Origin of the sequence: Streptomyces sp. NPDC052079, assembly GCF_040680275.1 — a bacterium.
Taxonomy (GTDB): domain Bacteria; phylum Actinomycetota; class Actinomycetes; order Streptomycetales; family Streptomycetaceae; genus Streptomyces.
On record NZ_JBFAWL010000001.1, the window covers coordinates 304580 to 360870 of the forward strand.

The 56291-nt window shown below is 71.9% G+C and carries 53 protein-coding genes and 2 pseudogenes (2 of these 55 running past the window's edge); 33 read left to right on the forward strand and 22 right to left on the reverse strand.

Going from position 1 to position 56291, the window contains the following annotated elements; all coding sequences use genetic code 11:
* The 4 genes in view from AB0L56_RS01525 to AB0L56_RS01540 are tightly spaced (at most 14 nt apart) and all read left to right on the forward strand, a layout consistent with a single transcriptional unit that may run on beyond the window.
* Window positions 1-1207, forward strand: the 3' portion of a protein-coding gene (locus AB0L56_RS01525) for a GMC oxidoreductase (protein ID WP_365417697.1). The gene continues 335 nt to the left of window position 1, outside the view; only the last 1207 of its 1542 coding nucleotides appear in the window; its start codon lies off the left edge, out of view; its stop codon occupies window positions 1205-1207.
* A 14-nt stretch (window positions 1208-1221) separates the two neighbouring features.
* On the forward strand, window positions 1222-2448 hold the full coding sequence (locus tag AB0L56_RS01530; RefSeq protein WP_365418798.1) for a glycine betaine/L-proline ABC transporter ATP-binding protein: 1227 nt from the start codon (window positions 1222-1224) through the stop codon (window positions 2446-2448).
* Window positions 2448-4397: an ABC transporter permease subunit gene (locus AB0L56_RS01535; protein WP_365417700.1), complete on the forward strand. Its 1950-nt coding sequence runs from the start codon at window positions 2448-2450 to the stop codon at window positions 4395-4397. The genes AB0L56_RS01530 and AB0L56_RS01535 overlap by 1 nt, the downstream gene beginning before the upstream one ends.
* Before the next feature lies 1 nt (window position 4398).
* Window positions 4399-5355 carry an ABC transporter substrate-binding protein gene (locus AB0L56_RS01540; protein ID WP_365417703.1) on the forward strand — a complete coding sequence of 319 codons (957 nt, stop codon included), beginning with the start codon at window positions 4399-4401 and terminating at the stop codon, window positions 5353-5355.
* Between the two features lie 35 nt (window positions 5356-5390).
* On the opposite strand, the gene AB0L56_RS01545 is transcribed toward AB0L56_RS01540, so the two are convergent.
* Window positions 5391-5891, reverse strand: a complete 501-nt coding sequence (locus AB0L56_RS01545) for a carboxymuconolactone decarboxylase family protein (RefSeq protein ID WP_365417706.1) — start codon at window positions 5889-5891, stop codon at window positions 5391-5393.
* Between the two features lie 46 nt (window positions 5892-5937).
* Here AB0L56_RS01545 and AB0L56_RS01550 point away from each other — a divergent pair, with 46 nt between their 5' ends.
* The 3 genes from AB0L56_RS01550 (at window position 5938) to AB0L56_RS01560 (ending at window position 9778) form a co-directional block, all read left to right on the forward strand.
* A complete protein-coding gene (locus AB0L56_RS01550) occupies window positions 5938-7338 on the forward strand; it encodes a PLP-dependent aminotransferase family protein (protein ID WP_365417709.1) in 1401 nt (466 codons plus the stop codon).
* Between the two features lie 114 nt (window positions 7339-7452).
* Window positions 7453-8097: a dihydrofolate reductase family protein gene (locus AB0L56_RS01555; RefSeq protein WP_365417712.1), complete on the forward strand. Its 645-nt coding sequence runs from the start codon at window positions 7453-7455 to the stop codon at window positions 8095-8097.
* 181 nt (window positions 8098-8278) lie between these two features.
* The gene (locus tag AB0L56_RS01560; RefSeq protein WP_365417715.1) at window positions 8279-9778 is read left to right on the forward strand and encodes a glycine hydroxymethyltransferase; all 1500 of its coding nucleotides are present in this window, start codon (window positions 8279-8281) and stop codon (window positions 9776-9778) included.
* 62 nt (window positions 9779-9840) lie between these two features.
* Here the strand turns inward: AB0L56_RS01560 and AB0L56_RS01565 are convergent, their stop codons facing one another.
* The 3 genes from AB0L56_RS01565 to AB0L56_RS01575 all read right to left on the reverse strand — a co-directional run bounded on the left by AB0L56_RS01565 (window position 9841) and on the right by AB0L56_RS01575 (window position 12135).
* Window positions 9841-10563 (reverse strand): hypothetical protein, encoded by a 723-nt coding sequence (locus tag AB0L56_RS01565; protein WP_365417718.1) that lies wholly within the window; start codon window positions 10561-10563, stop codon window positions 9841-9843.
* A gap of 143 nt (window positions 10564-10706) precedes the next feature.
* Window positions 10707-11582, reverse strand: a complete 876-nt coding sequence (locus tag AB0L56_RS01570; protein ID WP_365417721.1) for a hypothetical protein — start codon at window positions 11580-11582, stop codon at window positions 10707-10709.
* Window positions 11575-12135 carry a sigma-70 family RNA polymerase sigma factor gene (locus AB0L56_RS01575; RefSeq protein WP_365417724.1) on the reverse strand — a complete coding sequence of 187 codons (561 nt, stop codon included), beginning with the start codon at window positions 12133-12135 and terminating at the stop codon, window positions 11575-11577. Before AB0L56_RS01575 ends, AB0L56_RS01570 begins: the two co-directional genes overlap by 8 nt.
* A 131-nt stretch (window positions 12136-12266) precedes the next feature.
* Here AB0L56_RS01575 and trpS point away from each other — a divergent pair, with 131 nt between their 5' ends.
* The gene (gene trpS / locus AB0L56_RS01580; protein ID WP_365417727.1) at window positions 12267-13280 is read left to right on the forward strand and encodes a tryptophan--tRNA ligase; all 1014 of its coding nucleotides are present in this window, start codon (window positions 12267-12269) and stop codon (window positions 13278-13280) included.
* Window positions 13281-13469: 189 nt separating this feature from the next.
* A complete protein-coding gene (locus tag AB0L56_RS01585; protein WP_365417729.1) occupies window positions 13470-14048 on the forward strand; it encodes a 2'-5' RNA ligase family protein in 579 nt (192 codons plus the stop codon).
* Between the two features lie 14 nt (window positions 14049-14062).
* On the opposite strand, the gene AB0L56_RS01590 is transcribed toward AB0L56_RS01585, so the two are convergent.
* Both AB0L56_RS01590 and AB0L56_RS01595 read right to left on the reverse strand, forming a co-directional pair.
* Window positions 14063-14818 carry a decaprenylphospho-beta-D-erythro-pentofuranosid-2-ulose 2-reductase gene (locus AB0L56_RS01590; RefSeq protein WP_365417731.1) on the reverse strand — a complete coding sequence of 252 codons (756 nt, stop codon included), beginning with the start codon at window positions 14816-14818 and terminating at the stop codon, window positions 14063-14065.
* 18 nt (window positions 14819-14836) lie between these two features.
* Complete coding sequence (locus AB0L56_RS01595; protein WP_365417734.1) at window positions 14837-16192, reverse strand: FAD-binding oxidoreductase; 1356 nt, start codon at window positions 16190-16192, stop codon at window positions 14837-14839.
* Between the two features lie 133 nt (window positions 16193-16325).
* Here AB0L56_RS01595 and AB0L56_RS01600 point away from each other — a divergent pair, with 133 nt between their 5' ends.
* From AB0L56_RS01600 to AB0L56_RS01615, 4 genes are read left to right on the forward strand one after another with little or no spacing between them, the layout of a single operon-like run.
* Window positions 16326-16859, forward strand: a complete 534-nt coding sequence (locus AB0L56_RS01600) for a phosphatase PAP2 family protein (protein WP_365417737.1) — start codon at window positions 16326-16328, stop codon at window positions 16857-16859.
* On the forward strand, window positions 16856-17791 hold the full coding sequence (locus AB0L56_RS01605; protein WP_365417740.1) for a decaprenyl-phosphate phosphoribosyltransferase: 936 nt from the start codon (window positions 16856-16858) through the stop codon (window positions 17789-17791). Before AB0L56_RS01600 ends, AB0L56_RS01605 begins: the two co-directional genes overlap by 4 nt.
* Window positions 17788-18219 carry a GtrA family protein gene (locus AB0L56_RS01610; protein WP_365417743.1) on the forward strand — a complete coding sequence of 144 codons (432 nt, stop codon included), beginning with the start codon at window positions 17788-17790 and terminating at the stop codon, window positions 18217-18219. The genes AB0L56_RS01605 and AB0L56_RS01610 overlap by 4 nt, the downstream gene beginning before the upstream one ends.
* Complete coding sequence (locus tag AB0L56_RS01615; protein WP_365417746.1) at window positions 18207-19124, forward strand: YihY/virulence factor BrkB family protein; 918 nt, start codon at window positions 18207-18209, stop codon at window positions 19122-19124. Before AB0L56_RS01610 ends, AB0L56_RS01615 begins: the two co-directional genes overlap by 13 nt.
* On the opposite strand, the gene AB0L56_RS01620 is transcribed toward AB0L56_RS01615, so the two are convergent.
* Window positions 19072-20346, reverse strand: coding sequence for a D-alanyl-D-alanine carboxypeptidase (locus AB0L56_RS01620; RefSeq protein WP_365417748.1), 1275 nt, complete (start codon window positions 20344-20346; stop codon window positions 19072-19074). The genes AB0L56_RS01615 and AB0L56_RS01620 overlap by 53 nt on opposite strands.
* A gap of 91 nt (window positions 20347-20437) precedes the next feature.
* Here AB0L56_RS01620 and AB0L56_RS01625 point away from each other — a divergent pair, with 91 nt between their 5' ends.
* Entirely contained in the window at window positions 20438-20689 is a 252-nt protein-coding gene (locus AB0L56_RS01625; protein ID WP_361021632.1) for a hypothetical protein, read from the forward strand.
* Between the two features lie 45 nt (window positions 20690-20734).
* Complete coding sequence (locus tag AB0L56_RS01630; protein ID WP_361021635.1) at window positions 20735-22063, forward strand: metallophosphoesterase; 1329 nt, start codon at window positions 20735-20737, stop codon at window positions 22061-22063.
* Window positions 22064-22411: 348 nt separating this feature from the next.
* Here AB0L56_RS01630 and AB0L56_RS01635 read toward each other — a convergent pair whose 3' ends face one another.
* A complete protein-coding gene (locus AB0L56_RS01635) occupies window positions 22412-23230 on the reverse strand; it encodes an alpha/beta fold hydrolase (protein WP_365417751.1) in 819 nt (272 codons plus the stop codon).
* Between the two features lie 62 nt (window positions 23231-23292).
* Here AB0L56_RS01635 and AB0L56_RS01640 point away from each other — a divergent pair, with 62 nt between their 5' ends.
* The gene (locus AB0L56_RS01640) at window positions 23293-23826 is read left to right on the forward strand and encodes an isochorismatase family cysteine hydrolase (protein WP_365417754.1); all 534 of its coding nucleotides are present in this window, start codon (window positions 23293-23295) and stop codon (window positions 23824-23826) included.
* A gap of 266 nt (window positions 23827-24092) precedes the next feature.
* Here AB0L56_RS01640 and AB0L56_RS01645 read toward each other — a convergent pair whose 3' ends face one another.
* From AB0L56_RS01645 to AB0L56_RS01680, 8 genes are all read right to left on the reverse strand, one after another.
* Window positions 24093-24860, reverse strand: coding sequence for a TetR family transcriptional regulator (locus AB0L56_RS01645; protein ID WP_361021644.1), 768 nt, complete (start codon window positions 24858-24860; stop codon window positions 24093-24095).
* A 32-nt stretch (window positions 24861-24892) separates the two neighbouring features.
* The gene (locus tag AB0L56_RS01650; RefSeq protein ID WP_361022387.1) at window positions 24893-25387 is read right to left on the reverse strand and encodes a DCC1-like thiol-disulfide oxidoreductase family protein; all 495 of its coding nucleotides are present in this window, start codon (window positions 25385-25387) and stop codon (window positions 24893-24895) included.
* 5 nt (window positions 25388-25392) lie between these two features.
* Window positions 25393-25800 carry a hypothetical protein gene (locus AB0L56_RS01655; RefSeq protein ID WP_361021647.1) on the reverse strand — a complete coding sequence of 136 codons (408 nt, stop codon included), beginning with the start codon at window positions 25798-25800 and terminating at the stop codon, window positions 25393-25395.
* A gap of 162 nt (window positions 25801-25962) precedes the next feature.
* Window positions 25963-26742, reverse strand: a complete 780-nt coding sequence (locus tag AB0L56_RS01660; protein ID WP_361021649.1) for a succinate dehydrogenase iron-sulfur subunit — start codon at window positions 26740-26742, stop codon at window positions 25963-25965.
* Entirely contained in the window at window positions 26742-28496 is a 1755-nt protein-coding gene (gene sdhA, locus AB0L56_RS01665) for a succinate dehydrogenase flavoprotein subunit (protein WP_361021652.1), read from the reverse strand. The genes AB0L56_RS01660 and sdhA overlap by 1 nt, the downstream gene beginning before the upstream one ends.
* Window positions 28497-28603: 107 nt before the next feature.
* Window positions 28604-29086 carry a succinate dehydrogenase hydrophobic membrane anchor subunit gene (locus tag AB0L56_RS01670; RefSeq protein WP_361021655.1) on the reverse strand — a complete coding sequence of 161 codons (483 nt, stop codon included), beginning with the start codon at window positions 29084-29086 and terminating at the stop codon, window positions 28604-28606.
* A 5-nt stretch (window positions 29087-29091) separates the two neighbouring features.
* Entirely contained in the window at window positions 29092-29472 is a 381-nt protein-coding gene (gene sdhC, locus AB0L56_RS01675; protein WP_361021658.1) for a succinate dehydrogenase, cytochrome b556 subunit, read from the reverse strand.
* A 179-nt stretch (window positions 29473-29651) separates the two neighbouring features.
* On the reverse strand, window positions 29652-30314 hold the full coding sequence (locus tag AB0L56_RS01680; protein ID WP_361021661.1) for a 2-oxo-4-hydroxy-4-carboxy-5-ureidoimidazoline decarboxylase: 663 nt from the start codon (window positions 30312-30314) through the stop codon (window positions 29652-29654).
* Window positions 30315-30469: 155 nt separating this feature from the next.
* Here AB0L56_RS01680 and AB0L56_RS01685 point away from each other — a divergent pair, with 155 nt between their 5' ends.
* The 4 genes from AB0L56_RS01685 to AB0L56_RS01700 all read left to right on the forward strand — a co-directional run bounded on the left by AB0L56_RS01685 (window position 30470) and on the right by AB0L56_RS01700 (window position 33885).
* Window positions 30470-32062 (forward strand): glycoside hydrolase family 20 protein, encoded by a 1593-nt coding sequence (locus AB0L56_RS01685; RefSeq protein WP_365418801.1) that lies wholly within the window; start codon window positions 30470-30472, stop codon window positions 32060-32062.
* Between the two features lie 113 nt (window positions 32063-32175).
* Window positions 32176-32682: a hypothetical protein gene (locus AB0L56_RS01690; protein WP_365417760.1), complete on the forward strand. Its 507-nt coding sequence runs from the start codon at window positions 32176-32178 to the stop codon at window positions 32680-32682.
* A gap of 130 nt (window positions 32683-32812) precedes the next feature.
* On the forward strand, window positions 32813-33373 hold the full coding sequence (locus tag AB0L56_RS01695; protein WP_361021667.1) for a hypothetical protein: 561 nt from the start codon (window positions 32813-32815) through the stop codon (window positions 33371-33373).
* Between the two features lie 116 nt (window positions 33374-33489).
* Complete coding sequence (locus AB0L56_RS01700; RefSeq protein WP_361021670.1) at window positions 33490-33885, forward strand: hypothetical protein; 396 nt, start codon at window positions 33490-33492, stop codon at window positions 33883-33885.
* A 250-nt stretch (window positions 33886-34135) separates the two neighbouring features.
* On the opposite strand, the gene AB0L56_RS01705 is transcribed toward AB0L56_RS01700, so the two are convergent.
* Window positions 34136-36844, reverse strand: coding sequence for an N-acetylmuramoyl-L-alanine amidase (locus AB0L56_RS01705; RefSeq protein WP_365417764.1), 2709 nt, complete (start codon window positions 36842-36844; stop codon window positions 34136-34138).
* A 326-nt stretch (window positions 36845-37170) separates the two neighbouring features.
* Between AB0L56_RS01705 and AB0L56_RS01710 the strand changes: the two genes are divergently transcribed.
* From AB0L56_RS01710 to AB0L56_RS01735, 6 genes are all read left to right on the forward strand, one after another.
* Window positions 37171-37563, forward strand: coding sequence for a hypothetical protein (locus tag AB0L56_RS01710; protein ID WP_361022393.1), 393 nt, complete (start codon window positions 37171-37173; stop codon window positions 37561-37563).
* Between the two features lie 243 nt (window positions 37564-37806).
* Window positions 37807-38622, forward strand: a complete 816-nt coding sequence (locus AB0L56_RS01715) for a DUF3152 domain-containing protein (protein ID WP_365418804.1) — start codon at window positions 37807-37809, stop codon at window positions 38620-38622.
* Window positions 38623-38793: 171 nt separating this feature from the next.
* Entirely contained in the window at window positions 38794-39411 is a 618-nt protein-coding gene (locus AB0L56_RS01720; protein ID WP_361021676.1) for an RNA polymerase sigma factor, read from the forward strand.
* A 224-nt stretch (window positions 39412-39635) separates the two neighbouring features.
* A complete protein-coding gene (locus AB0L56_RS01725; protein ID WP_365417767.1) occupies window positions 39636-40517 on the forward strand; it encodes a hypothetical protein in 882 nt (293 codons plus the stop codon).
* Window positions 40518-41165: 648 nt separating this feature from the next.
* The gene (locus AB0L56_RS01730; RefSeq protein WP_365417769.1) at window positions 41166-41840 is read left to right on the forward strand and encodes an RNA polymerase sigma factor; all 675 of its coding nucleotides are present in this window, start codon (window positions 41166-41168) and stop codon (window positions 41838-41840) included.
* Window positions 41840-42871, forward strand: a complete 1032-nt coding sequence (locus AB0L56_RS01735; RefSeq protein WP_365417772.1) for a hypothetical protein — start codon at window positions 41840-41842, stop codon at window positions 42869-42871. Before AB0L56_RS01730 ends, AB0L56_RS01735 begins: the two co-directional genes overlap by 1 nt.
* 187 nt (window positions 42872-43058) lie before the next feature.
* Here AB0L56_RS01735 and AB0L56_RS01740 read toward each other — a convergent pair whose 3' ends face one another.
* Window positions 43059-43889 (reverse strand): L,D-transpeptidase family protein, encoded by an 831-nt coding sequence (locus AB0L56_RS01740; protein ID WP_365417774.1) that lies wholly within the window; start codon window positions 43887-43889, stop codon window positions 43059-43061.
* Window positions 43890-44228: 339 nt separating this feature from the next.
* Here AB0L56_RS01740 and AB0L56_RS01745 point away from each other — a divergent pair, with 339 nt between their 5' ends.
* Together AB0L56_RS01745 and AB0L56_RS01750 are read left to right on the forward strand one after the other, a co-directional pair.
* The gene (locus tag AB0L56_RS01745) at window positions 44229-45827 is read left to right on the forward strand and encodes a methylmalonyl-CoA mutase family protein (RefSeq protein ID WP_365417777.1); all 1599 of its coding nucleotides are present in this window, start codon (window positions 44229-44231) and stop codon (window positions 45825-45827) included.
* A 92-nt stretch (window positions 45828-45919) separates the two neighbouring features.
* Window positions 45920-46495, forward strand: coding sequence for a Uma2 family endonuclease (locus AB0L56_RS01750; RefSeq protein WP_365417780.1), 576 nt, complete (start codon window positions 45920-45922; stop codon window positions 46493-46495).
* A 24-nt stretch (window positions 46496-46519) separates the two neighbouring features.
* Here the strand turns inward: AB0L56_RS01750 and AB0L56_RS01755 are convergent, their stop codons facing one another.
* Genes AB0L56_RS01755 through AB0L56_RS01770 form a run of 4 tightly spaced genes read right to left on the reverse strand, consistent with a single transcriptional unit; the run spans window position 46520 to window position 51193 of the window.
* The gene (locus AB0L56_RS01755) at window positions 46520-47866 is read right to left on the reverse strand and encodes a polysialyltransferase family glycosyltransferase (RefSeq protein ID WP_365417783.1); all 1347 of its coding nucleotides are present in this window, start codon (window positions 47864-47866) and stop codon (window positions 46520-46522) included.
* 3 nt (window positions 47867-47869) lie between these two features.
* Complete coding sequence (locus AB0L56_RS01760) at window positions 47870-48835, reverse strand: glycosyltransferase family 2 protein (protein ID WP_365417786.1); 966 nt, start codon at window positions 48833-48835, stop codon at window positions 47870-47872.
* 49 nt (window positions 48836-48884) lie between these two features.
* The gene (locus tag AB0L56_RS01765; RefSeq protein ID WP_365417789.1) at window positions 48885-50207 is read right to left on the reverse strand and encodes a polysialyltransferase family glycosyltransferase; all 1323 of its coding nucleotides are present in this window, start codon (window positions 50205-50207) and stop codon (window positions 48885-48887) included.
* Window positions 50207-51193, reverse strand: a complete 987-nt coding sequence (locus AB0L56_RS01770) for a glycosyltransferase family 2 protein (protein ID WP_365417792.1) — start codon at window positions 51191-51193, stop codon at window positions 50207-50209. The genes AB0L56_RS01765 and AB0L56_RS01770 overlap by 1 nt, the downstream gene beginning before the upstream one ends.
* A 199-nt stretch (window positions 51194-51392) precedes the next feature.
* Here AB0L56_RS01770 and AB0L56_RS01775 point away from each other — a divergent pair, with 199 nt between their 5' ends.
* The 5 genes and pseudogenes from AB0L56_RS01775 to AB0L56_RS01795 all read left to right on the forward strand — a co-directional run.
* Complete coding sequence (locus AB0L56_RS01775) at window positions 51393-52700, forward strand: DUF6716 putative glycosyltransferase (RefSeq protein WP_365417795.1); 1308 nt, start codon at window positions 51393-51395, stop codon at window positions 52698-52700.
* A 23-nt stretch (window positions 52701-52723) separates the two neighbouring features.
* A pseudogene (locus AB0L56_RS01780) lies at window positions 52724-53191 on the forward strand (acylneuraminate cytidylyltransferase family protein); the annotation flags it as partial.
* A gap of 543 nt (window positions 53192-53734) precedes the next feature.
* Window positions 53735-54475, forward strand: a pseudogene (locus AB0L56_RS01785) (N-acylneuraminate cytidylyltransferase); the annotation flags it as partial.
* Window positions 54476-54489: 14 nt separating this feature from the next.
* Entirely contained in the window at window positions 54490-55428 is a 939-nt protein-coding gene (locus AB0L56_RS01790; RefSeq protein WP_365417798.1) for an N-acetylneuraminate synthase family protein, read from the forward strand.
* A 46-nt stretch (window positions 55429-55474) separates the two neighbouring features.
* A protein-coding gene (locus tag AB0L56_RS01795) for a hypothetical protein (RefSeq protein ID WP_365417801.1) crosses the window boundary here: on the forward strand, window positions 55475-56291 show its 5' portion. It continues 263 nt past the right edge of the window; only the first 817 of its 1080 coding nucleotides appear in the window; the start codon lies at window positions 55475-55477; its stop codon lies beyond the right edge, outside the window.

Here is a 56291-nt window from a genome sequence, read left to right on the forward strand (position 1 = left end):
GTGGGAGGCGGCCGGCGCCAAGGGCTGGGGCGCGGTGCCGATGGAGGCGTACTACGCCCGCCTCAAGAACAACATCGTGCCGGTCGACGAGAAGGACCGGAACGCCATCGCCCGTGACTTCGTCGACGCGGCACAGACGGCCCTCCAGGTCCCCCGCGTCGAGGGCTTCAACAAGAAGCCGTTCTCCGAGGGCGTCGGCTTCTTCGACCTGGCCTACCACCCGGAGAACAACAAGCGCTCGTCGGCGTCGGTGGCCTACCTCCACCCGGTCATGGACGAGCGTCCCAACCTCACGATCCTGCTGGAGACCTGGGCCTACCGGCTGGAGCTGAACGGCACACGCGCCGAAGGCGTCCACGTCCGCACCAAGGACGGCGAAGAGATCCTCGTCAGGGCGCGCAACGAGGTCGTCCTGTGCGCCGGCGCCGTCGACTCGCCCCGGCTGCTGCTGCACTCCGGCATCGGCCCCAGAGCCGACCTCGAGGCCCTCGGCATACCCATGACGCTCGACCTGCCCGGCGTCGGCGAGAACCTGCTCGACCACCCCGAGTCGGTGATCGTCTGGGAGACGAACGGACCCATTCCGGAGAACTCCGCGATGGACTCCGACGCCGGACTGTTCGTGCGCCGCGATCCCGGACACGCGGGCCCCGACCTGATGTTCCACTTCTACCAGATCCCGTTCACGGACAACCCTGAGCGACTGGGCTACCAGCGGCCCGAGTTCGGCGTCTCCATGACCCCGAACATCCCCAAGCCGAAGAGCCGCGGTCGGCTCTACCTCACCAGCGCCGACCCGGACGTCAAACCCGCCCTCGACTTCCGCTACTTCACCGACGAGGACGACTACGACGGCCGCACCCTCGTCGACGGCATCCGCATCGCCCGCGAGATCGCGAAGACCGAACCGCTCGCCCAGTGGCTCAAGCGCGAGGTGGCTCCCGGACCGGACATCACCGGCGACGAGGAACTCGGCGAGTACGCCCGCAAGGTCGCCCACACCGTCTACCACCCGGCGGGCACCTGCAAGATGGGCGCGGTCCACGACGAACAGGCCGTCGTCGACCCCGAGCTGCGGATCCGCGGCCTGGAGGGCATCCGCATCGCGGACGCCTCCGTCTTCCCGACCATGCCCGCCGTCAACCCGATGATCGGCGTCCTCATGGTCGGCGAGCGCGCCGCCGACCTGATCGGGGGTGCCGCGTGACCACCACCGACACCATCACCGACACCATCACCGACACCACGACCGACACCACCCCCGTCTTCTCCGTCGACGGACTCTGGAAGGTCTTCGGCCCCAAGGCGGACCGTGTCCCCGGCGACCCGGACCTCGCCGCCCTCGACCCGGCCGAACTGCGCTCCCGCACCGGCTGCACGGCGGCGGTGCGCGATGTGAGCTTCGACGTCCGCAAGGGCGAGGTCTTCGTCGTCATGGGCCTGTCCGGCTCCGGCAAGTCCACGCTGGTGCGCTGTCTGACCCGGCTGATCGAGCCGACCGCGGGCACCATCGCCATCGACGGCGAGGACGTCCGCGCCATGGACAGGGCACGGCTGCGCGAACTGCGCCGGCACCGCGCCGCGATGGTCTTCCAGCACTTCGGTCTGCTGCCGCACCGCACCGTCCTCGACAACGTCGCCTACGGCCTGGAGATCCAGGGCATGGGCAAGGCGGAACGCCGCGAGAAGGCCGCAGCGGTCGTCGCCAAGGTCGGCCTCGAGGGCATGGAACAGCGCAGGCCCGCCCAGCTCTCCGGCGGCCAGCGCCAGCGCGTCGGCCTCGCCCGCGCACTCGCCGTCGACCCCCAGGTCCTCCTCTTCGACGAGCCGTTCAGCGCGCTCGACCCGCTGATCCGGCGCGACATGCAGGAGGAGGTGATCCGGCTGCACCGCGAGGAGGGCCGCACGACGGTCTTCATCACCCACGACCTCCAGGAGGCCCTGAAACTCGGCGACCGGATCGCCCTGATGCGCGACGGCCGCGTGGTCCAGCTGGGCACGCCGGAGGAGATCGTGGGCTCGCCCGCCGACGACTACGTCCGCGCGTTCGTCCGTGACGTCCCGCGCGAGCAGGTCCTGACCGTCCGCACCGCCATGCGCCCCGCCACCTCGGCGGACGAAGCCGGCACGGGCCCGGCGGTACGCCCCGACGCCACGGTCTCGGAGGCCATCGAGGCGGTCTCCCGCGCCGGCACCTCCGCCCGGGTACTGAACGACGGCAAATGCGTAGGCGTAGTCGACGCCCCGGCCCTACTGAACGTAGTCGCCGGCGAAGTAGCCACAGGCAGCCCCACCGACCCAGCTGCGGGCAATCGTGCCGCTGGGGCGGCACGGGTGGGCGATGGGGGTCCCCCCGCTCGAGCGAAGCCGAGAGTGGGGGAGGCACCGGCCGAGCGCCGCAAGCCGAAACCCACCCCCGCCACCACCACCGAGGGGGAGCCGGTGTGATGGCAACGCTCACGGCAACGGCCGAAAAGACATCCCCGCCGGGCATCCGCACCAACCCCACCGCCCGCAAACTCGCCGCGCTAGCCCTCCTCGCGGCCGTCCTCGTCCCCCTAGCCGCCGCCCGCTGGGCAAGCGGCACCTGGCCCGAGGCCCTGACCATCAACGTCTCCGAACCCCTGGGCAAGGCCAGCGACTGGATCATCGACAACCGCGACTCCCACCCCCTCTTCCTCTACTTCTTCGGCCACGTCAGCAACGCCGTCGTCATCGCCGTACGCGCCGTCTACCTCGCCCTCCTCGCCGTCGGCTGGGCGGGAGTAACCGCCGCGTCAGCACTGATCGCCTGGCGGGTCGCCGGCGTCCGCCTCGCGCTGGGAACCGCCACCGCGTTCCTCGCCTGCGGCCTGCTCGGCATGTGGGTGCCGACCATGCAGACCCTCGCGCTCATGGTCGTGGCGGTCATCGCATCCGTCGTCATCGGCGCGCTCCTCGGGCTCGCCGCCGGCCTCTCCGACCGCATGGACCGCGTGCTGCGCCCGGTGCTCGACACCATGCAGGTCCTTCCGGCCTTCGCCTACCTCCTGCCCGTCGTCCTGGTCTTCGGCATCGGGGTCCCGGCGGCCGTCCTGGCCACGGTCGTCTACGCCGCCCCGCCCATGGCCCGCCTCACCGCGCTCGGGCTGCGCGGCGCCGACAAGGAGGTGCTGGAGGCGGTCGAGTCGCTCGGCACGACCGCCCGCCAGCGCCTGCTGACCGCCCGCATCCCGCTCGCCCGCAAGGAACTGCTCCTCGGCCTCAACCAGACGATCATGATGGCGCTCTCCATGGCCGTCATCGCCTCCGTGATCGGCGCCGGCGGTCTCGGTGACCGCGTCTACCAGGCGCTGGCCTCGGTCGACGTCGGCGCCGCGCTCGCGGCCGGCATCCCGATCGTGCTGCTCGCCGTCGTGCTCGACCGGGTGACCGGCGCGGCCGGCGCGCGACTCGGACAGGCGCCCGCCCCGAACGCCCGCGCGCTGTCGGCGTACGCCCTGGTCGCCGCCGTGGCCATCGCGGTCGCCGGACGTCTCGCGGACCGTCTGGAGTGGCCCGACGGATGGGTCGTCGGCATCGCCGAGCCGGTCAACCGGGCGGTCGACTGGATGACCGACCACCTGTACTCGGGCGTGCCCGTCATCGGCGGCACCGCCGACTGGGCGGGCCACTTCACCACCTGGGTCCTCGACCCGCTCCGCGACGGCCTGCAGTGGCTGCCCTGGTGGGCGGTGCTGCTGATCGTCGCCGCCCTCGCCCTGGTGATCGGCACCTGGCGCACCGCGCTCACCGCCGTGCTCGCCATGGCCGCGATCGGGGTGCTCGGCGTGTGGAAGCCGTCCCTGGACACGCTCTCGCAGGTCCTGGCGGCCGTCGCCGTGACCCTCGTCATCGGCTTCGCGACCGGTATCGCCGCCGCCCGCAGCGACCGCGTCGAGCGTCTGCTGCGCCCCGTCCTGGACGTGTTCCAGACGATGCCGCAGTTCGTCTACCTGATCCCCGTCGTCGCCCTGTTCGGGGTCGGCCGCGCCCCGGCCGTCGCCGCCGCGATCGTCTACGCGCTGCCGGCCGTCGTCCGCATCACCACCCAGGGCCTGCGCCGGGTCGACCCGGCCGCCCTGGAATCCGCCCGCTCACTCGGCGCATCCAGCGGCCAGCAGCTGCGCCAGGTCCAGCTCCCGCTGGCCCGCCCGGCCCTGCTGCTCGCGGTCAACCAGGGCGTCGTCCTGGTCCTCGCCGTCGTCATCATCGGCGGCCTGGTGGGTGGTGGCGCGCTCGGCTACGACGTCGTCTTCGGCCTCGCCCAGGGCGACCTGGCGACCGGACTGGTGGCCGGGGCCGCGATCGTCTGCCTGGGCGTGATGCTGGACCGGGTGACCCAGCCGACCGAACGCCGCGCGAAGAAGGGAGCGTGACATGCGATTCCGTACGATCCCGGCGGTGGCCGCCGGCTCCGCGCTCCTGCTGCTGACCGGCTGCGGTGCCGCCGACATGACCCGGCAGGCCTCGCCCTTCGCGAACGCCCAGGGCGCCCGGACGGTCACCCTGTCCGTGCAGTCCTGGGTGGGCGCCCAGGCCAACGCGGCCGTCGCCCAGTACCTGCTGGAGCACAAGCTCGGCTACCGCGTCGACACCGTCCAGGTCGACGAGGTGCCCGCCTGGGACGCCCTCAGCCAGGGCAGGGTCGACGCGATCCTGGAGGACTGGGGGCACCCCGAGCAGGAGCAGCGGTACGTCAAGGACAAGAAGACGATCGTCAACGGCGGCGACCTCGGCGTCACCGGGCACATCGGCTGGTTCGTGCCGACGTACTTCGCCAAGCAGCACCCGGACGTCACAAACTGGAAGAACCTGAACAAGTACGCCGAGCAGTTCCGCACCCCGGAGAGCGGCGGCAAGGGCCAGCTGCTGGACGGATCGCCGTCCTACGTCACCAACGACAAGGCGCTGGTGAAGAACCTGAAGCTGGACTACCGGGTGGTGTTCGCCGGCTCCGAGGCCGCGCAGATCACCCAGATCAAGCAGTTCGCCAAGGAGAAGAAGCCCTTCCTCACCTACTGGTACACGCCCCAGTGGCTGTTCGAGCAGGTGCCGATGACCGAGGTGAAGCTGCCCGCCTACGAGGAGGGCTGCGACGCCGACCCGGCGAAGGTCGCCTGCGCCTATCCGGTCACCCCGCTGCAGAAGTACCTCAACGCCGACTTCGCGAAGAACGGCGGCGAGGCGGCGGAGCTGCTCAGGAACTTCACCTGGACGACGGAGGACCAGAACGAGGTCTCCCTGATGATCGCCGACCAGAAGCTGTCGCCGCAGGAGGCGGCCAAGAAGTGGGTGGACAGCCACGAGTCCGTCTGGAAGAAGTGGCTGCCCTGATCCTCACCTCGGTGCCGGAACGGCCGTAGCGGCCGTCATCGGTGCTGTCCCGGCTGGTAGTGACCCGGCGTCAGACGACACGTCACACCGAACCGGTTCCACGCGTTGATCACCGTGATCGCCGCAACCAGCCGGGACAGCTCCGCCTCGTCGAACCACTTGGCCGCCCGCTCGTACACCTCATCGGGCACGAAGCCGTCGGTCAGCACGGTGACGGCCTCCGTCAGCTCGATCGCCGCGAGCTCCTTGTCCGTGTAGAAGTGCCGCGACTCCCCCCATGCGGCGAGCTGGACGATCCGCTCCACGCTCTCGCCCGCCGCGAGCGCGTCCTTGGTGTGCATGTCGAGGCAGTAGGCACAGCGGTTGATCTGGGAGGCACGGATCTTCACCAGCTCGTAGAGCTGGGGATCCAGGCCCTTCCTGGCGGCGGAGTCCAGCCGGATCATCGCCTGGTACACCTCGGGGGCGTGCCGGGCCCACTCCAGCCGGACGGGCGGCTCGGCGGCATACGTCGTGGTCGTCGCGTTGTCGGTCATGCCTCGACCCTAGGAGCGGGGCAGCCCAGGAGTATGGTGCACTTTCATGGCGGAACGCCGGGCCACTTCACGAGACGATCTGCAGGGCATCGACCTCCACCTCGACCCGGCAGGACCCGGCCTGCGCCGCGGCCTGACCGACGCCCTGCGCGAGGCCGTCCGCAACGGCCGGCTCTCCCCGGGCACCCGGCTGCCCTCCTCCCGCTCCCTCGCCGGCGACCTGGGCATCGCCCGCAACACCGTCGCCGACGCCTACGCCGACCTGGTCGCCGAGGGCTGGCTCACCGCCCGGCAGGGCTCCGGCACCCGCGTCGCCGACCGCGCGGTACCCGCCCCGCCCGCCCGTCCGGTCTCCCCGGCGCGCCCCCCCGGCCGGCTCCCATACAGCCTCATCCCCGGCACCCCAGACCTCGCCTCCTTCCCCCGGGCGGAATGGCTCAAGGCCACCCGTCGCGCCCTCGCCGCCGCCCCCCATGACGCCTTCGGCTACGGCGACCCGCGCGGCCGCCCCGAACTGCGCACCGCCCTCGCGGACTACCTCGCCCGCGTCCGGGGCGTGCGCGCCGACCCCGAACGCCTCGTCGTCTGCGCCGGCTTCGCCCACGGCCTCCAGCTCCTCTGCGCCGTCCTGCGGGCCCGCGGCGCTCGCACCCTTGCCGTGCAGTCCTACGGCCTGGACGCCCACTGGGATCTCGTGGCCCGCGCCGGTCTGCTCACCGTCCCGCTGCCCTTCGATGCCTCCGGCACCCACACCGAGGACCCGGGCGACGCGGGCGCGCTGCTCCTCAGCCCCGCCCACCAGTTCCCGCTGGGCGGGGCCCTGCCTCCGGAGCGCCGCGCCGCCGTGGTCGACTGGGCGCGCCGCACCGGCGGCCTGATCCTGGAGGACGACTACGACGGCGAGTTCCGCTACGACCGCCAGCCCGTCGGGGCGCTGCAGGACCTCGACCCCGGCCACGTGGTCTACCTCGGCACCGCCAGCAAGTCCCTCGCGCCGGGCCTGCGCCTGGGCTGGATGGTCCTGCCCCCGTCCCTGGTCCCGGAGGTCGCCGCCCACGGCGCCGGGCGGTCCGTCGGCGTCGTGGAACAGCTCGCCCTCGCCGAGTTCCTCACCTCCGGCGCCTACGACCGCCACGTCCGTGCCGCCCGCCTGCGCTACCGCCGCCGCCGCGACGCCCTCGTCGAAGCCCTCGCGGAACGGGCGCCCGACGTCCACGTCACCGGCATCGCGGCGGGCCTGCACGCGGTGCTGCGGCTCCCGCCCGGCACCGAACGGTCCGTCGTCCAGGCGGCCACCTGTCAGGGCCTCGCCGTCGTCGGCCTCTCCCGCTTCCGCCACCCCGCCGCCGACGCCACCCCGGGCGACGGCCTGGTCGTCGGCTACGGAACCCCGCCGGACCACGCCTGGACCGGCACCCTCGAGGCCCTGTGCAGGGCGCTCCCGTAGGACGCCGCGCAGAAACATCCCGGGCGCGTGTCGATCCGGCCCCGTCCCGTTCGACGTCCGTATATGGAGCGCGGCGCCATACGGGGCGTGCGCGAGAACCGACCGGGAGCACAGATGAACCAGCTACTGAGGGTCATGAACTTCAGCGTCTCCAGTGACGGCATCGGCGCCGGTGAGCACCAGAGCCTGGAGAACCCGTTCGGCCTCCCCGGCGCCGAGAGGCTGTTCGCCTGGGCGGGCGCCACGGCCAGCTGGCCCAACCGCACCGACCCCGGAGGAAGCCGCGGCCTCGACGACTACTTCACCCGCGACTTCCCCCGCAACATCGGCGCCGAGATCATGGGCCGCAACAAGTTCGGCCCCCAGCGCGGACCCTGGCAGGACCATAACTGGCGCGGCTGGTGGGGGGACGAACCCCCGTTCCGCACCCCGGTGTTCGTCATGACCCACCACGAGCGCCCGTCGTTCACGCTCTCCGACACCACCTTCCACTTCGTCGCCGGCAGTCCGCACGCCGTACTCGAGCGGGCGCGGGAGGCGGCGCAGGGCAAGGACGTCCGGCTCGGCGGCGGGGTCACCACCGTCCGGCAGTTCCTCGACGCCGACCTCGTCGACACCCTGCATGTGGCGGTCGCGCCGGTGAAGCTCGGCTCCGGTCTCCGCCTCTGGGAGTCGCCCGACGAACTGCTCGACCGCTTCCACCTGGAGGTCGTCCCCAGCCCGAGCGGTGTGACACACCACCTGTTCTGGCGAAAATGACATGAAATGACCTGAAAACGCATTCCGCTCGGCAGACACCGTCGCCCGCATCGTGGACGCCCACCGTTGGCCCTCCATGCCGGCCGGTACCCTGGCGGCGGGCCGTGACTGGCGCGCTGGGATGGAGCAACCATCAGGGAGCGGTCCCCGCCCCCGTTACTCCGGGGACCGGACATGTGCCGTGCGCCTGGGCCGTACCGTGAACGCTGAACGCCACGTCCGGAGGTCCCTCATGTCTGCCGAGCCCGTCTCCACCGCTTCCACAGCCTTCCGCTCCGCCCTCGACGTGATCCGCTCCGTCGAGCCGCGCGTCGCCGACGCCATCGGACAGGAGCTCGCCGACCAGCGCGAGATGCTCAAGCTGATCGCCTCTGAGAACTACGCCTCCCCGGCCACCCTCCTGGCGATGGGCAACTGGTTCAGCGACAAGTACGCCGAGGGCACCGTCGGCCGCCGCTTCTACGCCGGCTGCCGCAACGTCGACACCGTCGAGTCGCTCGCCGCCGAGCACGCCAAGGAGCTCTTCGGCGCCCGCCACGCCTATGTCCAGCCGCACTCCGGCATCGACGCCAACCTCGTCGCCTTCTGGTCCGTCCTCGCCCAGCGGGTCGAGCTGCCCGCGCTGGAGAAGGCCGGAGTCCGCCAGGTCAACGACCTCTCCGACGCCGACTGGGCCGAACTGCGCCGTGCCTTCGGCAACCAGCGCATGCTCGGCATGTCCCTGGACGCCGGCGGCCACCTCACCCACGGCTTCCGCCCGAACATCTCCGGCAAGATGTTCGACCAGCGTTCCTACGGCACCGACCCGGCCACCGGCCTGATCGACTACGAGGCCCTGCGCGTCTCCGCACGCGAGTTCAAGCCGCTGATCATCGTCGCCGGCTACTCCGCCTACCCCCGTTTGGTGAACTTCCGGATCATGCGCGAGATCGCCGACGAGGTCGGCGCCACGCTCATGGTCGACATGGCGCACTTCGCCGGCCTCGTCGCCGGCAAGGTCCTCACCGGCGACTTCGACCCGGTGCCGCACGCCCAGATCGTCACCACCACCACCCACAAGTCGCTGCGCGGCCCGCGCGGTGGCATGGTGCTGTGCGACGACTCCCTGAAGGACCAGGTCGACCGCGGCTGCCCGATGGTCCTGGGCGGTCCGTTGCCGCACGTCATGGCCGCCAAGGCCGTCGCCCTCGCCGAGGCCCGGCAGCCCGCCTTCCAGGACTACGCCCAGCGCATCGTCGACAACTCCCGCGCCCTCGCCGAGGGCCTGATGCGCCGCGGCGCCACCCTGGTCACCGGCGGCACCGACAACCACCTCAACCTGATCGACGTCGCCACCTCCTACGGCCTCACCGGCCGCCAGGCCGAGGCCGCCCTGCTCGACTCCGGCATCGTCACCAACCGCAACTCCATTCCCGCCGACCCCAACGGCGCCTGGTACACCTCCGGCATCCGCATCGGCACCCCCGCGCTGACCACCCGCGGCCTGGGAACCGCCGAGATGGACGAGGTCGCCGGCCTCATCGACCGCGTCCTCACCACCACGGAGCCCGGCACCACCAAGTCCGGCGCTCCATCCAAGGCGGCCCACGTCCTCGACGCCAAGGTCGCCGACGAGATCTCCCGCCGCGCCACCGACCTGGTCGCCGGCTTCCCGCTCTACCCGGAGATCGACCTCGGCTGAGCACCCCTGCCGCACGCGGCCCACGGCGGTCCGGTCACCCACCGGGCCGCCGCGCGCCGACCTCAGACGTCCAGCAGCTCCTGCCTCGGTCCCGGGTCGTCCTTCCGTCGGCTGAGCCACCCCGTCACATACGGGCGCAGCACCAGGGCCGCTGCCGCTCCGGCCACCAGGCCCGGTATCGCCCACCACCAGTCGGTGCCGCCGCCCGTCGCCGCTGCGGCGCGGGGCTCGGGTGCCGTCGTAGCCGCACCCTGGTCCGCCCCCGTCGCGGCCCGTTCCGTCTCCCACGGTGCCGGATAGATCCCAGAGCTCGCCGGCGAGCCCGTCGTCTTGCCCATCACGCCCAGCTCGTACAGGAACTTGTGCACGTTCGACGCGTCCTTGGCGCGGTGCCAGAGCCCGTTCGGCGATTCATGGAACCGCGACGCCGTGTGTATCCAAACGTCCTGGCCCATCTCCCCCAGGAAGACCCGGTCCACGCGCCACGGCGTCACGTCGTGCACCAGCCAGGTCACATTGATCATCCGGGCCGACGCCGAGACCGCCTCCAGCGGCCGCTCACGGGTGCCCTCGCCGACCGGGCCGAGCAGCCGCTCCAGCGTGGCGTACCCCTTGTCGGCGTAGTACAGCGAGGCGGTCTCCTCGCTCTCCGGCGACACCACCAGCACGCTCGTCGGGCCCCCGGCGAGGGCCGGCGACGCCCCCCATATCGTCAGGGCCAGCGCGGCCGCCAACGCACCCACACCCGCCGTCAGCCGTCGAACCCTGCCCTTCCAGCCACGCATCCGGACCCCCACTCTGCCGGTCGATCCCCGTGCGGCCCGCCCTCGGGCCGCCTTGTCATTTCTGGTACACCGCCCGGCCCGCCGGGGTTCCCACCCGGCCACCACCGATTCCGCGACCCGGGCCCCCGGTTACGGGTCGCCGGCTACCGGGGCGCCTCCTCGACCGACCCCGCGATCTCCAGCGCCCGCGCCTTCGACGCCACCCCCTCCAGCCGCAGCGTCACACCGTCCCCCGCCGCCCCCTCACCGTCGGCCGCGCCCCTGTGGCCCCACAGCAGCGTCGGCCCCGCCGTGCGCTCCGCCCGGGTGAACCGGTGACCGTCCGTGTCGACCATCCAGAAGCTCAGCACATGGGGCCGCGCGAACCACAGGACCAGCTCCAGGACCCCGGCCTCCGTGCCCTCCCCGCCGAGTGACAGCCACTCCGGCTGCTCGCGCACGCTCTTGGTGAAGGTGATGTCCAGGCGGCCCGGGAACTCGTCGAGCCGGATCGTCCGCCCCTGCTCCCGCCAGCACAGGCTCACCAGGAACCGCCCCCGCGGCAGCCCGCTCACCGTCACCGCGTCCGGAGCGCCCAGCGCCTCGGGCACGCGCGGCGCGAACCCGGCCCGCCGCTCCGCCTCGCCGAGCGACAGCGACCGCCCGCAGCCCGGCACCCGCGCGCCCGGCGAGGGGACCGCCGACGGGTCGTACCGCACCTCGACGCCGCCGAAGCCGAACCAGTCGGTCACCGCCGCCCGCACCGGAGGGGTCAGCGCCAGCACCGTCAGCAGCCCGCACAGCGCCGCCACGAGCGACCGCCACCGCGCCCGCGTCCAGCGGCGCACCGCCCGCAGCCGGGCCCGGGCGCCCGCCGGCCCGGCGACGGGCACCGGCAGCTCCTCGGCGAGTATCTGCCCCAGCACCCGCTCGACCATTGACTCGGACCCCGCGGTCCCGTCCGGCCCGTCCAGGGACCGGCCGAAGGCCCGCAACTCCTCCCGCAGCCGCTCCGCGTCGCCGTCGTACCGCTCACTCACGCCTCTCACCCCCTTCCCGGGGCCGGAAGTCCGGCAGCAGGCACTCCAGCTTGCGCAGGGCGCGGTTCAGGCGGGACTTCACCGTCCCCCGGGGCCACCCCAGGGCCTGGGCGGTCTCCCGCTCGTCCATCTCCAGCAGATAGCGGTAGGTGACGACCAGCCGGTGCTCCTCGCTCAGCTTCTCCAGGGCGGCCACCAGGGCCCCGCGGCGCTCGGTCTCCAGCGTCGCCACCGCCGGGTCGGCCGATTCCGGTATCACCGGCTCCGCCTCCACGAACGCCGCCTCGCGGCCCGCGAGGGTGTTCCGCCGCACCGCGGCGCGCACGGTGTTCCTCGTCTCATTGGCCACGATCGACAGCAGCCACGGCCGGAACGCCATGCCGTCCCGGAACCGGCCCAGCGCGCAGTACGCCTTCACAAAGGCCTGCTGCACCACATCCTCCGCGTCCGCACCGGCCCCGAGCGCGGCGGCCGCCCTGAGCGCGATGCCCGTATGAGCCCGCACCAGCTCCGCGTACGCCTCCGGCTCCCCGGCGCGTACGCGTGCGATCACCGCGGCCTCATCGACGATGCGGCCCCCCTCCCGCGTTCTCACACTCTTGTTACACCCCCGGGCACGGTTCGGTTCCCACCTGTTTCCGGTCGGTTCCCGTCCGCCCCGCCGGACCTGAGAGAATGGTGGGCATGGCGACTGACCGACCCCGCGTGCTCTCCGGAATCCAGCCCACCGCAGGCTCGTTCCACCTCGGCAACTACCTCGGTGCCGTCCGTCAGTGGGTGGCCCTGCAGGAGACCCACGACGCGTTCTACATGGTCGTCGACCTGCACGCGATCACGCTTCCGCAGGACCCGCAGCAGCTGCGCGCCAACACCCGGCTGGCCGCCGCCCAGCTGCTGGCCGCCGGACTGGACCCGGACCGCTGCACGCTCTTCGTCCAGAGCCATGTGCCCGAGCACACCCAGCTCGCCTGGGTCATGAACTGCCTCACCGGCTTCGGCGAGGCCTCCCGCATGACCCAGTTCAAGGACAAGTCCGCCAGGCAGGGCGCCGACCGGGCCTCCGTCGGACTGTTCACGTACCCGATCCTGCAGGTCGCGGACATCCTGCTCTACCAGGCCAACGAGGTGCCGGTGGGCGAGGACCAGCGCCAGCACATCGAGCTCACCCGCGACCTCGCCGAGCGTTTCAACGGCCGGTTCGGCGCGACCTTCACCGTCCCGAAGCCGTACATCCTCAAGGAGACGGCGAAGATCTACGACCTGCAGGACCCGGCGGTCAAGATGAGCAAGTCGGCCTCCACGCCGAAGGGCCTCATCAACCTCCTCGACGAGCCGAAGGCCACCGCCAAGAAGGTGAAGAGCGCCGTCACCGACACCGACACCGTGGTCCGCTACGACGTCGTGGAGAAGCCCGGGGTGAGCAACCTCCTCACGATCTACTCCACCCTCACCGGGACGGACATCCCCGAACTGGAGGAGAAGTACGCCGGCAAGGGCTACGGTGCGCTCAAGACGGACCTCGCCGAGGTCATGGTCGACTTCGTCACCCCGTTCAAGGAGCGCACCCAGCAGTACCTGGACGACCCCGAGACGCTCGACTCGATCCTGGCCAAGGGCGCGGAGAAGGCGCGTGCCGTCGCCGCGGAGACCCTCGCCCAGGCGTACGAACGAGTGGGTTTCCTGCCCGCCAAGCACTGAACCGGCGCTGAACCGGACCGCGGGGGCGATCCGTACCACCCCGCAGCGCCGCACATCACTCCGGTTGCACCTGCCCGCATCCGAGCCGTGGCCGTACAGTCGATAACCGGGTGACCGTGGCGACGGTCACCCGGCGCGCACCGCAGCTTCACCACAGCGCTTCACCAACACAACGAGACAGGAGACGACGTGGGGACCGTAACGATCGGCGTGTCGATCGCGGTCCCGGAGCCTTACGGCAGCCGGCTTCAGCAGCTGCGCGCGGGCTTCGGCGACGCCGCGGCTCACGGCATCCCCACGCACGTCACCCTGCTGCCGCCGACGGAGGTCGGCGACACCGACCTGGCGGCCGTCGAGGCGCATCTGAGCGAGATCGCCGAGGCGGCCCGCCCGTTCCCCATGCGGCTGTCCGGCACGGGCACCTTCCGGCCGCTGACGCCGGTGGTGTACGTCCAGGTCGTCGAGGGCGGCGCGGCGTGCACCTGGCTGCAGAAGCAGGTCCGCGACGCCTCCGGGCCCGTCGCCCGCGAGCTGCAGTTCCCGTACCACCCGCATGTCACCGTGGCGCACGGGATCGACGAGGCCGCCATGGACCGGGCCTACGAGGACCTCGCGGACTACGAGGCGCAGTGGGCCTGCACCGGCTTCGCCCTCTACGAGCAGGGCGCCGACGGGGTGTGGCGCAAGCTGCGCGAATTCCCGTTCGGCTCCGTGGTGGTGCCCCCGCAGGGCGGGAGCGTGGACCGGGGATCCGTCTCCGCGCGCTGACCGCTCGGCCCGTCTCAGACCGGCAGCCGCCGGAACAGCCCGCGCGGCAGATGCCGCAGCGCCGACATCACCACCCGCAGGGTCCCCGGCACCCACACCGTCTCCGCGCGGCGCCGCAGCCCCAGCTCCACGGCCGTCGCGACCGCCTCCGGCGTGGTGGCCAGCGGCGCCTCGGGCAGCCCCGCCGTCATCCGCGTCCGCACGAACCCGGGGCGTACGACCATGACGTGCACGCCCGTGCCGTACAGCGCGTCGCCGAGGCCCTGGGCGAAGGCGTCCAGGCCGGCCTTGCTGGAACCGTAGATGAAGTTCGCACGGCGGGCCCGCTCGCCCGCGACGGAGGACAGCACCACCAGCGAGCCGTGCCCCTGCGTCTGGAGCGCGCTCGCGCACACCAGGCTCGCCGAGACGGCGCCGGTGTAGTTGGTCTGCGCGACCCGTACCGCGGCCTCCGGGTCCCGCTCGTCGTGCACCTGGTCGCCCAGGGTGCCGAAGGCGAGCAGCACCATGTCGACGTCGCCCTCGGCGAACACCTTGCCGAGCGCGTCCTCGTGGGCCGCGGGATCGAGCGCGTCGAAGGCGACCGTGCGCACCACGGCGCCGAGGCCGCGCAGGTGCTCCGCGGCCTCTTCCAGGCCGGGGGAGGGCCGGCCGGCCAGCCACACCGTGCGGGTGCGGCGGGCGATGAGTCGCCGCGCGGTGGCCAGCGCGATCTCGGACGTACCACCGAGGACGAGCAGGGACTGGGGGAGGCCGAAGGCGTCCTTCACGACAGCTCCTAGAGGTGCCTAGAGATGGAGGCGGCGGGACAGGTCGGAGGTGAAGACCCCGCGCGGGTCCAGGTCGGCGCGCAGCGCGCGGAAGTCGTCCAGGCGGGGGTACATGGACGCGAGCAGCTCCGGGCGCAGCCGGGCGTCCTTGGCGAGGTAGACGCGCCCGCCCGCGCCGGCCACCTCCTCGTCGAGCTCGTCGAGGAAGCCGCCGAGACCGGGCAGTGACGCCGGCACGTCCAGGGCCAGGGTCCAGCCGGGGACGGGGAAGGACAGCCAGCCCGGGTCGGCCTCGCCGAAGCGTTTGAGGACGGCGAGGAAGGACGGGCAGCGCCGCTGGGAGATCCGGCGCACGATCCTGCGCAGGGAGTCCTCCCGCCCGTGCCCGACGACGAACTGGTACTGCACGAATCCGCCCCGCCCGTAGACCCGGTTCCAGTGCGGCACGCCGTCCAGGGGGTGGAAGAAGGCGGGGATGCGCTGGAGCTGCCCGATCCGGGCGCGGGGCGCCTTGCGGTACCAGAGCTCGTTGAACAGCCCCACGGTGGTCCTGCTGAGCAGCCCGTCGGGGACGAAGGAGGGGGCGGCCGGGAGGTGGGAGGTGCGGAAGGACAGCGGCTCCCGGCGCACGCGGGAGCCACGGGGCAGCGCGTCCAGGGGCGCGTGGTCGCCGCGCGTGAGCACCGCGCGGCCGGTGGCGCGGCCCCGGGCCAGCAGATCGATCCAGGCGACCGAGTAGCGGTAGCGGTGGTCGGTGTCGGCCAGGCGGGCCATCAGATCGTCGAGGTCGTCGGCCCGTTCGGTGTCGACCGACATCAGGGAGGTCTCCACGGGCTGCAGCCGGACCGTCGCGGTGAGGATCACCCCGGTCAGACCCATGCCGCCCGCGGTCGCCTCGAACAGCGGTGTGCCCGGCACGACCGTGGCCACCTGCCCGTCCGCGGTGAGCAGTTCGAAGGAGAGCACATGGCGGGAGAAGGAGCCGGAGACATGATGGTTCTTGCCGTGGATGTCGGCGCCGATCGCCCCGCCGACCGTCACATAGCGCGTCCCCGGGGTCACCGGCACGAACCAGCCGAGCGGCAGCAGCACCTCCATCAGCCGGTGCAGGGAGACGCCCGCGTCGCACAGCACGGTGCCGCCGTCGGCGTCGACCGCGTGGATCCGGTCCAGGCCCGTCATGTCGAGCACCGCGCCGCCGGCGTTCTGCGCCGCGTCCCCGTACGCCCGTCCCAGACCCCGCGCGATCCCGCCGCGGGCGCCGCACTCCCGGACGGCCAGGGCGGCCTCCTCGTACGTCCGGGGGCGGATCAGCCGGGCTGCGGTGGGAGCGGTGCGGCCCCACCCCGTGACGGAAACGGTGTCGGCAGGCATGACGGCGACCGTATCGCCCCTCTGTGACTCATTCGATTTGAAACGTCACCCCCGTCCCCGGAACGGGTGATTAATGGGATGTCGCCCCATAGTGACGGAAATACGGCCCGCCGGGGGTGAACAGTAGGTCCACATGGACGACCACCACGACCTTGCGCGCCCCCGGGGTCTCCACGGACTGGACCACCGGATCGTCGCCGTGCTCAGAGCGTGCGGCAGGGACCCGCGGGTGGCCGGTGCCGTGCGCTCCCTGTCCTGGGCGGGGGAGCACGGGGCGGTGTGGCTGGCGGCGGGCCTCGCCGGTGCCGTCGTGGACCGCGCGCGGCGCGGCGCCTGGCTGCGCGGCACCGCCCTCACCGTGGGCGCCCACGCGGTCAGTGTGGGAGTGAAACGCGTCGTGCGCCGCCCCCGACCCGCCCACGTCGAGCCGTTGGTGGGCACGGTCGGCCGGCACTCCTTCCCCAGCTCGCACGCCACCTCCGCCGCGGCCGCCGCCGTCGCGTTCGGCGCGCTGGGCGCCCGCGCGGTGCCGCCGCTGGCCGCCGCCGTGTGCGTGTCCCGTCTGGTGGCCGGCGTCCACTACCCCTCGGACGTGGCGGCGGGCGCCGCCCTCGGCGCGCTGACGGCCCGGATCGGCGCCCGCTGGATGACCGGAGGCCCCGCGTGACCCTCCTGCGCGAGCGTTCCGACCGGCGCCAGAGCGCACCGTCCGGCAGGCGCCGCCTCCTCGGGGGCCTGATCAGGACCGCGCGGCCCAAGCAGTGGGTCAAGAACGTCCTGGTGATCGCCGCCCCGGCCGCCGCGGGCGAACTGTTCTCCGCCCATGCCCTGGCCCGACTCGCCCTGGTCTTCGTCCTGTTCACCGCCTGCGCCGCCGCCGTCTACCTGGTCAACGACGCGCGCGACGCCGAGGCCGACCGCGCCCACCCCACCAAGTGCCGCCGTCCGGTCGCCGCCGGGCAGGTCCCCGTACCGGTCGCCTACGCCGTCGGGATCACCCTCGGTGTCCTCGCCCCGGTATTCGCGGCCCGGCTGTGCCCCCCGGAGGTCGCCGCGCTGCTGGCCGCCTACCTCGTCATGCAACTGGCCTACTGCCTCAGCCTCAAGCACGTCCTCGTGGTGGACCTCGTCGTCGTCACCACCGGCTTCGTGATGCGCGCGGTGATCGGCGGACTGGCCCTCGGCATCCCGCTGTCCCGCTGGTTCCTGATCACCACCGGGTTCGGCGCGCTGTTCATGGTGGCCGCCAAGCGCTACTCCGAGGCCGTGCAGCTGGCCGGCACGGAGGGCGTTACGCGCGCGTTGCTCACCGAGTACACCACCGGCTACCTCCGCTTCGTCTGGCAGCTCGCCGCCGGTGTGGCCGTCCTCGGCTACTGCCTGTGGGCCCTGGAGGAGGGCGGGGTCCCGCACACCAGCGTGCTGCCCTGGCGGCAGCTGTCCGTGGTCGCCTTCGTCCTCGCCGTCCTGCGCTACGCCGTCTTCGCCGACCGCGGCACCGCCGGCGAACCCGAGGACGTGGTGCTGGGCGACCGCGCGCTCGCCCTCATCGGGGTGGTGTGGACGGTGATGTACGCCCTGGCGGTGGCGGACTGGTGAGACACCGTCTGCTCCGGCGGGAACTCCTCGGCTTCGCCGCCGCCGGTCTGCTCGCCTACGCGGTGGACCTCGCCCTCTTCCTGTATCTGCGCGGTCCCGCCGGACTCGGCCCGCTCACCGCCAAGGCCCTCTCCTTCGTCGCCGGCTGCACGGTCGCCTACGCCGGCAACGCGCACGGCACCTACCGCGACACGCGCGTGCGTGGGCCCCGCCCCTACGCGATGTTCTTCGCCGTCAACCTGGCCGGCGCCGCCGTACAACTGCTCTGCCTGGCCGTCAGCCACTACGGGCTCGGCCTCACCTCGCAACGCGCGGACATCGTCTCCGGGGCGGTCGTCGGCATGGCGCTGGCCACCGGTGTCCGGTTCTGGGGCACCAGGACATTGGTCTTCCGCGATGCGGGCAGAGTCCGCTCATGGACTGGCTGAAGAAGCTCCCGGGCGTCGGGCCGCGGCTGACCCGACTGATGCTCACGCACGCGTGGCGGTCGTACGAGCGTCTGGACCGCGTGCACTGGACACGTCTGGCCGCCGCGATGACCTTCAGGAGCTTCGTCGCCCTGTTCCCGCTGCTCACCGTGGCCGCCGCGATCGGAGCCGCCACCCTCGGCCAGGACCAGCAGACCACCCTCCAGCACAGGATCACCGACCAGGTGCCCGGCATCTCCGACCAGTTGAACGTCGAGGACCTGGTGCAGAACGCCGGCACCGTCGGCCTCATCGCCGGCGCCGTCCTGCTGTTCACCGGCATCAGCTGGGCCGGAGCGATGCGCGACTGTCTGCGCGCGGTGTGGGAGCTGCCCGACGAGGAGGAGAACCCCGTCCTGCGCAAGGGCAAGGACGCGGGCATCCTCATCGGACTCGGCGGCGCGCTGCTGATCACCCTTGTCGCCTCCACCGTCGCCTCCGCGCTGGTCGGCCGTATCAGCGACGCCATCGGGCTGGAGCACGGCGGCTGGGGCGGGCTCGTCCTGCAGGTCGCGGCGTTCGCCGTCGCCGTCGGCGCCGACTTCCTGCTCCTGCTGTACGTCCTCACCCTGCTGCCCGGCGTCGAACCCGCCCGGCACCGGCTGACCGTTGCCGCGCTCACCGGCGCGATCGGCTTCGAAATGCTGAAGCTGCTGCTCAGCGGCTATATGCAGGGCATCGCCGCGAAAAGCATGTACGGCGCGTTCGGCGTCCCGATGGCCCTGCTGCTGTGGATCAACTTCACCTCGAAGCTGGTCCTGTTCTGCGCCGCCTGGACGGCCACGCCGAGCAAGCAGGACGAGCCGGCCGGCGTCATGGACGCGAACGGCGGCGCACCAGGTCCGGCAGCGGCCAGCGCCGGTTGATCAGGAACGCGCCGCCCGCGAGCAGCACCAGCACCCCGCCGATGATGCCCAGCGCGACCCCGACGCCGTCGGTGCCGCTGCTCGCCGAGGCGCTCGCCACCGGCTTCGACCCGGCCCCGGCGCCCCCGGCCTCACCGGGAGAGGCGGACGGACCCGGGCGGGCACTGGCCTGTTCGGCGCTCTTCGGCGGCACCAGTTCACCGACCGGCTCGACCTTGCCGGCCGCCTTGAAACCCCAGTCGAACAGCCGCGCGGTCTCCTTGTAGACCTCGTTGGACCCGTTCTTGCGCGGGTTCATGACAGTGACGAGCAGCACCTTGCCGTCCCGCTCGGCGACACCGGTGAAGGTGGCGCCGGCGTTGGTGGTGTTGCCGTTCTTCACGCCTGCTATGCCCTGGTAGACGGGCACGTCAAAGTCGCCGCTCAGCAACCGGTTGGTGTTCTGTATCTCGAAGGACTTGCGGACCTTCTTGCCCTTCTTGTTCTTCTTCGTCTCGCCGGGGAACTGCGCCCTGACCGTCGAGCAGTACTCCCGGAAGTCCCTCTTCTGCAGCCCGGAGCGGGCTATCAGGGTCAGGTCGTACGCCGAGGACACCTGGCCCTCGGCGTCGTAGCCGTCCGGGCTGACGACCTGTGTATCGAGGGCCTGGAGCTCCTCGGCGTGCGCGTTCATCTCCTTGACGGTGTCCTTCACACCGCCGTTCATCGCCGACAGCACATGCACCGCGTCGTTGCCGGAGCGAAGGAACACGCCCAGCCACAGGTCGTGGACCGTATAGGTCTCGTCCTCCTTGATCCCGACCATGCTGGACCCGGCCCCTACCCCGGCCAGGTCGGAGACCTCCACCTTGTGCTTCGTGGTCCTGGGCCACTTGGGCAGCAGCGTGTCGGCGAACAGCATCTTCAGGGTGCTCGCCGGGGCCAGCCGCCAGTGCGCGTTGTGGGCGGCGAGCACCTCACCGGACTCGGCGTCGGCGACGATCCAGGACCGGGACGACAGCTCCTTCGGGAGCACCGGCACCCCGCTCGCCAGATTGACCTGCGTCCCCGGCCGGCCGAGCCGGGCACCGCCCACGACCGACATCTGCGCCGGGGGAGTGGCCGACGGCGTCGTCGACGGCTTGGGGGCCGCCGAAGCGGCGGGCGCGGTCAGCGCGGTGGACATCAGGACGGCGGAGGCGACCAGCAGCGAGCGCCGGACGGTGTTCTTGGGTGCGGGCACGGTCGGAAACGTACATGCCACACCCGAGGAAGTCCCGACCCGGGTTCCACCCCGGGCAAGGAACCGGTCAGGGGCCGGTGATACTGGACGCATGAAGCTCAGCCGCCCTGTCTCCTGGTTCCTGCTCGCCTTCGGGGTGTGGAGCTGGATCATCTGGATCACTTTCGTCAACAACCTGGTCAAGGACAGCAGCGGACTCGCGTTCGAGGACGGGAATCCCACGGCCTACTTCTTCGTTCATCTGACGCTCGCCGTCGTCTCCTTCGTCTTGGGGACGGTCATCGGGGGCATCGGGTTGCGCGGGCTGCGCGCACTGAGCCGGACGTCACGCACGACGTCGTAGACGTCACGCACGACGTCGTAACGGAAAGCAGGGGAACTCCGCACCGTGGCCATCGCCTTCGTACTCATCGCGCTGCTGGTCCTGGCCGTCCTGGTGACGGGCAACTGGTACGTGTGGCGGCGCCTGTTCCGGGACACCACGCGGGGTCCGGGCGCGGTGCGTCGCGCGGGTGCGGTGGTCATCGCGGGCGGCTGGGCGCTGACCGTCGGCGCCCTCGTCGCCGAGCGCGCCGGAGCTCCCTTCTGGCTGCAGCAGGTGCTGGCCTGGCCCGGGTTGCTGTGGCTGGCGCTGTCCCTGTACCTGCTGCTGGCGGTGCTCGGGGGCGAACTGGTGCGGCCGGTGCTGCGCCGGGTCCTGGAGCGGCGGGCGAGGGCTGCGGAAGCGGGGGTGGTGGAGACGGCGGACGCTCCGGCGAAGCCGCAGCCCATAGCGGCCGGGCAGGGGGCCGGGCCCGTCAACGGCGGCACGCCGGATGCCGGAGCGGGCGGCGAGGATGCCGTGTTCGGGGGTGGCGCCCATGTGTTCGACGCTCCGGCGTCGTCCTCCGGGCCTTCCCGGCGGCTGTTCGTGTCCCGTGTCGTCGGCGGGGCCGCCGCCGCGGCGGCCGTGGGGACCGTCGGCTACGGGACGTACGGGGTGCTGCGCGGGCCGCGCGTGAAGCGGGTCACCGTGCCGCTGGCCAAGCTGCCCCGCGCGGCGCACGGTTTCCGGATCGCCGTGGTGAGCGACATCCATCTGGGGCCGGTGCTGGGGCGCGGTTTCGCGCAGAAGGTCGTCGACACGATCAACTCGACCCAGCCGGATCTCATCGCGGTCGTCGGGGACCTGGTGGACGGCAGCGTGAAGGACCTCGGCCCGGCCGCGGCTCCGCTGGCGCAGCTGAGGGCGCGTCACGGGTCGTACTTCGTCACCGGGAACCACGAGTACTTCTCCGGGGCCGAGCAGTGGGTCGAGGAGGTGCGGCGGCTTGGGCTGAACCCGCTGGAGAATGCGCGGACGGAGTTGCCGTACTTCGATCTGGCGGGGGTCAATGATGTGGCCGGGGAGGACGAGGGGCAGGGGCCGGACTTCGCACGGGCGCTGGGGGATCGGGATCGGGGGCGGGCGTGTGTGTTGCTGGCACATCAGCCTGTGCAGATTCATGATGCTGTGGACCATGGGGTGGATTTGCAGTTGTCGGGGCACACGCACGGGGGGCAGCTCTGGCCCTTCAATCTGGTCGCCAGGGGTGTGAATCCGACGTTGGCGGGGCTTGAGCGGTACGGGGATACGCAGCTGTATGTGAGCCGGGGGGCCGGGGCGTGGGGGCCGCCCACTCGGGTGGGGGCGCCTTCCGATGTCACGGTGATCGAGTTGGCTTCGCGGGGGGCGTGAGGGCGGTTCTGGGTGCGGGCGGGGGGTGTTGTGCTTACCCGCGCTTGCGGGGTGCCGCTGCGCCCACCCGTGCCGCCCCAGCGGCACGACTGCCCGCAGCTCGGGTGATGTGACTGCCCGTAGTTGTGCACCCGCTCATCCCGTGCCGATGAACCGGGAAAGCGCTGTCGTCAACGGGTCCGCGGACGCCGTGCCGTCGAGACGGCCCACCGGACGCGGACTGCGCAGCGCGCGCAGGAACTGCGTCCGTGCGTCCGTGGCCGCCTGCGCCGCCGTCCGTGCTCTCGGTCCCGGGTGCGCGGGGGCGGCAGGGGCCGGCGGGTGACGACGCATCACGGTCTCCTTCGGTCAGCGGTCGGATCGGCTGCGGCGGAGGTGGTCGACGATCAGCGCGCACATCGTCGACGACCAGTACGGAGGAAAGATGTGCCCCATGCCCGCCATCCGCCACAGACGGGCCCGGGGGATCACCCGGCGCAGCTCCTCGCCGTGCTCCGGCGGGAACACCGAATCCTGCTCGCCGTGTACGACGAGCGTCGGTAGGTCGAGGGCGGGGAGCCGCCCGGTCAGCGGGGGCGTGCGGTCCAGGGCGGTCAGATGGCGCCCTGACGTTTCGGGATCCGATCCGCGGGCGCTGACCCGGCGCACCAGGTCCACCCAGTAGGCGTAATCGAACGGCATCACGGGCTCCACCAGCACCTGCGTGAGCCGGGCGACCCGCTCCCGCATCGGCCGGCGCGGGCCGGGCAGCCCCGTGCGCGGCGGCCGCCGCACATCCCCGTTGGCGTCCGGCGAACTCGACAGCAGCACCAGCGACCGCACGAGTTCGCGCCGCTCCAGCGCGAGCAGCTGCGCCACCATGCCCCCGAAGGACTGTCCCACCACCTGCGTCGCGCCCGGCCCGAGCCCGGTGATCACCTCGGCGGCGTCCGACGCGGGGGCCGACAGGTCGTACTCCCCCGGGGACTTGTCCGAACGGCCGGTGTCCCGGTGGTCGTAGCGCACCACGAAGTACCCGTGGGCCGCGAGCCGGCGGCACAGTTCGTCGGGCCAGACGATGCCGGGCGCCGCTCCGCCCATCACCAGCAGCACCGCCGGATCGCGGCGGCTGCCGAAGGTCTCCTTCCACAGCCGCAGACCGTCCCGGGTCGTGATTGACGTCTCCACCGGTCTGTTTTGTCCCCTTGGTAATGTGCCACGGACCGCTGATCAACGTCCCTGGGGGATCAATGACCCATGTCCGTACGGCACTTGTTCTGATCGATCTGCAACGGTGGATCGTCGACATGCCGTGGCGGCCGGTCGGCGGTGACACCGTCGTCGAGGCGTGCGGCAGGCTCCGCGACCACTTCACGGACCAGGATGCCTCCACCGTCGTCCTTGTCCGCTATGTACGCGCCGACGGTGCGGACGGCGGTGTCTCCGCCGCCCCCAACCAGCTGGTCCCCGGCTGCGCGCCGCGCGCCGGCGACCACCTGGTGACCAAGAACGGTCTGGACGCCTTCGAGGGCACCGAACTCGCCGACGTGCTGCGCCGCGAGCAGGTCACCGAGGTGGTGATCGCCGGACTGTCCACCGCGCACGGAGTCGCCTCGACGACCGCGACGGCGCTGCGGCTGGGCTACGACGTGGTGGTCGCCGAGGACGCCACCGCCAGCGTCGACGAGGCCCAGCACCGCGAGGCCCTCGACCGGCTCACCGCCCTCGGCGCGCGCACCGCCCGGGTCGCGGACCTCACGGCCGCGCGGGCCGCCGGGGAGTGACCCGGCGGCCGTCCGGTCACTGGCAGCTGACCGCCGTCGGCCTGACCACGTACACGATGCGGTGCTCCGCGTCCGGCGGCGGACCGTCCAGCTTCATGCCGTACCGCTCGGCGAGCTGCGCGAAGAACTCGGCCGAGGAGAAGCGGATGTACTCGCCGTCGGGTGCTTATGTGCTTGCGGTCACGGCGAGTCCGTACGGCTCCCGCGCGGCGCAGGTGACCACCGTGGCGGACGGACTGCTGGCGCACGACGTGGGCTGGATGCCGTCAACTGACGGTTCCGGGGCGCTCGTCGGCGGCGGGCGCCCCCTTTCTCGAGGGGTCCGGCAGCGCCTTCGTCATCCCGGGCAGGAACTCGGTGAACAGTTCGTGCACGTCGCGGACCAGCGGCCGCAGCACCCGGAAGCGGGACAGGGCGACACCCCGCGCGGTGAGGCGGGCGCCGCGCTCGGCGAGCCGGTAGCTGCGCTCGCGGCCCTCGGTGCGGTCGAAGACCCAGTACAGGACCAGGCCCATCTGGGAGAGCCACATCAGCTCGGGCAGGACGTCCCGCAGATCCTCGGGCACCTTGGTCTTCGTCCCGGCGAGCACCGCGCGGTGCACGCTGATCGCCTCCGCGCGCGCGTGCTCCGACTCGGGGGAGAAGGGGCTGAGCGGGCTGTCCGGGTCAGCCGCGTTCTTGAAGAACTGCACCGCGAACTCGTGGTACGGCGTGGCGATGTCCAGCCATGCCTTCAGCACGCCCGCGAGCCGGGCCTCCAGGTCGGTCTCCCGGGCCAGGATTTCCCGGGTCGCCGCCTGGTGCTCGGCGGCGATCCGGTCGTAGAAGCCCTGGATCAGGTGTTCCTTGCCCTCGAAGTAGTAGTACGCGTTGCCGACGGAGACGCCTGCCTCCTTGGCGATGGCCCGCATGGTCGTCTTGTCGTACCCGCGCTCCTGGAACAGCCGCATGGCCGTCTCGAGGATCAGGGCGCGGGTCTGCTCGGACTTGCTGAGTGCGGCGCCGTCGCCGGGGCCGTCGTTCTTCGCGGACACGGAAACAGAGCCTAACGCCAGGGCCCGGCCTGCTACGGGGCGGTGCAGTCGTCGGCGTCGCAGCTCGGCGGGGTGTAGCTCCAGCCACCGCGCGGGTCGTACGTCCACCCGTCGCCCCGGTGGTACACGCTCCCGCCCCACCGGGCCGTGGCGCCGCGCCACTTCGCGGCGGCCAGCACGGCGCCCTTGGCGAGCCGCGCGCCGGACGGGGTGCTCAGGCGGTGGGCCAGCCGCCGGTGGTTCCGCAGCGCCCAGAGGGTGACGATCCAGGCGGCGGCCCCCCGGTACACCTGACCGCCGTCGCCCACGACGGTGATCTCCTCCAGGGTGGCTCCGTGGTCGAGGCCCGGGAACGCGGCCCGGGCCGCCGGTGATCCCGCCGGGACCAGCTCCAGCGGCACCAGCTGCGGCTGGCGCACCAGCCAGTCCCGTACGAAGGCGCAGAGGGAGCACTCGGCGTCGTACAGCACGGTGAGCCGGCGGACCGGGACGCGTGCGGCGTCCCGGTCCCCGTACGCGGTCGCCATGCCGCTCACGCCCCGGCCGTGGGGGCGACCCAGCCCTGCGGAGGCACCGGCGGCAGCTGCTCCCGCTCCATCACCCCGCGCCGCCGGATCTTGTTGAGCACGTACACGTTGGCCAGGTGCATCACCCCGAGCACCAGCAGCACCACGCCGAGCTTGGTGGACAGGGCCTCGAAGATGCCGCGGGTGTCGGTGATCGTCTCGTCGTCGCTCAGGTACAGCGCGACGAACCCGAGGTTGACGAGGTAGAAGCCGACCACCAGGAGGTGGTTGACGGCTTCGGCGAGCTTCTCGTTGCCGTGCAGCACGTCGGAGAGGAAGATCCGCCCGTTCCTGCTCAGTGTGCGGGCCACCCAGACGGTCAGCCCGATGCTGACGACGAGGTAGATGACGTAGGCGATGACCGTGCGGTCCATGTCCCCCAGCCCTTCTTGAACGCGTTCAAAACGCTGACAGGGTGACTCTAGACCTATGTTTTGAACATGTTCAACTCGCGGGCTGTGGTGTTCTGCGTCACGCATGCCGAAGGGCCCCGTCTCCAGCCGGGGACGGGGCCCTTGAGGGACGTACGGCGTACCTCAGTAGCGGCGCGTGATCAGCGCACGCTTCACCTCGGCGATCGCCTTCGTGACCTCGATACCGCGCGGGCAGGCCTCCGTGCAGTTGAAGGTCGTGCGGCAGCGCCACACACCCTCGCGGTCGTTGAGGATCTCCAGGCGCTGCTCGCCGGCCTCGTCACGCGAGTCGAAGATGAAGCGGTGCGCGTTGACGATGGCCGCCGGGCCGAAGTACTGCCCGTCGTTCCAGAACACCGGGCACGAGGACGTGCACGCGGCGCACAGGATGCACTTGGTCGTGTCATCGAAACGCTCGCGGTCCTCGGCGGACTGCAGGCGCTCACGCGTCGGCTCGTTGGTGTCCTTCGTGATCAGGAAGGGCATCACGTCCCGGTATGCCTGGAAGAACGGCTCCATGTCCACGACCAGGTCCTTCAGGACCGTGAGGCCCTTTATTGCCTCGATCGTGATCGGCTTCTCGGGGTTGATGTCCTTGATCAGCGTCTTGCACGCCAGACGGTTCTTGCCGTTGATCCGCATGGCGTCGGAACCGCAGATGCCGTGGGCGCAGGAACGGCGGAAGGTCAGCGTGCCGTCCAGATCCCACTTGATCTTGTGCAGACCGTCGAGGACCCGCTCCTTGGGGTCGATCTCCAGCTGGAAGTCTTCCCAGGTCGCGTCCGCCGAGACCTCCGGGTTGAACCGGCGGATCCGGAAGGTGACGGTGATGTAGGGGGATTCGGCGGCGCCGGGCTCGGGGGAACCGGCCGCGTCCGCCTTGTCCAGAACAGGGGTAGCCATCAGTACTTACGCTCCATCGGCTGGTAGCGGGTCTGGACGACCGGCTTGTAGTCCAGACGGACGGTCTCGGTGCCGTCGGCGCCGACCTCGCGGTACGCCATCGTGTGGCGCATGAAGTTGACGTCGTCACGGTTCGGGTAGTCCTCGCGGTAGTGACCGCCGCGGGACTCCTTGCGGGCCAGCGCCGAGACGGCCATGACCTCCGCCAGGTCGAGCAGGTTGCCCAGCTCGACGGCCTCCAGCAGGTCGGTGTTGAACCGCTTGCCCTTGTCCTGGATGGCGACGTTCTTGTAGCGCCTGCGCAGCTCGGCGATCTTCTCGACCGCCGTCTTGATCGTCTGCTCGGTGCGGAACACCATGACGTTGGCGTCCATGGTCTCCTGCAGCTCGCGGCGGATCTCGGACACCCGCTCGCTGCCGGTGGACGAGCGCAGCCGCTCGATCTGCTCGACGACGAGCGACTCCGGGTTCTCCGGCAGCTCGACGAAGTCGGCGGTCTGCGCGTACTCCGCCGCCGCGATGCCGGCCCGCTTGCCGAACACGTTGATGTCCAGCAGCGAGTTGGTGCCCAGACGGTTGGCGCCGTGCACGGACACACAGGCCACCTCGCCGGCCGCGTACAGGCCCGGCACGACGGTGGTGTTGTCCGCCAGGACCTCACCCTCGACGTTGGTCGGGATGCCGCCCATCGCGTAGTGCGCGGTGGGCTGGATCGGAATCGGGTCCGTGTACGGCTCGATGCCGAGGTAGGTCCGCGCGAACTCGGTGATGTCGGGCAGCTTGGCGTCCAGCTGCTCCGGCGGGAGGTGCGTGAGGTCCAGGTAGACGTGGTCGCCCTCGGGACCGCAGCCGCGGCCCTCGCGGATCTCCGTGTAGATGGAGCGCGAGACCACGTCACGCGAGGCGAGGTCCTTCATGACCGGCGCGTACTTCTCCATGAAGCGCTCGCCGTCCTTGTTGCGCAGGATGCCGCCCTCACCGCGGGCGCCCTCCGTCAGCAGGATGCCCATGCGCCAGATGCCGGTCGGGTGGAACTGGAAGAACTCCATGTCCTCCAGCGGCAGCCCGCGCCGGTACACGGCCGCCTGGCCGTCACCGGTCAGCGTGTGCGCGTTGGACGTCACCTTGAAGAACTTGCCGGTGCCGCCGGACGCGTAGATCACGGACTTCGCCTGGAAGACGTGGATCTCGCCGGTCGCCAGCTCGTAGGCCACCACACCGGCGGACTTCTTGACGCCGTCGACCTCGGTGATCAGCTGGTCCAGGACGTAGAACTCGTTGTAGAACTCCACGCCCTCCTTGACGCAGTTCTGGTACAGCGTCTGGAGGATCATGTGACCGGTGCGGTCGGCCGCGTAGCAGGAGCGGCGGACCGGGGCCTCGCCGTGGTTGCGGCTGTGGCCGCCGAAGCGGCGCTGGTCGATCGTGCCGTTGGGCGTCCGGTTGAACGGCAGGCCCATCTTCTCCAGGTCGAGGACCGAGTCGATGGCCTCCTTCGCCAGGATCTCGGCGGCGTCCTGGTCGACCAGGTAGTCACCGCCCTTGACCGTGTCGAAGGTGTGCCACTCCCAGTTGTCCTCCTCCACGTTGGCGAGCGCGGCGGCCATGCCGCCCTGCGCGGCGCCCGTGTGGGAGCGGGTGGGGTAGAGCTTGGTCAGGACAGCGGTGCGGCTGCGCTTGGTCGCCTCGATGGCGGCACGCATACCGGCGCCACCGGCGCCGACGATTACTGTGTCGTACTTGTGGATCTTCACTGGTCTCGCCTCACTGCGGGGCTTTGTCGGAGACGGTGGTGCGAGCGTCGGCCGCGGGTGCGGGGTTGTGTCCCGGGGTACGCAGCATGATTCTCGCAGCCCCGTGCCTAGCGGATGTTCGGGTCGAAGGTGAAGATCACCAGCGTGCCCAGCAGGATGGTGAACACCGTGGCGGTGTAGAGCAGGGCCTTGAGCCACAGCCGGGTGTTCGGCCGCTCCGCGTAGTCGTTGATGACCGTGCGCAGGCCGTTGGCGCCGTGCAGCATGGCGAGCCACAGCATCAGCAGGTCCCAGAACTGCCAGAACGGCGAGGCCCAGCGGCCGGCCACGAAGGCGAAGCCGATCTTGGAGACGCCGCCGTCGAGCACCAGCTGGATCAGCAGGTGGCCGATGACGAGGACGACCAGGACGACGCCGGACAGACGCATGAACAGCCAGGCGGCCAGCTCGAAGTTGCCCCGGGTGGACTTGGGGGTCTTCTTGGTCCGCTTGCGCGGGGGCTCGATGACCGGCGCCGGGTTGTCGACGGAGTAGAGCGAGGCACCCTCGACGGGGCCGATGCCCGAGGCGGAGGTTTCAGTCGTGGACATGGGCGTCAGCTCCCGAACAGTTCACGAGCGGCGTGGCCGAGGACGGGGTAGATCGCCCCGAGCATCAGCACGACCCAGACGGCGACGACGCTCCAGAGCATCTGCTTCTGGTAGCGGGCGCCCTGGGCCCAGAAGTCGACGGCGATGACACGCAGGCCGTTGAGCGCGTGGAAGAGGATGGCGGCCACGAGGCCGTACTCCAGCAGCGCGACGATCGGCGTCTTGTACGTGGCCACGACCTCGTCGTAGGCCTCGGGGGACACCCGCACGAGAGCGGTGTCCAGCACGTGAACGAACAGGAAGAAGAAGATGAGGACGCCGGTGACTCGGTGAGCCACCCAGGACCACATTCCTTCCCGGCCGCGGTACAGCGTTCCAGCCGGCACGGAAATTTCCTCCGGGAGCGGGGATTGGGGCCGCGCCGGCTTTCCTTGTCGGTCGGGCCCGGCCGGGTACGGTCCACCGGCCCCCAGCATGGTAGCGACGAGTGCCTGCGGCGCTTACAGGGGGCCTGCCGGTGTGATCAAACTTGCACTCGAAGAGGTGCGGGGCCCGTTTCTGGCGGCTATCGGGGTGGGGTTTGGCCGGATATGCCCGGTGTGGGGCCGTCTGTTGCCGGTCGCGCGGTTCCCCGCGCCCCTACGAGGTCGGTCAGCCGCTGTCTGGCCAGGCGGCGGAGTTGCTCTGCTGCCACGACCCGTTCGTCCTCGGGATCGTTTGCCAATCGTGACCGGATGTCGGTCAGGACCCGGTCCAGGGACTCTTCCTCGGGGACCCCCTCCAGCGAGATGACGAACACGTGGCCGAATTTGGCCGCGTAGGCCGCGTGGGCCGCGCTCAGGGCCGTGTGGGCGGCGGAGTAGGTGGCCTCGGGGAGGTCGGGGAGGGATTCCGCCGCCAGGGCCTCCTCCAGTTCCTTGGCGGAGAGGTCGTACGCCGCCTCGTCGGAGGCCGCCAGGAGGGACGGCAGATCGGGGTACGGGCGGTGGCCGGCGAGGCGCAGGGCCCAGCGCAGGCTGTGCAGGCAGGCCAGAAGGGCGCGCTCGGCGTTCTGGGCGGGGGCGGTGTTGAACCGCTCCAGCGGGGACGTGGTGCCGGGCGTGCCGCGGGACTGTCCGGGTATGGCGACTCGGCCGGGGAGGTCTGGGAGACGGTGCGCAGGCAGCGTGATTCCTCGTGGGCGTCGCGTGTGTGTCGGTGGCAGATGCTGTGAGAGTTGTGACCTCACGTTATCGAGTGAGTCCGAGACGTGTCCGATCGGTACCCCCGATTCACCCGAACGGCAGGGTTTGAGAACCGTTCGGTGACGCCTTTCACTCGAACGAGTCGTACGTTGGCGGGGTGAGTGAGCACAGTCAGCACAGGCGGCACCGGCGGCGCTCGATGGCGGGGGCGGTGAGGGAGCGACGGGTGCTGGTCTCGGCCGTCGCCGGGGGCGCGCTGGTGGCCGGGACCGGACTGGGCGTCGGCCTGTGGGCGTCCTCGGACGACGGCGCGTCCGTGGGGTCGGCGGCGGCACAGAGCCCCACGCCGAGCCCCACGCGCTCCTACCCCCTGTCGAAGGCGCCGCGCACCATACCCGCCGTCCGTGAGCACACGGCGGAGCGCGGTCCCGGGTGGCGTCCCGCGCGGGACCACCGGGTGGTCGTGGCCGATCCGGTGCTGGCCGACGAGGGCCGGCTGATAGCGGGCGAGCTGGGGCTGACGTACGTGGGCGAGGTGGACGACGAGCGGGACGGGGACCTCCGGCTGGAGCTGAACCGCGGCGCCGGCGCCAGCCCCGAGTCGTACACGATGACCGTGCGGGGCGGACGGGTGACCGTGACCGCCCCGGCCGAGGCGGGCGTGTTCTACGGCACGCGCACCCTCAAGCAGGAGATAACCGGGGCCGGCGCCGCACCCGAGGGCGTGGTGCGCGACGAGCCGGCCAAGGAACGGCGCGGGATGATGCTGGACATCGCGCGCAAGCCTTATAGCGCCGACTGGATCGAGGACCGGATCCGCGAACTCGGCGACCTGAAGTTCAACGAGCTCGGCCTGCACTTCTCCGACGACCAGGGCTTCCGCATAGAGTCCGACTCCCACCCCGAGATCGTGTCCCAGGAGCATCTCACCAAGGCCCAGGTCAAGGAGATCGTCGACCTCGCGGAGAGCCGGCACATCACCGTCGTACCCGAGATCGACTCGCCGGGCCACCTCGGCGCGGTCATCGCCGCCCACCCCGACCTGCAGCTGCGCAATGTGAGCGGCGGCGCGGTGCGCGGCGCGATCGACATCTCCAAGCCGGAGTCCGCCGAGATCGTGGACGATCTGCTGAACGAGTACGCCGGTCTCTTCCCCGGCCGCCAGTGGCACCTCGGCGGCGACGAGTACCAGGCCCTGGTGGTCCCCGACCCCGAGGCGTCCTTCCCGAATCTGGCCGCCGCCGCGCGGGAGAAGTACGGCTCCGGCGCGACCGTCGAGGACCTGACGACCGGCTGGCTCAACGACCGGGCCGCCACCGTCCGCGCCCACGACCGCACGCCCCGCGCCTGGAACGACGGCTTCTTCCGCGGCGGTTCGGTACAGGCCGACAAGGACATCCGGGTCGCCTACTGGACGGGCAAGGAGATCGGGGCCCGGGAGCCCGCCGAGTATCTGCGCGAGGGCCGCGAGGTCATCAACTACAACGACGAGTTCCTCTACTACGTGCTCGGGGAGCCCCTGACCTTCGTCTATCCGACGGGGCAGCGGATCTACGAGCAGTGGACGCCGCTGGTGCTGCGCGGCACCACCGCGGTTCCGGAGCGGTACGACGACCAGATCCTCGGCGGGTCCTTCGCCATCTGGGGCGACCTGCCCCGCGCCCAGACCCAGGAGCAGGTCGCGGCCGGCATCCGCATGCCGCTGCGGGCGACCGTCCAGAAGCTGTGGGACCCGGGCCGACCCGAGCTGTCCTGGACGCAGTTCCGCAACCTCGCGGACCAGTTGGGCTGACCGCCGCGCCGGCTCGTCCCCCCGACGGATTGCCGCATAAGCCTGCGAACCCCCGTGCGACTGTGGTGATGTTTTCGTGATCCGAACCGACACACCGGGGGGAACGGCAGCACATGGGCTACTGGGGGTATTTCGTCGTGGGCCGCGGGGAGCGGCCGCTCGCCGAACTGGACACGCTGGCCGGTGCGGCCGGGGGCCTGACCCTGCGCACCTCGGCGCCGGACGGATGGCAGGTGTGGGAATACCCGGGCGGCCAGGGCGACATCGGGAACATGAACGACCTGGCCCGGGAGACCGGCGCGCCCGCGCTGTTCGGCTATGTCATGGACAGCGACTGCGTGGTCGTGGAGGCGGCGTCACCGGAGAGCGGGGCGTGGACGACCTGCCTCGCACGGACCGCCATGGCCGGGTATCTCGACGGACAGCAGGAGGGGCTCACCGTCGACGACTACTTTCTTGAGCCCGCCGACGCGGCCGAACGCGCCGTCTTCTGGGCCGAGGAGGCGGGGCACACGGTGTCCGCCGAGGACCTGGAAGAGATCCTCAGGGCCGACCCCGATCCGGTGGCCGAAAACCTCTTCTTCCGTCTCCTCGACCGGCTCGGAGTGGTGCCCGAGTGACACTCCGGGCTCATCGCACGCAGTAAGGGACGATGCGGGCTCCGTGAGGGACGAGGCCCGTGAAGGGCCTCTTCGGGGGCCTGCGAGGGGCCTCTCACGGGGCCCGTGACGACCCGCAAGGGAGGCGTGGATGAGCCTGGTGGAACTGATCGCACAGGCCGACGAGCGCGGGCTGGCCGTGAGCGGGTTGGCTTGTTTGGATCGGTGCATGCCGCTGCTGGACGGCGACGACGAGGTGCTGCGCCCGCTGTGGGCGAGCCTCGCGGAGGACGCCGCCCCCGGCGACTGGGCCGAACGGCTGGAGCAGGTGCGCGGCAAGCTGGACGCCGCGCCCGGCGACGCGGACGAGTCCGTGGCGCTCGCGCACCGGATGCTCGCCACCGCCCCCGCGGAGCGCTCCGCCGCCGGGCTGCGGGAGTGGGCCGACGCGTGCTCCCTCGCCGCGCTGCGGATCCACCGGCTGCTGGACGGCGCCGAAGCCGACGACGGCGGCCCGGCCGACCTGCGCCGTGCGGGCGGGGCCGACGGCCTGTCGCCGCTCCTGGCCGCCGAACTGCGCCGCCAGATATCCGTGCTGGAGCTCCTGTCCGCCCACGGGCCGACCGGGCTGCGGGGCGCGCTGGAGGTGTCGACGGAGGGGCGGCGGGTGCTCCGCGCCGCGGTGTCCCGCCGCAGCCGCAGGGACGGCTGAGGCGGCCTTCTGTAACCGTCCTGGGGTGGTCCTGCGACCGTTCTGGGAACGCCCGGAATCCGGGTGACGAAACGCTTCGCCGCAGCGCTCTTCAGGATGTGACGACTGCGACGACTGTGACGACACAGCAGGAGACCAGGCCCTCGGCGGCGACGAAGCCGGTCCGCTGGGCGGCGGACGCGGTGGCGGCGATGCGCGAGGGGGCACGGCTGCGCCTCGACTACTCGGCGCGCAGTCTGTGGAGCATCGACCGGATGATCGAGGACATACGCCAGGAGGCGGCCCCGTACGCCGCCGTGGAACTGGTGCTGCGCGGACTGGGCGCCTACGCCGGTGAGGTGATCATCCGTCAGGCCGGGGGCGAGTGGTGGTCCTCCGGCGGCGACCACTGGGTCCGCACCCCCGACGGCCGCCTCTGGGACCCGATCGACGAGGCCCGGCGCTGCTACACCCACGACGGCTCGCTGCGGCTGCTGTGCCGGGACGCCGCCGGCGGGGGACCGCGCCCGTAGGGCCTGTCGTTCGGTCACGCCGCGTACGCGGGGCCTGGCACGCGCATCTGCGGCGTTGTCGTCGGTTGCCAGGGCTCCGCCCTGGCGCCCTCCTCCGCCTTGCAGCTGCACGCACCAGGCCCCGCTCACGGTGCCGACAAGGCACCGCCAGTTCCCTGCGACATGATCCGAACGACAGGCCCCAGCCCTGCGCGAAACGGCCGGGGCCCCGCGCGCACCGCGCGGGGCCCCGGCCGTCGTCGTCACCGGGTCACGGTGTCAGCGTGCCGCCCAGCCGGACGTCGGCCGCCAGGCCGAACGTGCCCCTGCCGTAGAACACCGTGTCGCCGTACCCGAGTCCCGAGCCGTTGCTCGGGAGGTACACGACCGCGCCGTCCCAGGTGTCCTCGCCGTCCGCGCCGAACGTCAGGTCCGCGCGGCCGTAGCCCGACAGGTCCGTCAGGGACACCGCGGACCCGAACCGGTCACCGGACTCCGTGGCGCCGGGGACGCCGGAGGTGTCCTGGGACACGAACACCGCGCCGGAGCCGGTGATGCCGGAGGACGTGCCCCGGAGCAGGATCGCGGCGCCCGCGTCCTTGCGGTTGGCGCCGTCGCGGCTGAGGTCCTCGCCGGGGGAGCCGGTCAGGACGTCCGCGTAGCCGTCGGCGTTGTGGTCGCCGACGGACACCGAGGTGCCCAGCGCGTCGCCGACCTCGTTGCCGCCGGGGACCCCGGTGGTGTCCTGGTGGACCGTCTTCATTCCGGAGGTGGTGAACCCGGACGAGGTGCCGAGCAGCATGGTGATCCGCCCGCCCGACGTCGTACCGCCGGACTCCCCGGCCGCCGGCTGGCCGATGACGATGTCGTCGTAGCCGTTGCCGTTGATGTCGCCCGCGGCGATCGAACGCCCGCCCTTGACCGAGAGGACACCGGCCTTGGCCAGACCGGACGCGGAGCCCGCGAAGCGGACCACACGGCTGATGCCGCCGGTGTCGCGGTAGTTGAGCGCGACGTCCGCGTAGCCGTCCCCATTGAAGTCGCCGCTCGCCGCGTCCAGGTGGGCGATGGCCCCCGTGGCCGTGGTGAGCGTGCCGGACCGGGTGGCGCCGCCGGTGTGCCGGGCGTTCCAGTTGCCGCCGTTGCCGGAGCCGGCGGCGAACACGTCCGCCCTGCCGTCGCCGTTGAAGTCACCGACGGCGACCGTGGTGCCGAGCTTCGCGCCGGTCTCGGTGACCCCCGACGTGGTGTACCCGAAACCGGTGTTCAGCTCCGGCCCGTACATCACCACGACCGAGCCGCGGTCGGCGTGGCCGCTGGTGTCGTTCTCGCCGGGGACACCGATCGCGAGGTCGGCGTGGCCGTCGCCGTTGACGTCGCCCCAGGCGGTGGAGGTGCCGAAGCCGTCACCGGACTCGTCGTTGCCGGAGACGCCGGGGCTGCTCTGCATGAGCGTCCTGCGGGCGCCGGTGACCGGGCCGTCGGTGCCGCCCGGGACCACCGAGACGCTGCCGGCGCCGCTCTTCACCCGCGGGGTGCCGGCGGCCAGGTCGGCCAGGCCGTCCCGGTTGTAGTCCGAGGTGGCCAGGGCGTGCGAGATGCCCGGGGTCTTGGCGAGCGCGGCGATCCGGGACAGCTTCGGGTACAAGTTCCTGCCCGGGCAGGCCGTGTAGTTGGTGTCCCGGTGGCCGAAGACCCGCGGCAGGGTGACCGACTCACCCATGTCGATCTTGTTGCCGCTGTCCCCGGCTTCCCTCCCGGAGGTCAGCGTGACCGTGCCGGTCGGGTCGATGCCGTACATCCCGAACTTCCAGGCGACGACGCGGGCGATCGAGTCCATCGCGGCCCGGCTGGGCTGCGCGCTCTCGAAGTTGCCGATGTACGAGATGCCGAGCGTGTCGTTGTTGAAGCCGACGTCGTGGGCGCCGACCACCGGCAGGTCCATGCCGCCGCTGCGGCCCTCGAAGATCTGGCCGCAGCGGTCGACGAGGAAGTTGTAGCCGATGTCGTAGTAGCCGCGAGCGAAGTGCTCCTGCTGGATGGAGCGTGTCCGGGCGCGCGAGTCGGCGCAGGAGAGGCCGTTGTCGCTGTCGGTGCCGGTGTGGTGGATGACGGCGGCCTTGATCTCGGTGCCGTAGCTCGGCGTGCCGTCGTAGTCCGTGGACGCGCCCCACTCCGCCTGCGTGATGACCGGCGGCTTCACGACCGTCGAGGGGCGGGGCTCGGGAACGGTGGGCGTGGGGGAGGGCGACGCGGTCTGCGTGACGGTCCCGGACAGGGTTGCGTCCGGCGTCGCGGGCGCGGTGTCCGTGGCCGTCTGTGTCGCGGGCGCCGACGACGGCGGCTCGGTGGCCCCCGGCTGCGTCTCCGTTGGCGCCGGGGTCACCGAGGCCGTGGTGTCCGCCGCGAACGCGACCGGGTCCATGTCCGCCACGTCCGGCGCGCCCTCGGGGTCCGTACCGGGGTCGAGCAGCGTGACGTCCATCCCGGCCGGCTGGCCGCCCGCCTGGGTGCCGTCGTCCTTCACCACCCGGACCTCGACGCCGTCGGCGTCGCCGGTCCACAGCGAGGCCGTGCCGCCCCGGGTGGCCGCCCGCTCGCCCTCGGCGCCGTCGGCCTGGTTCGGCTCCTGCTCCAGCTCCTTCCAGCCGGACCACTTGCCCGTCTCCAGGTCCCTGGTGCGCACCTCGGGCGTGCCCTTGGCCTTCGCCTCCGGGTTGTCCCAGGTCACGAGCACCGCGCTGAACTGCTCGGTCGTCCGCCGGTCGAGCCCTCGGCGGCCGGAGCCCCGGTTCTCCAGCTTCAGTGAGTGGATGCTCGGATCGCGGGGCTTCTCCGCGGTGTCGGCCGGCGCGGACGACTGGTCGGCCACCGCGTACGTGACCACTCCCGCGCCGCTGAGCACGACGGCCCCGACGGTCAGCCACACCCTCCGTCTCAGGCTGAGCGGCTTGTACGCATGGGTCCTGCGAGGACTCAACTACCCCACCCCTGGAAATGGAACATCGGCACCACCTGTCCCACAGGTGGCACTCACCCAGCGTCAAGGCCTGGCCAAACGTCACAGCCGCGGTCACCGGATCCGTACATCCGCCGATTCGCCTTCACGGACGTACGAGCGGCCAAAAGGTTGTACGGAGTCTGTGATGCGGCTGTGTGGTGATCGCCACGTCCGTGACCCGTGATGATCACGAGGCGCCACCCGCTTGGTCTGCTGGGGGACCTCGCCTGGGTTCCTGGCCAGACCGAGCGGAGGGGCGGTGTCCCGTGGGGGCGGCGGACGAGCGAGTGCCGGGCGCGCGACAGATGCGCCCGTGTGCGGCGGCCTTCGTCGCCCGGGCGACCGGGCGCAGCCGGCTTCCGCTGGACTACTCCGTGGCCAGCCTGCGCGTCGTCGACGCCTTGGTCGACGGGCTGCGCAAGGGCGCAGCGGACAGCGAGCGGGTGCGCGGCACGTTGTTCGCCCTCGGTGCCTACGTCGGTGAGGTGCTGGTGCGCCGCGCGGGCGGCGTGTGGGTGGATCTCGACGAGGGGCAGCGCGCGTACTTCGGCCAGCCGGTCGGGGTGCGGATGCCGGACGGACGGATCTGGAACCCGGTCGGCAAGGTGCACAACCGGTTCGAGGCGGGCCGGGAGGAATCACTGCAGACCTTTTACTTGGTCTTACACGGGCGTGCCGGACGGACCACCGCCGCCTGACGATGAACAACGTGACATGGGGGGATTCCCGTCGTGGGGAAGCGTGACGGACGTGGGGAACGACGGGGGCAGGGGGAGCGGGCCGGGAACGGGGACCGGCAGGGACGCGGAGAGGGACGGGGGCGCGGCGGCCGGCGCGGGGGCCGAAGCGAGCCTCGGCGCGCAGCCGCCCGGGGGCGGTCACGGTCAGGAGGCCGGCGCTGGACCCGGACCGTACCGGCCGGACTCGCCTTCGCGGCGGTGATGATCGCCTCGGGAGCGGCCGTGGCGTACTACCAGGACCGGCACGGATCGGCCGCCGGCGACGTGGCTGCGGCCGCCGGGGACATGCTGGAGGGGAAAACCGGCGGGACCGGCGCGGCCCCGCCGTCGCAAGCTCCGGAGAGCCCCGACGCCTCCCCCTCCCCGTCCTCCTGGTCCCCCAGCACGTCCCCGTCCCCCTCCGCCTCGGAGTCGTCGGAGTCGTCGGAGTCGTCCGAGCAGATCGACATCCCCGCCACCGGACCCGGGACCTTCACCACCGCGGGGGCCGACGGCACCGTCGTCGGTACGGGCAGCCGCGTCCGGCGGTACAAGGTGCTGGTCGAGAACGGCGTCGACGTCTCGGCGAGCGCGGCCGCCGCCGAGATATCCGCGGTGCTGGCCGACCGCCGGGGCTGGACCCGGGACGGTGTGAACTCCTTCCAGCTCGTCAGCTCCGGTGCGTACGACTTCGTTGTGAAGATCGCGACACCCGGCACGACCGACCGCATCTGCGGCGCCGCCGGTCTGCTGACCCGCGGCGAGGTCAACTGCAGCGTCGGCACGGACGTGGTGGTCAACCTCAAGCGGTGGGTGCTGGGCTCACCGCAGTTCGACGGCCCGATCGGCGAGTACCGCGCGCTGATCGTCAACCACGAGGTCGGCCACCGCATCGGACACGGCCACGAGACCTGCCCCGGGGCCGGCCGTCCGGCCCCCGCGATGATGCAGCAGATCAAGGGACTGCGCGGCTGTGTCGCCAACGCCTGGCCCTACGGCCGGGACGGTTCCTACCTCGGCGGGCCCGCCGTCCCCTGACGGCGGGTCACCTGCCGTGACCGGCGCTGATGTGACGCACGGGGCGTCTGACGACCTGTGACACTTTCCTGGCGCCGGACGCTGATGACCGTGGGGGTGTGGGCGCCGACGGACGTGCCTATGCCAAGCGATAGGGATGCGCTACCCGCTCGCTACGGACGAGGACGGTTCTTGGGCCACGGAGGCGAACCCCGCCGCGCACAGGCGTACGACGGGGAACTGGGCGCGGCCGTCGCGCGGGCCCAGAAGGGGGACGAGGCCGCCTTCGCCGTGGCCTACCGGCTCGTACAGCCTGGGCTGCTCGGGTACGTGCGCGGGCTCGTCGGGGACGACGCCGAGGACGTGATGTCGGACGCCTGGCTGGAGATCGCCCGCGACCTGGGGAGGTTCAAGGGCGACGGGGCCGGGTTCCGGGGCTGGACGGCGACCATCGCCCGGCACCGGGCGCTGGACCATCTGCGCCGGCAGCGGGTGCGGCCCCGGGCGTCGACGATCGAGCAGGACGTACTGGACCTGCCCGGGGCGCAGAGCACCTACGACCAGGCCATGGAGGCCATATCGACCGAGTACGCCCTCCAGCTGGTCGGCGGGCTGCCGCGCGACCAGGCCGAGGCGGTGCTGCTGCGCGTCGTGGTCGGTCTCGACGGCCCCGCCGCCGCCCGCGTCCTCGGCAAGCGCCCGGGGGCGGTACGGACGGCCGCGTACCGGGGCCTGAATCGGCTGGCCAAGCAGCTCGGCGCCGAAAGTGTGACGGATGAGGCGTCGCCGACGCTGGGTGAGTCGACATGACCGCGGGCCGGGACGGCGGGCCGCGCAGCGGCGTCCGCCCCGGCCCGTCCGGCTTAGGCCCTTGGGCCGGATGCTGAACAGGCCGGACACGCGGAACGTATCCGTCGGTCCGGGCCCGGCCCGGCCGCGCGGGTGTTCCGCGTGAGCGCGTCGTGCCGCACGGAGCCGTGTGGACCGGGTGAACCGAGTGGATCGAGCAGGACCGAGCAGGGACGGGAACGGACATGGGTGAACGGCAGAGCGACGGCGGGCGGTCCGGCCGTCGGCGTGTGCACCCTGAGGGCAGGGTGCCCGCGCAGGACCGCCCGGCTTCCGTGCCCGGTGGCCGCCCCGTCGTCGGCACGGCCGACCTGCAGACGCTGCTCGCCGCCGCGCTGATCCGCGAGGGTGTGGACGCCGGGGCCGAGCAGCGGGCCGTCGCCGCGTTCGTCGCGGCACGGGAGTCGGGTGCGCATGGCATGCGCACCCGGCGCCGGGACGACTGGCGGGCCCGTCGGCGGCGGTTCGGCAGCCGCTCGCTGAAGGCCACGCTCTCCGCCCTGGTGGCCGGCCTCACCCTGAGCGGGGTCGCGGTCGCCGGGATCGGCGTGGAGGGCTCCTCGACGGACGGACCGGCGGAGCACGCCAAGGGCACCCAGGCGCCGTCCGGCACCACCCCTGCGGCCACTCCGAAGTCCGCCGACCCGGGCACCGGCTCCGACGGCCGGGACGCGAACCGTCCCGACACGGCCAAGGACACCGAGGCCCACTGCCGCGCCTACGAAAAGCTCAAGGGGCGCGGCAAGGCACTGGACGCGACGGCCTGGAAGCGCCTCACGGAGGCAGCGGGCGGCGCGTCAAACGTCGACGCCTACTGTGCGGGCCAGGCGGACCAGGACGGCGCGCGGCCCGGAAACACCGGGACGCCGGAGAAGAGCACGGCCGGCCCGGACAGCTCCGGCAACGGCGCCCCGGGCAACGAGAGCAACGCCCCGAACAGCGGCACGGCGTCCGGCAGCACGGGGAACGCGAGCAACGGAAACAACGGAAACAAGGGGAACGGCCCGGACGCCGGTGCAGGCGAAACCGCGGGAAAGCCCGCCGAGCCGGGCACCGGGAACCCGTGACGTACGCCCGTTGAGGCCCGCTACCGGAAAAGCCGAAGAACACGGCGCTCGCCGCACCCGCGCCGAGGCAACACGCGCCAGGACGGACCGATGACCTTCTTCGGTCACACTCGGCCGTCTGCGAGTGCACGCGTTCCCTGAAGGACACTTCTTCCCCAACGAGCGCACCGGGGAAGTAGCGGGCATCCTGCGCCACGTTATGACAACTGATGGCGAGGGAGTTCCTGCCTGAGTTGTTCCCGGCGGAACTGCGCTAGGCACCGGTTGCCGGCGGATTGGCATCGACGCTCGGCTCGTCTCGTGGAGGTCTCCGCGAAACAGACCGCAGAGACGGCCGGGGCCGCCACCCCCCACAGGAGAGGCCCCGGCCGTCGCGCGGCACGGGCCGCGCGGCGACCCGTACCCTCTACAGCGCCGGGGGTGCGTTTTCTGTCACACCCTCCTGGGTCACGGGTTAGTTGCATCTTGGACGGACATGGACGGGGAGAGGATTCAGGCCGTAACGTGCCTTTCGCGCCAGGCCGCGGCGGACACATGACCACGAACCGCTCGCGGCCTTGAGACCGCAACGACCGATTGAGCAACCACGACGGCGAGAACCCGGTCCGCGAGAGCGGCGCCGGTTGAGGCGCAGAAGGGCGCGCGCGTGTGCTGGGGGACGACGCGGAGCTGACCGCAGCGGTGCGTGCGGCACAGGATGGGGACGAGACCGCGTTCCGCACTGTGTACCGCACCGTGCACCCGCGGCTGCTGGGATACGTCAGGACACTGGTCGGCGAGCCCGACGCCGAGGACGTGACGTCCGAGGCCTGGCTGCAGATAGCCCGCGACCTGTCCCGGTTCACCGGTGACGCGGACCGGTTCCGCGGCTGGGCCGCCCGCATAGCCCGCAACCGCGCGCTGGACCACATACGCATGCGCGGGCGCCGCCCCGCGATCGGCGGCGACGAGACCGAGCTCACCGAGCGGCCCGCCGAGTCCGACACCGCCGGTGAGGCGATCGAGGCGCTGGCCACCGACGGCGCGTTCTCGCTGATCTCCCGGCTGCCGCAGGACCAGGCCGAGGCGGTCGTCCTGCGCGTGGTGGTGGGCCTCGACGCCAAGTCCGCCGCCGAGACGCTGGGCAAGCGCCCCGGCGCCGTACGGACCGCCGCCCACCGGGGCCTGAAACGGCTGGCCGAACTGCTCGGCGACGATCCGGAACGCCATCCGGAATCCGCCGGGGTACTCGACGCCCTTCCGCCCCAGAGAGAACCACGCCGTCGTACGGTGACGTCCGCGAGTGTGACGCAGATGCGAGCGCGGACGCAGAAGGACATGTGATGGCCGACGAGCAGTACAGGTGGCTGGACCGCGGGACCGCGGAGCGATTCCTGAACGGAGAGCCACCCGCAGCTGCCGATCCCACTACCCGTGACCAGGCCGAACGGCTCGCCGGAACACTCCGCTCGCTCTCCTCCCCGCCACCGTCGCCCGACGAGGAACTACCCGGGGAGGCGGCCGCGCTGGCCGCCTTCCGCAAGATGCGGGAGGAACGCGAGGGCAGGCCCGGCGAGGACCCGGACGCCCTTCACCGAGCCGGGGCGACGTCCGCCGACGTCGGTCTGGTCCGTATCGGCACTCCGCGCGAAGATCGTTCCGGAACCTCGGACGGACCCGGCCGGCCACGGTTCCTGCGGCTCGGACTGGCCGCCACGCTGGTCGCCGGCATGGTCGGCGGCGCCGCGGTCCTGGCCGGCGCCGGAGTCCTGCCGACGCCCTCCGACGCCCCCCGGTCCGACCCCGCGGCCTCCGTCACCGTCACCGCCACCGCCTCGCGTCCCGAACGCCCCCTGGTGTCGCCCTCGGAATCGCCGTCCAGGGACGCCGCCGGCAAGGGCGAGGAGGGGGCGGGCGCCCAGGGTGACGGCGACGCGGGTTCCGACGGGGCGGGGACGCCCGGGAAGACCGGCTCGGACGGTGGTGGCCCGGCGGCCCGTTCCGGACGTGGCGGGAAGAAGGTCGCCTCGGCGTGCCGTGCCTGGCGCGACGGCAAGCAGTTGAACGGCGATCGCCGGCGCCTCCTCGAGGAGGAGGCGGGCGGGCCTTCCCATGTCCGCGGTTACTGCGAGGACGCGTTGTCCATGAACGAGGCCGAGGACAACACCGCCGAGGGCAACGGGAAGGGCAACGGCAACGGCAAGGGCAAGGCGAACGGCAACGGCAAGGCGAACGGCAACGGCAACGGCAACGGCAAGAGCAACGGCAACGGCAAGAGCAACGGCAACGGCGACGGCAAGCAGAAGGGCCATGGCCCCGACAAGGGCAACAGTGGCGGGCAGGGCCAAGGGAACGGCCGTGGGAACCACCCCTGACCTGCGCTTTTGTTGATCGCTGAAATTTCTTCGGCGACGGGTGTGACACTTCCGCATCCCGCGACGCAGTACTGAGTGAGCCGACTGGTCATCGGCCGTCGCACTGAGCCGGGGTTCCCCCCGTACCCGCGGCTCGTGCACCCGGCGCGGGTGGGACACGTTCCCCCGGTCCCGCCCGCGCCCCATCTCACCAGTGCACGACGACCTTGTCGCCGTTGCGGACCTGCCCGTACAGCCGGGCGATAGCCTCCTCGTCCCGGACGTTGACGCAGCCGTGCGAGGCGCCGGCGTAACCCCGCGCGGCGAAGTCGGCCGAGAAATGCACGGCCTGGCCGCCGCTGAAGAACATGGCGTACGGCATGGGGGAGTCGTAGAGCGTGGACACATGGTGCCGGGACTTCCAGTAGACCCGGAAAACACCCTCTCGGGTCGGTGTGTACTCGGAGCCGAAGCGGACCGGCATCGTCGACACCGTCCGGCCGTCGATCATCCAGCGCAGGGTGCGGCTCGACTTGCTGATGCACAGCACCCGGCCGGACGTGCAGCGCGGGTCGGGCGCGTCGGCCGGCTGACCGCCCATCAGGTACAGCTCCCACCTGCCCGGCTCGCGCGTCATGGCGAGCAGCCGCTGCCAGGTGACGCTGTCGGTCACCCCGGTCCTCGGCAGCCCGCGCTTGCCCTGGAAGCCCCGGACCGCCTTCGCTGTCAGGTCGTCGTAGGTCCCCGTGGGCCCGTGGAAGATCCAGGCGACCTGCCGCAGCCGGGCCTGGAGTACGCGTATGTCCCGCCCCGAGTCGCCGGGGGACCACAGCACGCGCGGCGCCCGCCGCGTCGACGGGGCGCCGGAGGGGGACGCGTTCCGGCCGTCGTCCGGCGTCCGTGACGCCGACGGGGACGGCGTGCGGCTCGGTATCTCTATCCGCACCGGCGACCGGTCCTCCCCGTCCGCGCCGGCGGGCCGCACGGTGCAGCCGGTCGCGCCGGCCGCGAGCGCGGTGAGCGCCGCCAGGCATGCCATCCCTGTCCTCCCCACGCCCGTACTACGCACCTCGGCCCCCCGTCGTCTCACCCGCCGTGCCCGGATCCCACCAAGGATGTACCCCGGAGATGACCGCCGCCGAACAAAGGGGCATGGTGGTGGATGACCGGCAGGACAACCGCCGAGGTGGGCGCTGTGAGCGGCGTCCCATCGAGGCTGTGAGGAAGGTCCCAGCGTGTGCCCCTGCACCGGGCCGCACGCGCACCGCTACAGTCCGTGCAGGTCGGCCTGTACGGGCGGAACGGACACCTGTACGGGCGAGCAGACAACTGACGGGTACGTGGGCGAGCAACGCCGCTCAGCGGGAGGCATCACACCATGGCGCGCGAGTCGGGCAGTGCCCGATCCACTGAGAGTGGACTGCCCATCGAACCGGTCTACGGGCCGGACACCCTCGAGGGATGGGACCCGGCCGAGAAGCTGGGCGAGCCGGGGGCGTATCCCTTCACGCGGGGCGTGTACCCGACGATGTACACGGGCCGGCCCTGGACGATGCGCCAGTACGCCGGGTTCGGCACCGCAACCGAGTCCAACGCGCGCTACAAGCAGCTCATCGCCAACGGCACGATGGGCCTGTCGGTCGCCTTCGACCTGCCGACCCAGATGGGCCACGACTCCGACGCCCCGATCGCCTCCGGCGAGGTCGGCAAGGTGGGCGTCGCCATCGACTCGATCGACGACATGCGGGTGCTGTTCGGCGGCATCCCGCTGGACAAGGTCTCCACGTCGATGACGATCAACGCGCCCGCCGCCCTCCTGCTGCTCCTCTACCAACTGGTCGCGGAGGAGCAGGGCGTGAGCGCCGACAAGCTCACCGGCACGATCCAGAACGACGTGCTGAAGGAGTACATCGCGCGGGGCACGTACATCTTCCCGCCGAAGCCCTCCCTGCGGCTGATCGCCGACATCTTCAAGTACTGCCGGGCCGAGATCCCGAAGTGGAACACGATCTCGATCTCCGGCTACCACATGGCCGAGGCGGGCGCGTCCCCCGCGCAGGAGATCGCCTTCACCCTCGCCGACGGCATCGAGTACGTGCGCACCGCGGTGGCGGCCGGGATGGACGTGGACGACTTCGCCCCCCGCCTGTCCTTCTTCTTCGTGGCCCGTACGACGATCCTGGAGGAGGTCGCCAAGTTCCGCGCGGCCCGCAGGATCTGGGCGCGGGTGATGAAGGAGGAGTTCGGCGCGAAGAACCCCAAGTCGCTGATGCTGCGCTTCCACACGCAGACGGCCGGGGTGCAGCTGACGGCCCAGCAGCCCGAGGTCAACCTGGTCCGCGTCGCCGTCCAGGGCCTCGCCGCGGTGCTCGGCGGCACCCAGTCGCTGCACACCAACTCCTTCGACGAGGCGATCGCCCTCCCCACCGACAAGTCCGCCCGCCTCGCCCTGCGCACCCAGCAGGTCCTCGCCTACGAGACGGACGTGACGGCGACCGTCGACCCGTTCGCGGGTTCCTACGTCGTCGAGAAGATGACCGACGACGTCGAGGCGGCGGCGCTGGAGCTGATGCGGAAGGTCGAGGACCTCGGCGGGGCGGTCAACGCCATCGAGCACGGCTTCCAGAAGAACGAGATCGAGCGCAGCGCCTACCGCATCGCCCAGGAGACCGACTCCGGCGAGCGGGTCGTCGTCGGCGTCAACCGCTTCCAGCTCGACGAGGAGGAGCCGTACGAGCCGCTGCGCGTCGACCCCGCCATCGAGGCCCAGCAGGCCGACCGCCTGGCGAGGCTCCGCGCGGGGCGCGACCAGCAGGCGGTCGACACCGCCCTGGCCGCCCTGCGGAAGGCCGCCGAGGGCGAGGACAACGTCCTGTACCCGATGAAGGAGGCGCTGAAGGCCCGGGCGACGGTGGGCGAGGTGTGCAACGCCCTGCGCGAGGTGTGGGGCACCTATGTGCCGTCGGATGCCTTCTGACCTGGTCGGTTACTCCGTCTGAGTGATCGCGGGCGGAAGGCGTCCGTCCCCGGTTATTCTCGTGGAGAGTGGACCCCGAAAAGGAGGACGCCATGGCCGTACTGCAGCAGGAGCTGACCCTGGGGGAGGCTGCCGACCAGCTCGCCCGTGCTCTGCCTGGCCACCGCGTGGAGATTCTCCAGGGGAGGCTCACTGTGACACCGCCGCCGGACGGCTCGCATGGGATGTCGCTGACGAAATTCTGTAGGGCGCTCGAGCGGGCCGGTATCGAGGGGAGCGGTGCTGATTGGGTCCAGGGCGTGGGGTTGTGGCTGCCCACCTTGCCCTCGGACTTCGCGATCCCCGACCTGTCCGTCGTCGACGTGGACTTCCGCGACGCCCACGTCACGAAGAACTACTACGCTCCGAACGTCTTCCGCATGGTCGTCGAGGTCACGTCGTCGAACTGGTCCGACGACCTCGGACCCAAGGTCGAGTGCTACGCCCGGGCCGGCATCCCGGCCTACCTGATCGTGGACCGCAAACACGACGAGGTGCTGCTCCACACCGACCCGACCGACGGCACGTACCCCGACCCCCAGCGCTTCAAGCGGGGCCAGGACGTCGTCGTGCCAGGGGCGGTCGGAGTGAGTGCCGAGATCTCGGTGGACACCCTTCTCGACGGCTGAGGCACCTGCCCGCAGCGGCGGGAGTCATCTTCTGCGGCGTACTGCTCGGCCCACCGCGCGCTTTGCTCGCGCCGTCTGGAGCTTTGCCCGGGTGCGGCGGGTGGCGCCCGGCAAAGACAGTTCGGCCAGGCGTCGTTCCGGGAAGTAGTATCCGGGCGTGCCGGCCAGATGCGCACGGAGCCAAGCCGCCGTCGGCTCCCGCAGGTTGGCGTACGTCCTGGGCTGCATGCAGAAGCCGATCGACCGGACCAGCGGGGACAGCGTCTGAGGGGCCGGGCCGACGACGGCCGGGGTCTCCTCCCGTTCGAGGTCCGGCACCAGATGGTCGATCACGGCCAGCGGCACCCGGTTGCTGTTGGGGTAGGGCCTGAGACGGTCCATCACCAGCGCCGTCCCGACCCGGGCCACGGGCACGTCGTAGTAGGCGGACGCGGTCACCATGGCCGTCGAGAAGCAGCCCACGACGAGTGCGGGACGGACGTGCCGGTACAGCGTCTCGGCCAGCAGCGGAGCGTCCAGCACGGTCAGCCGTACGCCCGCGTCCGCCGCAGCCTTGCTCAGTGCGGCCGAGTAGCCGGCCGGGGCCGTCGGATGGGGCTTGAAGACGAGGGACCGGTGCCCGGCGCGCACCGCCCCGGTCAGCATGCGCACGTGGAGGTCCTCCTCCTCCCGCGCACTCAGGATGTTGAGTGCCGCCAGATACTGGCCGAGGAGCACGGCCGTCGGCGCCTCGTCGAGCACGGGCGCGAGCTGCGGTTCGTCCGCCGCGTCCCGGGAGATCTCGTCCAGCACACCTCGGAACGCCCCGTCCGGCACGATCACCGGTTCGACTCCGTACTCGGACAGCAGCAGCGGCCGCAGACCCGGGATCAGGTCGAGGTGGAGCAGCCGCCGGACGCGGCGCGCGAGGGTCAGCGGCAGCTTCTCCCGCGTCGGGCCGTAACTCATGAGTCCGTCGGCGTACACGTCGACGGCAGCCTCGGAGAAGACGGCCACCAGCGCCCGGGCGGGGTTGACCTGGATGGACTCCACGGCGAGTTCCACCCCGTCCTGTTCGTCGATGTCCCACAGGAGCCGGAAGGCCCGCTGCCACAGCACGGTGTCGTTGCCGCGCGGGCCCCAGGTGCTCGGGTGGTAGGGGCTGATCGCCTCGTTCCAGCTCACCACCGAGTCGAAGCGGCCGGCCAGCGGGCCGTAGCCGTGCATCTCGTCCAGGCGCAGGGCCGTCTCCGGTACGGCGGCGTTGTGGGAGACCAGCAGGATGCGGCGGGCCCTCCCGCGCGGTCCGTACAGGCCCGCGTCCAGCGCCGCGGCCAGCGTGGCCGCCCCGTAGAGCGTCGAGACCTGGAAGATCTGGGTGGTGTGCGGCATGGATCAGGCAGCCTTCCGCCCGTCACGCAGGCGGCCGAGCAGCCTGCTCCGGGTGCTGTCGATGGTGGCCAGGGTCTCCTCCAGCGCGTGCTGCGGCATGCGGTGCAGCGCGTCCCGCGCCTCGCGCCGCAGCCGCCGGGCCGCCGAGGGTTCGTACGTGTCCACCTTGCGGAGGTGGAAGGCGATCATCGCGCAGTAGGTGCGTACGGCCTTGAGGAGGAAGCGATCGGTCTCCGGGTCGTTCCGCACGTCCCGCAGTAGCAGGTCGTACGCCGGGATGAAGTCCAGCTGACGGGAGTCCTTGATCTGGGTGAGGGAGGTGGCCACGCCGCGCCGGTAGAACACCCCGTGCAGTCCCAGTGACGCGTATGTCCGGGCCGTCAGGTGCAGGCGCCAGATCCACAACCGGTCCTCGGCCGTGCGCAGTTCGGTGACGAAACGCATGCCGCCGTCGGCGAACAGGTGCCGGCGGTAGATGCCCGCCCAGACGAAGGGGTAGTCGACCATCGTCTCCGTGTCGACGGGCGTGATCCCGTCGCGCGGATCCATCACCGCGTTGCGCACCGGGGCCGGGGGCCGCCTGATCACCCGCTCGGTGCCGGTGGCCCGCACATGGTCGGTGCGGGCGAAGTCGCAGCCCAGCTCCTCCATCGCCCGCACCATCCCGGCGAGGTGGCCGGGCCCGTACCAGTCGTCGCCGTCGAGGAACGTGAGGAACTCGCCCTCGGCCGCGTCGATTCCGGTGTTGCGCGCCTGGGCGATGCCCTGGTTCGTCCCGTGCCGGATCACCCGCGCGCCCGGGAGCTTCTCCGCCCAGCGATCGAGCACCCAGGGCGTGGCGTCCGTGGAGCAGTCGTCGACCAGCAGGAACTCGAAGTCCGGGTGCGCGTTGGCGGCGAGACTGCGCAGGGTGCTCTCCGCGAACGCCTCCACATTGTGCATGGGGACGACGACGGTCAGTTTCGGCACGTGGTTCTCTCTTCCGGGGCTCGACGCGGAGGTGAGGCGAGGGGCGGTGTCAACGTCGGCCTCTTACGGTTCTTTTCAGTGCTCGCACGCGGCGCACCACCCGGCGGGCGGTGGCGTTGCGGGGGAGGAACGCCAGTTGCTTCGGGATGCCTCCGGGGAGTCCCAGCGAGGTGAGCCGTTTGCGGGTGAACCAGCGTCGGGTCTGCGGCCGGCCGGCGTGGCGCGTGAGGAATGCTTCCGCGACCGGGCGCAGGCGTGGGTGGACCTCCGGCCGCATGGTGAAGGCGAGCGCGGTGACGAGGTCGTTCAACTCACCGGCCGGAAGAACGTCCTCCGCTGCCCCCGCGTCCAGGCCCGGCAGCAGCGCGTCGGCCAGGACCGCCGGGACCCTGCTGTCGTTCCGGTACGGGGTCAGCCGCTCCAGGAGCCGCTCGGTGCCGACACGGGCGACCGGCAGACCGTAGAACGCCGACGCCGTGAACAACGCGGTGGAGGAACAGCCGACGACCAGCGCCGGCCGGGACTTCTCGAACAGCACCTCGGCGAGCACGGGGTCGTCCAGGACCGTGAGGTCCACCCCGAGCCGCTCCGCCTCGGCCCGCAGCGCACGGCTGTGCCGGGCCGGTGCGGCGGGATGCGGGGTGAACACGACCGCGCGATGGCCACGTCCCGCCGCCGCGCGCAGCATCCGCAGGTGCAGGCCGTCCTCCTCGCCGGACGCGGAAGCAGACTGGCCCACCAGCAGCGCCGCACCGTCCGGTATCGGGGGTACGTCCACTACGGCCGACATCTCACCGGTCACCTTCAGGAAGGCGTCTGTCGGCACCACCCGCGCCGACACGTCGAACTCGGTCAGCAGCATCGGCGTCACACCGGGCACCAGGTCGGGATGCAGCACCTGCCGTACCCGGGTGCCGATCAGCGGATCGAGCTTGCCCCGCGTGGGACCGTAGCCCGTCAGTCCGCCGGCGCAGACGTGCACCGGGGCCCCGTTGAAGACCTGGGCCACCGCCAGAGCCGGGGGGACGTCCGGGCGTCCCAGCACCAGCTCCACCCGGTCGTCGCCCAGCCCCCACAGCCGCCGTAGATGCCGCTCCAGGAGCGGAACGTCCTCGGAGCGGGGCGTCCAGGCCGCCGGATGGAAGGGCCGGATCGCCTCGTTCCAGGACAGCACCTCGTCGAAACGGCCGCGCAGCACGGCGAACTCCGGCAGCTCCTCCGGCGCCGGTGCGGCCTCGGGGACCGCGGAGTCGTCGCAGAACAGCAGCACCCGCCGCGCCGCCCCAGGGAAGCAGCCGGACTCGATCGCGGCCACCTGCGTGGCGACGTCGTACAGCGACGAGGCGCAGAAGATCCGGGTGGTACGGGACATCAGGCGGCCCACTTCCCCGTGCCGGCCCGGCGCCGCAGCCGCCGCAGCCGGACGGCACGGCCCACGTCCATGGTGTCCAGTACGGCGTCGAGCACGTCCTGCGGCATCCGCCGCAGCGCCGCCGCGCTCATCGCCCGCAGCCGCCGGGCCACGGCGGGCTCGAACGCGTCCTCCTGGGCCAAGTGGTGGGCGATGATCGCGCAGTACGTCCGCACCGCCTTCGGCAGCAGCCGGCCGGCGTCCCGGTCCGCCGCCGTCTCCTCGACGATCTGGTCGAAGGCGCGGATGAAGTCGAGCCGGCGCGCGTCGCCGATCCGGGTGAGGGAGGAGGCGACCCCGCGCCGGTAGAACACGCCCAGCAGGCCGACCACGGCGAACGACTCCGCCTCCCGGTGCAGCTTCCACGTCCACGGCCGGTCCTCCGCCGTGTGCAGACCCTCGGTGAAGTGCAGCAGCCCTCGCTCGAGCAGCCGCCGGTGGTAGACGCCGGCCCAGACGGACACGTAGTCCACCGAGGTCGTCCGGTCCGCGGGCAGGATCGACTCCCTGGGGTCCAGCACCTCGTCGCGCAGACCGACCGGCACCCGGCGCACCGACCGGGCGCGGTCGGTGACCTGCACGTGGTCGGTGCGGACGAAGTCGCAGCCCAGCCCTTCGGCGGCCGCCACCAGACGCGACAGATGGCCCGGTGCCAGCCAGTCGCCGGCGTCCAGGAAGGCCAGGTACTCGCCGCCCGCCACGTCCAGCCCGGTGTTGCGCGCGGTCGCGACCCCGCCGTTGCTGTCATGGCGGAGGAGATGGACCCGGACGACGTCCGAGAGTTCCTCGGCGGCACGCTCGACAATCGCCCGGGTCCCGTCCCGGGAATGGTCGTCGACCAGAATGAACTCGAAGTCCGGACGGGCGTTCGCGCGCAGACTTCTGAGCGTGTCCGGGGCGTATTGCCGCACATTGTGGAACGGGACGATCAGCGAAAGCTTCGGCACGTGCAAAACATTAGAAGCCCAGCCCGGATCGGCGACTTTCCGATGACCGTACAGGGAGTGAATTCCGTGTGTCGGTACGGTGTATCGCCCCTGCACGGCGCGTTTCCCCAGGCCGGTTCGGCTCTCGATGGGCTGTTGTTCACTTCTCGTTGATGCACGGTTGGGCCATACCTGGAATTCGCTTCCTAGCGTCTTCGGCGTGCCAGCAAGTGCAACGAAGCCCCTCAGGGTGGCGGTCCTCGCGGATTCCGACACCCGCTGGAAATGGGGCGCCCTCACCGCGAACCGCGTCACGCCGCGGGACATCCGCCTGGACGGATATCTCCTGCGCGGCCGCGCCACGCCCACCGCCCGCCAGCTCGGCGAGATCGGCGTCCGCGCGGACTCCCTCCGGGAGGTCACCGCCGCCGAATTCCTGCGCGCGATGCGCGAGGAGACGTACGACGTCCTCGTGCTCGCCCTGGTCGGCGGCGGGGTGCAGGCGATGCTGCACGGGCTGAAGCGGGCCTGGGAGGACCGGCCCGGCCGGCCCGTCGTCGTCACCGGATACGTCGGTGTCGTCTACGAGAAGCTCGCCGACGGCCTGCTGCTGCGCCACGGCGCCGACCTGGTGCTCGCCAACTCCCGCCAGGACGCGGACCGTTTCCGCGCCGTGTACGAGGGAGTGGGCGCCGACGCCGGCTCGGTGACGGAGGTCGCGCTGCCGTTCCTCGGCGGGGACGCCTACACCGGCGGCCACGGCCGCTTCACGGTCGTCTTCGCCGCCCAGCCCTCCGTCCCGGACCGCCGCGGCGACCGCGCCTACCTGCTGGACCGGCTGGTGCGGCACGCCCGCCGGCACCCCGAACGCGACGTGCTGCTGAAGCTGCGCTCCCAGCCCGGGGAACACACCACGCACATCGAGGAACTGCCCTACCAGAAGCTGTCCCGGCGGCTCGACCTCCCCGCCAACTTCCGCCTGGTCTACGGGCACATGGGCGAGGTCCTCGACCGGACCGACCTCCTCGTCACGGTCAGCTCCACGGCCGCCCTGGAGTCCCTGCACCGCCGCATACCCACGGCGATCCTCACCGACCTCGGAATCCGGGAAGCGCTCGGCAACCACCACTTCGTCGGCTCCGGCTGCCTCGCCTCCTGGGACCAGCTCGACGCGGGACACCGCCCGGAGCCGGACCAGGACTGGGTCGCCCGGCAGGGCGTCGCGACAGGAGGCCGCTACGAGACGGCCTTCGAAACCGCCCGCGAACGCATCGCCGGGCTCCTCGGCCGCCCCGGCGGGCTGCCGCCGCTGACCCCGTACTACACACCCGTCACCGCGCCCGGCTATCTGCCCGGCATCCTCGCCCGCCACCACCTCGGCCCCGACGGCACGCCGCTGCCGGGCGCGCCCGCCGCCGACAGGGAGCCCGGAGCGGTCCGGCAGATCGTGCGCCGGGTGGCGCGCGGCGCCTACCGGCACGGCGTGCAGCGCGTGGCCCCGGTGATCCGCCGGATGGGCGAGCTGTGAACCCTGATCGAGGAGCTGATCCCATGTCCCACCCACCGACGGTGCGCCGGGTGCTCGCCGTGATTCCCGCGCGCGGCGGCTCCAAGGGCGTGCCCGCCAAGAACCTCGCCCCCGTCGGCGGCGTGCCCCTGGTGGCGCGCGCCGTGCGCGAGTGCCGGGCCGCGCGGTACGTCACGGACGTGGTCGTCTCCACCGACGACGAGGCCATCGCCGCGGCCGCGCGCCAGGCGGGCGCCGAGGTCGTCCTGCGGCCCGCCGCCCTCGCCGGCGACACCGCGACCTCGGAGGCGGCCGTCCTGCACGCCATGGACGCCCACGAGGCCCTGCACGGCGCCCCGGTGGACGTCGTCCTGCTCGTGCAGTGCACCAGCCCCTTCCTGTCCCGCGAGGACATCGACGGCGTGACCACGGCGGTGGCCCACGAGCACGCCGACACAGCGGTGACCGTCGCCCCGTTCCACGGCTTCATCTGGCGCGACACGCCGGACGACGCCGTCGCCGCGACCGATGCCGGGGGCCCGGCCCCGGTCACGTCAGCCACGGGGGCGCCCGCCGTTGACCGGGGCGCGAGCGCCGGTGCGGCCCCGACCGCCCCGGGCACCGTGGGCGGGCCGGGCACCGATGCCATGGCCGACGGCCGGGATTGCGTCCCGGGCGCCGATGGCGCCGAGGTGTCCGCTCTCGGCCAGGGCGTGAGCGGATGGGCCGTCGGCCCGGCTGGCGTCGATGGCCCGGGTTCGGTCCTGGGCGCCGATACCGCCGAGGCGTCCGCCCTTGACCGGGGTGCGAGCGCCGGTGCCGCCCCGTCCGCCTTGGGCGCCGTGGGCGGGCCGGGCGCCGTTGCCGCCGTCGATGGCCGGGGTTCGGTTCCGGGCGCCGATGGCGCGGAGGTGCCCGCCCCCGGCCACCACGTGAGAGGGCGGGCCGTCGCCCCGGCTGCCGTAGGTGCCGTCCCGGGTGTGGGCGCGGAGCCGGCCGCGGCCTGCGCCGGCGGTCGCGGGGGCAACCACGACAAGGCCCCCCCAGCCCCTGCCGGAGGTCGCGGGGTCAACCACGACAAGGGCTTCCGCCCTCGTCGTCAGGACCGTCCGCAGGACTTTCTGGAGACCGGTGCCGCCTACGCCATGGACGCCGCCGGCTTCCGCGCGCACCGGCACCGCTTCTTCGGGCGTACCGAACTCGTCCGCACCGACCCGGCCCGCGTCCTGGAGATCGACGACCCGCACGACCTCGCCCGGGCCCAGGCCCTCGCGCCGCTCCTCGACGCCGGCCGGCCCGGCGCCCTTCCGACCGCCGACGACATCGACGCGGTCGTCCTCGACTTCGACGGCACCCAGACCGACGACCGGGTGCTGATCGACTCCGACGGACGGGAGTCCGTCTCCGTGCACCGCGGGGACGGACTCGGCATCGCGGCCCTGCGCCGCAGCGGCCTGAAGCTGCTGATCCTGTCCACGGAACAGAACCCGGTCGTCGCCGCCCGCGCACGCAAGCTCCGGCTCCCCGTGCTGCACGGCATCGACCGCAAGGACCTCGCACTCAAGCAGTGGTGCGAGGAACAGGGCATCGCGCCAGAGCGCGTGCTCTACGCCGGCAACGACGTCAACGACCTCCCGTGCTTCGCCCTCGTCGGCTGGCCCGTGGCGGTCGCGAACGCCCACGACGTCGTACGCGGCGCCGCCCGCGCCGTCACCACCCTCCCCGGAGGCGACGGCGCGATCCGGGAGATCGCCGGCTGGATCCTCGGCCCCTCCCTCGATTCCCTCCCCACGTAAGGAAACCCCCGTTCATGAGCACCAACCCCCGCATCCGCACCCTCGGCCCCCGCGAGGCCGGCCCCGGCCGCCCCGTGTACGTCACCGGCGAGATCGGCATCAACCACAACGGTGACATCGAGAACGCGTTCCGGCTGATCGACGCCGCCGCCGAGGCCGGCTGCGACGCCGTCAAGTTCCAGAAGCGAACGCCGGAGATCTGCACCCCGCGCGACCAGTGGGACATCGAACGCGACACCCCCTGGGGCCGGATGACGTACATCGACTACCGCCACCGCGTGGAGTTCGGCGAGGAGGAGTACCGCCAGATCGACACCTACTGCAGGAAGAAGGGCATCGACTGGTTCGCGTCCCCGTGGGACACCGAGGCCGTGGCCTTCCTGGAGAAGTTCGACGTCCCCGCCCACAAGGTGGCCTCCGCCTCCCTCACCGACGACGAGCTGCTGCGCGCCCTGCGCGCCACCGGCCGTACGGTCATTCTCTCCACCGGCATGTCGACGCCGAAGCAGATCCGGCACGCCGTCGAGGTCCTGGGCAGCGACAACATCCTGCTCTGCCACGCCACCTCGACCTACCCGGCCAAGGCCGAGGAGCTCAACCTCCGCGTGATCAAGACCCTCCAGCAGGAGTACCCGAACGTCCCGATCGGCTACTCGGGCCACGAGACCGGCCTGCAGACCACCCTCGCCGCCGTCGCCCTCGGCGCCGCGTTCGTCGAGCGCCACATCACCCTGGACCGCGCCATGTGGGGCTCCGACCAGGCCGCCTCCGTCGAGCCGCAGGGCCTGACCCGCCTGGTCCGCGACATCCGCACCATCGAGGCGTCCCTCGGTGACGGAGTGAAGAAGGTCTACGACTCCGAACTGGGCCCGATGAAGAAGCTGCGCCGCGTCACCGGCGTGGTCGCCGAGGCGGAGATCGCCACGGCGGCGGGCGAACCACTGTCCGTCTGACCCCCCCTACCTCCACCACCACGACGACGGGAAGGGTCGTACGTCGATGAGCCCCCGCGCCGGCCGGTCCGGCCCCCGCACTCTCGCCTTCGTCGAGAGCCCGGTACAGCTGCTCAACGTGCTGGAGTGGGCGCACGCGCATGCCCCCGGCGTGGGGCTCGCCCTGGTGGTGCTGTCCCCGGTGGACCCGATGACCCGCGGCCAGCTGCGCCGTATGGCGGAGCTGGCCCGCGAGGAGGGCCACGAGGTCCGCTGGGAGGAGGCGCGCGGGGGAGCGGGCGCCCCGCTGCGGACGGTCGGCGGACTGACCGGGCCGCTCCGCCGGGCCGCCCGCGTCGTCCTCGGCGACCCCTTCTCCCGGTACGTCCAGCTGCTGCTGACGATCACCCGGGCCCGGGACGTCGTCGTGGTCGACGACGGCACCGCGACCATGGAGTTCGCCGGCCAGCTGGCCCGGGGCGAGCGGCTGGTGCGCTGGCACCGCAGGGGCGGCCGCCCCGGCCCCCGCGACCTCCTCCTCGCCCCCGTGTCCGCCGCCGCCCGGCGCCGGCTCTCCCCGGGCGGGAAGGGCACGGTGGAGGTGTTCACCTCCATGCCCATGGAGGACACCCCGCCCGGGGTCACCGTCAACGCCCACACGTTCGCCTGGACCCGGGACCGGTTCGGCCCGCCCCGCATCACCCGGGGCACCGATCTGGTGGGCACCTCGCTGGTGGAGACCGGCGTGGTGGACGGCGACGCCTATCTGGAGGCCGTGCGCTCCCTGGTGCGGACCCACGGCGCCCGGCGCTACTTCGCGCACCGCCGCGAGAGCACGGAGAAGCTCCACCGGCTGGCGGCCGGGTCGGGCCTGGAGATCGTCC

Excerpts from the sequence above, each read along its gene's own strand:
- AB0L56_RS01535 (WP_365417700.1), top strand. The coding sequence starts at position 2,448 with ATGGCAACGCTCACGGCAACGGCCGAAAAGACATCCCCGCCGGGCATC.
- AB0L56_RS01540 (WP_365417703.1), top strand. The coding sequence starts at position 4,399 with ATGCGATTCCGTACGATCCCGGCGGTGGCCGCCGGCTCCGCGCTCCTG.
- AB0L56_RS01545 (WP_365417706.1), bottom strand. The coding sequence starts at position 5,891 with ATGACCGACAACGCGACGACCACGACGTATGCCGCCGAGCCGCCCGTC.
- AB0L56_RS01550 (WP_365417709.1), top strand. The coding sequence starts at position 5,938 with ATGGCGGAACGCCGGGCCACTTCACGAGACGATCTGCAGGGCATCGAC.
- AB0L56_RS01555 (WP_365417712.1), top strand. The coding sequence starts at position 7,453 with ATGAACCAGCTACTGAGGGTCATGAACTTCAGCGTCTCCAGTGACGGC.
- AB0L56_RS01565 (WP_365417718.1), bottom strand. The coding sequence starts at position 10,563 with ATGCGTGGCTGGAAGGGCAGGGTTCGACGGCTGACGGCGGGTGTGGGT.
- trpS (WP_365417727.1), top strand. The coding sequence starts at position 12,267 with ATGGCGACTGACCGACCCCGCGTGCTCTCCGGAATCCAGCCCACCGCA.
- AB0L56_RS01595 (WP_365417734.1), bottom strand. The coding sequence starts at position 16,192 with ATGCCTGCCGACACCGTTTCCGTCACGGGGTGGGGCCGCACCGCTCCC.
- AB0L56_RS01600 (WP_365417737.1), top strand. The coding sequence starts at position 16,326 with ATGGACGACCACCACGACCTTGCGCGCCCCCGGGGTCTCCACGGACTG.
- AB0L56_RS01615 (WP_365417746.1), top strand. The coding sequence starts at position 18,207 with ATGGACTGGCTGAAGAAGCTCCCGGGCGTCGGGCCGCGGCTGACCCGA.
- AB0L56_RS01625 (WP_361021632.1), top strand. The coding sequence starts at position 20,438 with ATGAAGCTCAGCCGCCCTGTCTCCTGGTTCCTGCTCGCCTTCGGGGTG.
- AB0L56_RS01640 (WP_365417754.1), top strand. The coding sequence starts at position 23,293 with ATGACCCATGTCCGTACGGCACTTGTTCTGATCGATCTGCAACGGTGG.
- AB0L56_RS01650 (WP_361022387.1), bottom strand. The coding sequence starts at position 25,387 with ATGGCGACCGCGTACGGGGACCGGGACGCCGCACGCGTCCCGGTCCGC.
- AB0L56_RS01655 (WP_361021647.1), bottom strand. The coding sequence starts at position 25,800 with ATGGACCGCACGGTCATCGCCTACGTCATCTACCTCGTCGTCAGCATC.
- AB0L56_RS01660 (WP_361021649.1), bottom strand. The coding sequence starts at position 26,742 with ATGGCTACCCCTGTTCTGGACAAGGCGGACGCGGCCGGTTCCCCCGAG.
- AB0L56_RS01670 (WP_361021655.1), bottom strand. The coding sequence starts at position 29,086 with ATGTCCACGACTGAAACCTCCGCCTCGGGCATCGGCCCCGTCGAGGGT.
- AB0L56_RS01685 (WP_365418801.1), top strand. The coding sequence starts at position 30,470 with ATGGCGGGGGCGGTGAGGGAGCGACGGGTGCTGGTCTCGGCCGTCGCC.
- AB0L56_RS01690 (WP_365417760.1), top strand. The coding sequence starts at position 32,176 with ATGGGCTACTGGGGGTATTTCGTCGTGGGCCGCGGGGAGCGGCCGCTC.
- AB0L56_RS01695 (WP_361021667.1), top strand. The coding sequence starts at position 32,813 with ATGAGCCTGGTGGAACTGATCGCACAGGCCGACGAGCGCGGGCTGGCC.
- AB0L56_RS01710 (WP_361022393.1), top strand. The coding sequence starts at position 37,171 with ATGCGCCCGTGTGCGGCGGCCTTCGTCGCCCGGGCGACCGGGCGCAGC.
- AB0L56_RS01715 (WP_365418804.1), top strand. The coding sequence starts at position 37,807 with ATGATCGCCTCGGGAGCGGCCGTGGCGTACTACCAGGACCGGCACGGA.
- AB0L56_RS01725 (WP_365417767.1), top strand. The coding sequence starts at position 39,636 with ATGGGTGAACGGCAGAGCGACGGCGGGCGGTCCGGCCGTCGGCGTGTG.
- AB0L56_RS01735 (WP_365417772.1), top strand. The coding sequence starts at position 41,840 with ATGGCCGACGAGCAGTACAGGTGGCTGGACCGCGGGACCGCGGAGCGA.
- AB0L56_RS01740 (WP_365417774.1), bottom strand. The coding sequence starts at position 43,889 with ATGGCATGCCTGGCGGCGCTCACCGCGCTCGCGGCCGGCGCGACCGGC.
- AB0L56_RS01745 (WP_365417777.1), top strand. The coding sequence starts at position 44,229 with ATGGCGCGCGAGTCGGGCAGTGCCCGATCCACTGAGAGTGGACTGCCC.
- AB0L56_RS01750 (WP_365417780.1), top strand. The coding sequence starts at position 45,920 with ATGGCCGTACTGCAGCAGGAGCTGACCCTGGGGGAGGCTGCCGACCAG.
- AB0L56_RS01755 (WP_365417783.1), bottom strand. The coding sequence starts at position 47,866 with ATGCCGCACACCACCCAGATCTTCCAGGTCTCGACGCTCTACGGGGCG.
- AB0L56_RS01765 (WP_365417789.1), bottom strand. The coding sequence starts at position 50,207 with ATGTCCCGTACCACCCGGATCTTCTGCGCCTCGTCGCTGTACGACGTC.
- AB0L56_RS01790 (WP_365417798.1), top strand. The coding sequence starts at position 54,490 with ATGAGCACCAACCCCCGCATCCGCACCCTCGGCCCCCGCGAGGCCGGC.